The organism is Streptomyces sp. NBC_00631 (genome assembly GCF_045206895.1).
Classification (GTDB): Bacteria; Actinomycetota; Actinomycetes; order Streptomycetales; family Streptomycetaceae; genus Streptomyces.
In genome coordinates this window covers 3,538,407-3,593,910 of sequence record NZ_CP107734.1, presented here as the reverse complement: position 1 = coordinate 3,593,910, position 55,504 = coordinate 3,538,407, and the positions used below count along the sequence as shown (strand labels likewise).

The following is a 55,504-nucleotide window of genomic DNA, read 5'->3' as shown; positions in this document are numbered from 1 at the left end:
GAGCCGTTGCGGGCGGCCACGGTCAGGGCCACGGAGTCCCAGCCCGGCCGCCCGGCGAGGGCGTTCGCCGCGGCCGCGTGGTGATGCGTGTGACGGGCGTGCATGTGCCACAGCTCATGCCCCAGGATGACCAGTTGCTGTACGGCCTCGGCGCGCTCCTCGACGATCACCAGGTCGAAGTCCAGGAACTCCACCCACAGTCCGGTGACCTCGATCTCGTCGGGGAACCGTTCGAAACGCAGCTCGACGGGCCGGCCCTCGCGTCGGCGGCTCATCTCCGCGCACAGCGCCCGGCACAACTCCCGTGCGTCGGCGGGTCTGCGGGGCCTGGCGCGGACGGCGGCGGTGAGGTCGGCGGCGAGCCTGCGCATGCCCGTGTTCGGCCGGGAGCGCCGCAGTCGCCCAGTGATCCGGGCCCACCGGTGCCGCGCGCCGGCCAAGTCCATCGCTCCCCCTTCACACCGCCCCCACGGGGGTCACCGCGCTGCGTCGGCCCGTCCGAGACTACGCGTCCGGCGCCGGTAGTTCGAGCGGTGGTTCACATGACAACGACTCTCCGATACATGAAAGTCACGCCGGACCCATTGACGCGCAAGCGCTTCGATTTTACGGTCCCGTTCGAAGTTACGGGCATGAGCCGATATCTCGAACAAGGTCACGAGCGCGATCACGAGCAGGATCACGAGCACGACGGATCCCGAAGGTAAGGGCAGGCAATGGGACGACCTGGCCTCAGTCGCAGGCAGCTACTGGGCACGGCGGGCGGGCTGGCGGTGGCGGCGAGCTTCGGCTTCGCCTCCCTCGGCACCGGTGCCGACGCACTGACATCGAGCGCGCGCACCCGGGTGCGCTACTGGAACCTCTTCTCCGGCGGCGACGGCGCCAACATGCAGGCCATGGTGGACGCCTTCCACGCGGCCAACCCGGACACGGACGTCAAGGCGTCCACGCTCACCTGGGGCGACCCGTACTACACCAAGCTCGCCATGGCGGCCGCCGGCAACCGCGCCCCCGACCTGGCCGTCATGCACCAGGGCCGGGTCACCGGCTTCGCGCCGGGGCGCCTCCTCGACCCCTGGGACATCGGCAAGCTCGCCGAACACGGGGTCCACGAGGCCGACTTCAACCCCACCCTGTGGAAACGCGGCATCGTCGGCGGCCAGTTGTACGCCCTGCCCCTGGACGTCCACGTCCAGCTGAACTTCTACCGCAAGGACGTCTGCCGGAAGGCGGGCCTGCTCGACGCGGACGGCCGGCTCCCGCACGCCACCTCCGAGGACGACTGGTTCGCCATGCTCAAGGCCGCCAAGTCCAAGCTCAAGGGCGGCCTGCAGACCCTCGGCATGCACGCCAACGACCAGAACTTCTCCTGGTGGTTCTTCGTCGCCTTCTACCAGCAGCTCGGCGGCGGCTACTTCGACGCCGACCAGACCGGCGTCGTCTTCGACACCGACAAGGCCACCCGGGTCCTGGAGTTCTTCCGCAAGCACGTCACCGACGGCTACGCGATCGCGGGTTCGGACGACGCCGCGATGTTCCTGGCCGGCGCCCCCTTCGTGTGGGAGGGCGACTGGTCGGTCCCGGTCTACACCCCCGCGAAGATCGACTACGGCGCCACGCCCCTGCCGCCCGTCTTCGGCACCCCCGGCACCCACGCCGAGTCGCACTCCTTCGTCCTGCCCCACCAGGCAGGCCGCGGCGGCGCCGCGGACGAGGGCGCCTACGCACTCGCCGCCTACCTGGTGAAGAACGCGGCCACCTGGGCCCAGGGCGGCCATGTCCCCGCCTACCTGCCGACCTTCAAGGACCCGGCGTACACCAAGCTCTCGCCGCAGAGCGAGTACTCCCAGGACGCCATGCAGCACCTCGCCACCGAGCCGCACATCTGGTTCGCGGGCTCCACCGGCACCCTCTCCAAGCGGGTCGGCCCGCTCATCGCCGGCTCCAACCTCGGCTCCACCAAGCCCGACGCCACCGCCCGCGCCATGAAGAGCGCCCTGGAGGCACTCCTCGCCTCGAAGAACCCGATGGACGGCAAGACCGCCGCCCAGGAGCTGAAGGGAGCCGGCGCATGAGCTCCACCGCCTCCACCACGGCCATACCCGCCGCCCGCGCGGCGCGCACCGCCACCGGCACCGACTCCCTGCGCCTGCGCTGGGGCCGCCGCCTCCAGCACGGCGGCTGGTTCGTCACCCCGTTCTTCGTCCTGTACGGCCTGTTCGTCCTGGTCCCCATCGTCCGCGGGCTGTATCTCTCCTTCACGGACGCCAACATCTCCGGCGACCACACCGGCTTCATCGGCCTGGACAACTACCGCGAGGCCCTCCACGACGACCTGGTGTGGCAGTCCCTGTGGCACAGCGTCAAGTTCACCCTCTGGGTGGTCCCGCTGATCGTCGTCATGGCGCTCCTGATGGCGCTGATCGCCCACCACACCGTCCACTTCAAGTGGCTGTGGCGGTTCTGCTTCTTCGCCCCGTTCCTGCTCCCGTCGGCCGTCGTCGCCAACCTCTGGTGGTGGCTCTTCCAGCCGGTCAACGGCCTGGTCAACCACACCCTCGGCCTCGACACCCCCTGGCTCACCCAGAAGTCCACGGCCCTGCTGGCGAGCGTCATCGCCACCCTGTGGTGGACCGTCGGCTTCTCCTTCCTCCTCTACCTGGCCGCCCTCCAGACCATCCCCCAGCACCTCTACGAGGCGGCCGAACTGGACGGCGCCAACGCCTTCCAGCGCATGATCCACATCACGGTCCCCAACCTGCGCAACATCACGGGCCTGGTCATCGCGCTCCAGATACTGGCCTCGCTCCAGGTCTACGACCAGGTCGTCATCATGTTCCAGTTCGGCTCGGGCCCCGAGAACTCCACCCGGACCTTCGTGCAGTACATGATCGAACAGGGCTTCACCAGCTACCGCGTGGGCTACGCCTCCGCGATCTCCATGATCCTCTTCATCATCATCGCGGCCGTCGCCCTGGCCAGGATGTGGCTGCTGCGCACCCGCGAGGAGGCCACCCGATGACCAGCACCACGCCCCCCGTCGTCCGCAAGCCGCGTTCCACCTGGACCCCGGCCCAGATCGCCCTCACGATCGTCGCCGCGGCCCTCTCCCTCGTCTGGATCGCCCCGCTCTTCTGGGCCCTGTCGACCTCGCTGAAGACCTCCACCGAGTCGGTCGCCTCCCCGCACTGGATCCCGGACCACATCACCTGGGACTCCTGGAAAGGCATCTTCGACGCCGGCAACATCCCCAACTGGTTCGTCAACTCGGTCGTCGTCTCGGTCTGCGTCACCTTCATCGTGCTGCTCGTCGCGTCCCTCGCCGGATACGGCTTCGCCCGCACGGAGTTCCGCGGCAAGAGCGTCCTGCTCTCGCTCACCATGGCCGGCCTGATGTTCTCCCCGGCCATCCTCGGCGTCCCGCTCTTCACCACGGTCCAGTCGCTCGGCATGGTGGACACCTACTGGGGCATGATCCTCCCCCAGTGCGCCCCCGCCGCGATGGTCTACATCCTCTACAAGTTCTTCCAGTCCCTGCCCAAGGAGCTGGAGGAGGCCGCCTTCATCGACGGCGCCGGCCGCTGGCGCATCTTCTTCACCATCGTCCTCCCCCTCTCCAAGCCGTCCCTCTCGGCGGTCGGCATCTTCACCTTCATCGCCTCCTGGAACAACTTCCTGTGGCCGTACATGGTGACGAACAACCCCGACCTGATGACCATGCCGAACGGCATCGCGACCGTCCAGAACGCCTTCGGCATCATCTGGCCGCAGCTGATGGCCGGCGGCCTGATCGCGGGCCTCCCGCTGATCATCATGTTCGTCTTCTTCCAGAGCCAGATCGTCCGCGGCGTGGCCCACACGGGCCTGGCCGGCCAGTGAGGAGCCGAAGTTGAAACGCTTCCCCGGACTCGCCGCCCTGCTCGCGGCCGCGACGATAGCCCTCCTCCCCACCACCGCGACCGCCGACGTCGCCTACCCCGACCCCCTCCCCCTGACCGGCCAGCAGATCATCCACGACCCCACCGTCCACCGACTCGAAGACGGCCAGTACGTCGCCTACTCCACCGGCGGCATCATCGGCGCCCGCCTCTCCACGGACCTCCACGACTGGACCGACGCGGGCAACGCGTTCACCGCACCGCCGAGCTGGTGGTACGACTACAACTCCACCGCCGACCCCTGGGCCCCCGACCTCTCCTACCGCGACGGCCGCTACTGGCTCTACTACGCGGTCTCCTCCTGGGGCACCAACCACTCCGCGATCGGCGTGGCCACCTCCCCGACCGGCCTCCCCGGCACCTGGACCGACCACGGCAAGGCGTTCTCGTCGGAGACGACCGACTCCTGGAACGCCATCGACCCGGCGATCGTCCGAGCCGACGGCAGACTGTGGATGGCGTTCGGCTCGTACTGGACGGGCATCCGCATGGTGGAGCTGAACCCGCACACCGGGAAGGCAGTCCCCGGCGCCCCGGTCGCCCACCTGGCCACCCGCCCGGACGCCCCCTACGCCGTCGAAGGCGCCTCGATCCTCCACCACGGCCGCTACTACTACCTCTTCGCCTCGTACGACGCCTGTTGCGCGGGCGTGAACTCGACGTACAAGATCAGAGTGGGCCGCTCGACGACGGTGACGGGCCCGTACGTGGACAGCACAGGGACACCGATGCTGGACGGAGGCGGCGACCTGCTGCTGTCTTCCCACGGCCGCTACGTGGGCCCAGGCGGCGAGTCGACGTTCCGCACCCACGGCAAGACCTGGCTGGCCTACCACTACTACGACGCCGACGACAACGGCACGCCAAAGCTGGGGCTGAACCCCCTGAGCTGGACAAAAGACGGCTGGCCCAGCTTGCGTTAGGGGCGCGGGGCTGTGTCCATTTGCGGCTCCGCCGCGTGGGCGCGACCAGCCACAACGCACCCGCACCCGCCCACGAACACAAGGCACCCACCCCGAAAGGCGAACTTTGCGCACCGCCCGCTTCACCCTCGACCCCGCCTTCACCACCGGCGAAGTCAACCCCCGCCTCTTCGGCTCCTTCGTCGAGCACCTAGGCCGCTGCGTCTACACCGGCATCTTCGAGCCGACGCACCCCACGGCCGACGCCGCAGGCCTCCGCACGGACGTCCTCGACCTCGTCCGCGAACTCGGCGTCACCACCATCCGCTACCCCGGCGGCAACTTCGTCTCCGGCTACAAGTGGGAGGACTCGGTCGGCCCGGTCGAGGACCGCCCCCGCCGCCTCGACCTCGCCTGGCGGTCGACGGAGACCAACCGCTTCGGACTCGCCGAGTACATCGCCTTCCTGAAGAAGGTCGGCCCGCAGGCCGAGCCCATGATGGCGATCAACCTCGGCACGCGGGGCGTGGCGGAGGCCCTGGAACTCCAGGAGTACACCAACCACCCCTCCGGCACCGCCCTCTCCGACCTCCGGGCCGCGCACGGCGACAAGGACCCCTTCGGCATCAAGGTCTGGTGCCTGGGCAACGAGATGGACGGCCCCTGGCAGACCGGCCACAAGACGGCCGAGGAGTACGGCCGCATCGCCGCCGAGACCGCCCGCGCCATGCGACAGATGGACCCGTCCGTGGAGCTGGTCGCCTGCGGTTCCTCCAGCCAGTCCATGCCGACCTTCGCCGAGTGGGAGGCGACGGTCCTCGCGGAGACGTACGACCTGGTCGACTACATCTCCCTGCACGCCTACTACGAGCCCCAGGACGGCGATCTCGACTCCTTCCTGGCCTCCGCCGTCGACATGGAGTCCTTCATCGAGAACGTGGTCGCCACCTGTGACCACGTGGGCGCCAGACTGAAGTCCCAGAAGAAGATCAACCTCTCCTTCGACGAGTGGAACGTCTGGTACACGTCGAGGTGGCACGAGATCGAGAACTCCGCCGCGCGGGACTGGGCCGAGGCCCCCCGCCTCCTGGAGGACAACTACAGCGTCCTGGACGCGGTGGTCTTCGGCTCCCTCCTCATAGCCCTGCTCCGCCACGCCGACCGCGTCACGGTGGCCTGCCTGGCCCAGCTGGTCAACGTCATCGCCCCGATCATGACGGAGCCCGGCGGCCCGGCCTGGCGCCAGACGACGTTCTTCCCCTTCGCCCAGGCGTCCCGGTACGGCAGGGGCCAGGTCCTGGACGTACGGGTGGACTCACCGACGTACGACACGAAGAAGTACGGCGAGACCAGCCTGCTGCACGCGACGGCGGTCCGGGCCGAGGACGGCACGGTCACGGTCTTCGCCGTGAACCGCAGCCAGACGGAGCCGCTGCCCCTGGAAGTGGCCCTGAGCGGCCTGGACCTGACCCAGGTCACGGAGCACAGCGTCCTGTCGGACGACGACCCGGACGCCCGCAACACCCTGGAGGAACCGGAGCGGGTGACCCCTCATCCGGCCGAGGGCACATCGCTGAACGACGGCACGCTCAGTGCGGTCCTCGAACCCCTTTCCTGGAATGTGATCCGACTGACGTAGGGGTCGACGCGCCCCGTCAGGGGCGCGGGGCTGTATCGATGTGCGGCTCCGCCGCGTGGGCGCGAGCAACCACGTACAACCCGCAGTCAACGGCCGGGGGAGACCACCGAAGTCACCGGAACTCCCCCCGCCGCACTCCCCAGCAACTCAAGCCGCACAACCCCCGGCCCGACCTCGCTCGTTCCGTCCGCAAGCACAGCCAGCGCCAGCGTGTTGGAACCCCGGGTCCGCAAGATCCCGTTCGGCAGCACGAACGTATGCTGCGGCCCCACATCGTTCACGTACTGCCCCAGATTCCACCCGTTCAGAAAGATCTGCACCCGATAGGCCCGCCCCGGGTCGTCCTCCAGCACCAGCCCCACCGACGCGTCCACCCCGCCCGGCACGGACATCCGGAACCCGGTCCGGTACCAGGTGACCCCCATCCCCTTGTCGGAGCGGGGCAGCGAGACCGTCTCCCAGCCGCCGTCCGCGAACCCGGGCAGATGCCACCCCTCCCGCTCCCCGTACAGCCCCCCGTTGTTCTGCGGCCCGCGCACCGGATCCGGAGCAGCGGCCCCCTGGATCCGCCAGCTCACCTTCGGCGAGACCCCCTTGAAGGAGACGGCGGTCAGCCCGCGCGCCACCTTGTGGGTGTCCAGCGACCCGCCGTCCATGTCGTGCTGCATCCGCCGCACCAGCACGGACAGCACATGCCCCTGCTTCTTCCGCTGCTTCTTCTTCAGCCCGGCGGCGGAGAACTCGGCCGTGGCCGCCCAACTGCCCTTCCGTACCGTCTTCGCATCGGGCACCGGCATCCGGTGCGAGCCCAGCGGCACCCCGTCCAGCCAGGCCATCAGCATGCCCTGGGTACCCGTGCTGTAGGCGAGGGAGAGCGACTCCAGGTCCGACAGGTCGCCGTCCACCCGCCCCCGGTACCAGACGTCCCCGTAGTGGAAGCCGTAGTCGTCGGCGAAGAGCACCGGCTGACCCGCCGGGACGGCCGTCGTGCTGAACGACGTCTTCTTGTCGGCGACCGTCCACGCGGAGTCGTCGAAGCCGGCCGCCGCCTCGGGGTTCTCGGTCCTCCGGCGCCAGTCGGCGAGGACCGGCAGCGCCGGCCGCGGCGCCCCCGGCATGTCCGCCAGGGCGACCAGGCTCTCCGAGACGCTCACCCGCGTCTGCACCGGCCGCCCGTTCCAGGTGACCGAGGCGATTCCGCGGGGCCCCCAGACCTCCAGGCCGGTCGCGCCGACGGTGTCCCCGGTGAGCTCGACGGCCGACCCGCTGAGCTTCGCGTGGCGCAGCAGCGCCGGGCCGTAGACGAGGAGCGTGCCGGAGGGGGTGTCGTAAGGGAACAGCCGCAGGGACGTCGCGTCGTCGGCGAAGAGCAGGAGCAGCGGGGTGTCGGACTCGCCGCGCTGGACCAGGACCCGGGTCAGGCCGCCCTGCCCGAGCGGTGCGGTGACGTGCAGGACGCCCTGGTCGTAGACCCAGGCCGCCTCGGCGTCGAGACGCTGGACGAAGGGCTCGCTCGGGCAGTCAAGGACCAGGTGCGCCATCTCGCCGTAGCGGCCGGTGAACAGGGCGACGTCCTGGCGGCCGGCGGTGAGCACGAACATCGGCTGGGCGGTGCAGTAGCGCAGCTTCCGCCTGCCGAGGGAGAGGTTGGTGGTGACGAGCCGGGCGTCGTGGGCGGAGACGGTCAGCTCGACGTCGTCGCCGGCGGCCGTCCGGAGGGTGGCGGTGACCTCGTCGGCGCCGTCGTTGCGCAGGACGTAGACGTGGGCCTGGGTGTCGGGGTTGGTGAGGTGGTACGTCTCCAGCCCGGTCACGTGGACGTCGGCCGCGCGGTCCAGTTTCGCGAAGTCGGGGACGCGCTGCAGGAGATGGCCGAGCTGGTGCATCGGCGCGATCTTCGGTGTGACGTTGCGGGCCTCGTCGATGGCCGCGCCGTAGTCGTACGACGTGTAGACGACCGGCGCCGGCAGCCAGCCCCAGGTGGTGCCGCCGTAGGTCATGTAGACGTTGTGCAGGGTGAGGCCGTTGGCGAGGTTGGTGAGGTAGAAGCGGCGTTCGTAGGCCGCGTCCCGGGTGCGCCGGGACTCGGCGTACCCCTTGCCGCCGAACTCGACCCCGCCCCACGGGTCGAACCAGCCGCCCCCGAACTCCGGCACGAACCCGGGTGTGCGCGGGCTCGCGGTCGCGCCGCCCTTGAGGCCGCCGATCCCGAAGTCGCCCCAGTCCGGCGGGGTCTGGGAGGGCGAGGGGTAGCCGTCGAAGCCGTACAGCCACCTGCCTCTCTCGCCGCCGGTGTCGAAGGAGCCGGGGATCCAGTAGCCGTTGCGGCCCTTGTCGTTGTGGAACAGGGGGACGTCGATGCCGTCGGCCCGCACCTTCTTGTAGAGGTGGGACATGTAGGCGGGGCCGGTCGGGTCCGTGACGTGGCCGTCGTACTCGTTCTCGATCTGGTAGAGGAGGACGGTGCCGCCGCCGTCGGTGTGCTGGTGACGGCGGACGATGCGGTTGACGGCCGTCAGCCACTCGTCGACGTGGGAGAGGTAGGTCGGGTCGGTGGAGCGGGCGGCGCCCGCGGTGGCGGTGAGCCAGCCGGGGAAGCCGCCGGCGTCGACCTCGGCGTTGATGTAGGGGCCGGGGCGGACGATGACGTACAGGCCGGTCTCGGCGGCGGTGCGCAGGAACAGGTCCAGGTCGCGGACGCCGGTGAAGTCGTACGTGCCGGGAGCGGGGGAGTGGTAGTTCCACGCCACGTAGATGCTGACCGTGTTGTAGCCGTGCGCCCGCATCTTCTCCAGGACGTCCCGCCACAGGGACGGGCTCGGGAGGCGGAAGGGGTGCATCTCGCCGGACCAGACGACCAGCCGCCGGCCGTCGACGACGAGGGAGTGGTGGTCGTAGCCGATGGTGTGCCGCAGGCCGTCGGCGCTCGGCGCGGCCGGTGGGGGGCCGGTCGGCACACTGCGGGCCGCGAACGCCGAGGGCGCCCCGGGGCCGCCGCTGCCGCCCAGGGCGAAACCGAGCGCGGCCGAGCCGGCGAGGGCACTGAAGGTACGTCTGCTGAGCGCCAAGGGATCCTCCCGGGCGATCTTACGGGGCGCGGGTGCGGCCATTGTCCACGGGAGGACGCCCCACAATGGACGCATGAGGATCTCGGCACGAGCGGATTACGCGGTACGGGCGGTACTGGAGCTCGCCGTACGGCAGGGGGAGGGCCCTGTGAAGGCGGAGGAGATCGCCGGTGCCCAGGACATCCCGCACAAGTTCCTGGAGGGCATTCTGGGTGACCTCCGGCGCGCCGGGATCGTCGACAGCCGGCGTGGCGGGGGCGGCGGCTACCGGCTGGCGCGGGAAGCGACCGCGATCACCGTGGCGGACCTGATCCGCGCGGTGGACGGCCCGATCGTCTCGGTACGCGGCGAACGCCCCACGGGTCTTGCCTACACCGGCACCGCCCAGCCGCTGCTGCCCCTGTGGATCGCGCTGCGCGCCAACGTCCGCAAGATCCTCGAAGGCGTCACCGTGGCCGACATCGCGGCGGACGCCCTGCCGGAGCCGGTACGGGCGCTGGCGGCGGAGCCGGCAGCCTGGGAGAACCCGTAGGCGTCCGAGTCCGCGGGCATCGCGCCCACGGGCCGTCGCACCCGTAGGCCGGGGCCCACCGCCCGGCGTACTCCGTCAGGCCACTCGGTCAGGCGTTCTCCGTCAGGCTGCTCCCGCGCGGCGTTCTCCGTCAGGCCGCTCCGCGCGGCGTTCTCCGTCAGGCGTCGACGCACAGCAGCAGGCCGTTCTGGAGGCCGACGTACAGTCGGCCGTCGGTGATCGCCGGGGTGGCGAAGACCGGGCTGCCGGTGCGCGCCTGCCAGCGCACCTCCCCCGAGACCGCGTCCAGCGCCCACAGCCTGCTGTCGTTCGTGCCGATGTAGAGCGTGCCGTCCACGACCGCCGGGGCCCAGCGCACACTGACGCCGACCTTGCGCTGCCAGCGTTGCTGCCCGGTCGCGGCGTCCACCGCCCACAGCAGGCCGTCCACGGTGCTGAAGTAGACCGTGCCGTCAGCCACCGCGGGCGTGGCCTTCACCCAGGTGCCGCCGGGGATCTTCCAGCGCACCTGCCCCGAGACGGCGTCCACCGCCCACAGGTGCCGGTCGGCGCTGCCGACGTAGAGGACGCCGTCGGCCACGACCGGTGACGACCACAGCCCGCTGGCCGTCTGCAGCCGCCACCGTGTCGTGCCGGTGGCGGTGTCCAGGGCCCACAGGACGCCGTCGTTGGAGCCGACGTAGACCGAGTCGCCCGCCACGGCCGGCGCCGAGCGGACGGCACCGGTGCCGGCCTGCCACCGGGCCGCGCCCGACCCGGCGTCCACCGCGCGGAAGACGCCGTCGTTGGAGCCGAAGAGGATCATGCCGTCGGTCGGCACCGGGGTGGTGCGCACCATGCCGTCGGTGCGCACCCGCCACCGCACCTGGCCCGATCCGGCGTCCACCGCCCACAGGCTCTTGTCCCAACTGCCGATGTACACCGTGCCGTCGACGACCACCGGCGACGCGGCCACCACCCCCTCGGTGCGCAGCCGCCAGCGTTCCGTACCGGTCACGGCGTCCACCGCCCACAGGTGTCCGTCCCAACTGCCCACGTACACCGTGCCGTCGACGACCGCCGGGGACGACTCCTTCAGCGCCCCGCCGGTGCCCAGCTGCCACCGCAGCGTGCCGCGCCCGCCGTTGTCCGTCGCGCTGTCGAGCACGTACGGCTTCACCGTCACCGGGCGGTAGGCGAGCCAGCCCAGGACCTCAATGGCGTTGAAGATCCCCAAGGGTACGAGCAGCAGCACCCACCACGGACTCAACTGCCCTGCGAGAACCTCGATCAGTGCGCCGGCGCAGCCCACTCCCGAGGCGCCTGCGATGAGCAGTTCCAGGGCGTTCTTGGCGCGAAGGCCTCTGAGTAGCATGGCTCGAATGTATGGTTTCGCGATCTCCATATCACCCAAGATCGCGAAAAAACATCGGAGTTGCTCGGGCCGTGGTGCGCGGCCCCCGGTGGCGCTGTGAAAACCGGTGCTGTGAATGGCCTGAGTTCGCCCTGACCGGTTCGCACGGGGGTTCCTACGATGCGAGCGCCCCGGTCTTCACAGGAAACACACAGGTTCTTCAATGGTGAACCACAGGGTGTTCCGGACGGCCGTGGGTGTCACCCCCCACTCGATCACCGAACCGGAGAAACCATGAGACATGGACTCCTGCTCGGCGGAGCGCTCGCCGCGCTGCTCACCGCCGGGCTGCCCGCTCAGGCCCAGGCCTCGTCGTCGCCCGTCTTCGACGACCCGCCGCCGGACAAGATCGTCATCAACGTCGCCACGGTGAACGGCTCCGGGTGCCCGCAAGGGACCACCGCCGTCGCCGTGTCCGAGGACAACGAGGCCTTCACCGTCACCTACAGCGCCTACCTCGCCCAGGCGGGCGGCAACTCCGACCCGACCGTCTTCCGCCGCAACTGCCAGCTCAACCTGGTCGTCCACGTTCCGCAGGGCTTCACGTACGCCATCGCCAGCGCCGACTACCGGGGCTTCGCGTCCCTCCAGCCGGGCGCCACCGGCACCCAGCGCGCGTCGTACTACTTCCAGGGCTCGTCGAACACGGCCGCCGCGAGCCATCCCTTCAGCGGACCGTACGACGACAACTGGCAGGCCACCGACACCACCGACTGGGCCCAGCTGGTCTGGGCGCCCTGCGGAGTCCAGCGCAACTTCAACATCAACACCGAGCTGCGGGTGACCGCGGGGACCGCCAACCCGGGCAAGGTCAGCTTCATGACCATGGACTCCACCGACGGCGACATCAGCACCATCTACCACCTGGCCTGGAAGGAGTGCCCCGGCAAGTAGCCCCACCGGCCCGGCTTCAGCTCGCCCCGGTGCGACGCGTCCCGGTGACGGGACCTCGCGCCGGGGCGAGACGCCCGCTCAGGCGCTGCCCGCTCAGGCTCTGCTCGCCGCCGTGGCACGGAAGGTGTTCCGGTACGCCTGCGGGGAGACGCCGATCGCCGCGTGCAGGTGCTGTCGCAGTGAGGTGCCCGTGGCGAAGCCGACCTCGGCCGCGATGCGGTCGACCGGCAGCTCGCTGGTCTCCAGGAGGTCGCGGGCCCGCCGTACCCGCTGCTGGATCAGCCAGCGCCCCGGGCTGGTCCCGGTCTCCTCCTGGAACCGGCGGGCGAAGGTGCGCCGGCTCATCCGGGCGTGCGCCGCCAGCTCCTCAAGGGCGAGCGGACGGTCCAGGTGCTCCAGGGCCCAGGCCCGGGTGGTGGCCGTACCGGTGGCACCTTCCTCCGGTACCGGCTGCTCGATGTACTGCGCCTGGCCGCCGTCCCGCCACGGCGGTACGACGCACTGCCGGGCCACGCTGTTGGCGACCGCGCTGCCGTGGTCGGAGCGCACGATGTGCAGGCACACGTCGACACCGGAGGCCGCGCCCGCCGAGGTCAGCACGTCACCGTCGTCGATGAACAGCACGTCCGGGTCCAGGGCGACGTGCGGGAACATCCGCCGGAACCGCGGCGCCAGGGCCCAGTGCGTGGTCGCCGGCCGCCCGTCCAGCATCCCGGCCGCCGCGAGCGCGAACGCCCCCGTGCAGATGGAGACGATCCGGGTCCCGGGCCGGATCCGCGCCAGCGCGCCGGCGACCGGCTCGGGCAGCTCATCGGTGATCCGCGTCATGTCGTACGGCGGCACGACCACGGTGTCCGCACTCTCCAGCGCCTCGGGCCCGTGCCCGACGGTGACCGTGAAGTCGGCGCTGGTCGCCACCGTGCGGCTGTCGGTCGTCGCACAGGTCACCACGTCATAGGCGCCGGGCACGCAGGGGAAGACCCGGTTCGGGATGCCCAGCTCGAAGGGGTAGACCCCGTCGAGAGCGAGGACGACGACCCGGTGAGGGCGGGCGGGCAGGAAGTCGATGACGTCGGACATGGCACGATTCTATCGCTTGCCGTACATCACGCCATGTCGGCCCGGCTCGTTAGCATGCGACGCATGGCCATCAGACTTGAGAACGTCGGCATCGCCGTTCGCGACCTCGAAGCGGCGATCTCCTTCTTCACCGACCTCGGCCTCACGGTCGTCGGCCGAGACACGGTCAGCGGCGAGTGGACCGACACCGCCGTCGGCCTTGACGGCAATCACGCCAAGATCGCGATGCTCCAGACGCCGGACGGTCACGGCCGTCTTGAGCTCTTCGAGTACATCCACCCCGAGGCGATCGAGACGGAGCCCACTCGTCCCAACGAGATCGGCATGCATCGCGTCGCCTTCTCGGTCGACGACATCGACAAGGCCCTTGAGACGGCCGCGAAGCACGGATGCCGTCCGCTGCGCGGTGTGGCGACCTACGAGGACATCTACAAGCTCACGTACGTCCGCGGTCCCAGCGGCATCCTCGTGATGCTCGCCGAGGAGCTGAAGAAGAACTGACGACTGCCTTCGGGCACCCGAGGGCTTCGACCCCGCGGCGCATGACCAGGCCGTATCGGGTTGCCGGGTCCGAAGGAGTACGGCACTCCGTCTTCCGTCCTAGTCCCGCCGCCGGATGTGACCGGGTGCTTCACGTCATAGCCTCGCCGCATGGCATCAGTTGACTCTCGCCCCGGCGGGCCCCGAAGCCCGGAACAGCGCAAGCAAGAGGCCCTGGAACGGCTCGCGCGGGACAACGACGTATGGGTCGCCACCGCCGACAGCGCCGGCGAGCCGTGCCTCGTTCCGCTGGCCTTCTGGTGGGACGGCGAGAGCGTGTGGCTGTCCACCCGCGACACCAACCCGACCGGGCGCAACCTCTGTGCGTCGGGCCGGGTCCGGCTCTCCTTCGGCCCTACCCGCGACGTGGTCCTGATGCACGGCACCGCGCGCATGCTGACCCGCGAGGAGCTTCCGGAAGAGGTGGGCGACGCCTTCGCCGCCAAGGACGGCTGGGACCCTCGCGAGGACCACCCGTCGTATGTCTTCTTCCAGGTCACCCCGCAGGTGCTGCAGGCATGGGGAACCGTGCCCGAGTTGGCCGGACGGACCCTGATGCGCGACGGGAAGTGGGTGGTTTAGGGCTTGCCGAGGCGGAGCCGGGTGTCGCAGCCGATGTCCTGGTTGTACGTGGTGGAGCCCTGCCGGTACGCGTAGTGGCAGGTGGTCAGGTCACCGTGTACGGCGCCGGTCACCTTGACCCGGGCCTCGTAGTACAGGTGCGACAGGGTGTGCGCCGGGATCCGGAACGAGCTGCCCTTGTGGGCGAGGGCATGGTCGTCCGTGACGCCTACGAGTGTCACCCCCATGGGGTGAGGTCCGGTGCCGTCGCTGGCAACCCGGTAACCCGAGATCCGCAGCCCGGCCGGCACATGCGCGATCTTCCCGCTGAGGACGGTGAGCGGCTTCCCCGACGTGTTCTCCATCTGCGGCATGGTCACCCAGTACTCCTTGCCGACCTGGGTGTGCTCGTACCCGACGAGATTGCCGTGCTTCGCGTCGCCCTCCAGGGCCGTACCCCCGCCGTCGGAGCACGAGGTGAGGGCGGCGGCGCTCAGCGCCAGGAACACGGCGAAAAGGCGTCTGGACATGGCTGGATCCCCCCGGTGGGTGCGCAGTACCGGGATCCAATCACGCCGTTCCGCTATGTGGAGGTTGGGTGGGGGAGGGGTGTGGGTTCTTTGCGCCCCCTTGGCCGCTTCGCCATCCGGGCGATGTGTGAGTGAGATCGGACCGGTATGCGACGGTCGTCACCGCCCGGTGTGCGTGAGGAAACCGGCCCAGGCGGCGGGGGAGAGGGCGAGTTGGGGGCCCTGGCGGTTCTTGGAGTCGCGGATGTGGATGGCGGTGGGGCAGGTGGCGACCTCTACGCAGTCGCCGTCGCCGCTGCTGCTGTAGCTCGACTTGTGCCAGGAGAGGGCGACTTCGATGCAGTCGTCGCCGGAAGCGCTGCTGTAGCTGCTCTTGAACCAAGCCGGGTTGGTGGTGCTCATAAGTCCCCTCGCATCCGCTGCAACAGGCTCCGGGAGTCTTCCAGCGTAAGAGCCTGTGAGCGCATCCTGGCATAGCGCCGTTGGAGAATGCTGACCTCTTTTGGGTCGGGGACCAGTAGGCCGCCTCGCTGTCCCTCACAGTAGGCGAACCACTTGTTCTCGGGGGATTCCAAGAGCTGGATGGGGCCTGCGAGTCCCGCATGTGACTCCTGGACCGTCGGCATGACCTGAATTTCCACGTTGCGCAGCTCTGCGATCTCCAGCAAGTGATCGATAAGCTCGTGTGTGACGTCAACGCCCCCCGTGCGACGCCGAATCAGGTGCTCTTCCAGGATGAAGCCGAACGCCGTGTTCGGCATGTTCCGCAGCAACTCCTGACGTTCAGCTCGTGCTGCCCATCGAGCCTCGATCTGCTCGTCGTCCAGCGGCGGCAGCTGACCCGTGAACAGTGTTCGTGCGTACGCCTCCGTTTGCAGCAGGCCCGGGACCATCCTGCACTCGTAGGTATAGAGCGTGATGGCCACCTGCTCCAGTTGCGCCCACCGCCGAAACCAGGCCGCCAACCCCGGCTGCCGAGCCACATGACCCGCCGCCCGCCGTAAGGCCCCCGTGTTGCCCAGGGCTTCCTCCGCCGCCTCCACGAAGGACTCGTCCGGCATGCGGCGGCCCAGCTCCACCGACGCCACCGTGTGTTTCGAGAACCGCACCCGCTCGCCGAACTCCTCCCTGCTCAGCCCCGCGTGCTCGCGCAACGCCTGGACCACCGCGCCGAAGGTCCGCAGACTGTCCGACGACTCCGGCTCCACCCCATCGCCCACGTAGGCCACCTCCCGCCCCTCATGGTGACGGCGAGTGACCAGTATGGTCCAGTCGGTGACCGTGTACGCGGGTGCGGCGTACGCGGCTCTCACCTGGAGAACCAGCCTTTCCGGGCGGCAGATTGGGGGCATGGACGCACCCCCCACCACCGTCACCGTCAGTCGAACACTCGCCCTGCGGCTGAGTTGCACCCCGCGTGGTGCCCGGCTCGCACGGCATCTCGCCGTGGCGCAACTCCACGCGTGGGGTGGCCGGTTCGCGGCGGCGGAGGTGATCGACAAGGTTTCGGTGATCGTCGCGGAGCTGGCCGCCAACGCCGTGACGCACGGCCGGGTGCCAGGGCGGGACTTCGAGCTGAGGCTCTCGCTGGTGACGGGGAGCGTGCGGGTCGAGGTCACCGACACCCGGGCCGAACGGCGGCCGCCCGGCCCCAGGGACGTACGGCCGCCGGGGCCGCTGGACGCCGGAGGGCGCGGGCTCGTGCTCGTGGACGCGCTGGCCGATCGGTGGGAGGTGCTGGAGCGGGGCTGCGACGGCGCACCGGGCAAGACCGTACGGGCCGAGGTGGACCTGCCGCTTCGTCGCAGCCCCTGAGCGGGGCCCCGGGGTGCGTGCCCCGGGGCCCGGGGGCGTCAGGTCGAGACGCCCAGGGTGAGGGTGCCGGTGTAGCCGGCGGACGTGGAGCCGGTGACGGTCATGAGGCCCGAGGAGGCGCCTCCGTCGTCGTAGATCCCGTCCTGGGCGAGCGTGGTGCGGGTGACCGTGTTGGTCGAGTAGGGCGAGACCTTGGCGACCGCCGTGGTGATGGTCTCGTCGATGAAGAGCTGGCCCGTGTGCAGGGTGGAACCGCCGGTGAAGGAGCCGTCGGAGGTCAGGGTGACGCCCGTGTGGACCTTCACGTGGATGTGGACGCACCGGCCCCGGTACCAACCCGGATAGATCGTGGTGATGTTGGCGACGCCGCTGGAGTTGGTGAGGACACCGCCGCGCAGGAAGGTGCCGTCGTCGGACTCGTTGTGGCCGTTGTTGCCGACGTACCCGGAGTACTCGCCGAGCGCGTCGCAGTGCCAGACCTCCACCAGCGCGTTGGGGATCACCGTGCAGGCGGAGTTGACGACGGTGAGGGCGAGGTTGAGGGTGACGCCTGACTTGCCCTCGGTGATGTTGGAGCGGACCAGCGCCCCGTCGAGGTAGTAGGGGCCTTCGGTCATCTCCTCCGTGAGCGTGCAGACCGCTGCCGCGGCGGCCGGCTGGAGGTCGGGGGCGGCGGCTGCCGCAGGGGCCTCGGTCGAGATCGCTGCGCCCACGGCCAGGGCGGCGGCGGTCGTCCCGGTGGCGACGAGTACGGTACGGCGGCCGACGGAGCGGGCGCCATCTGAGGTGTCTGTCATGGACACGGCACCGTAGGGACGGCGCCTGTCGGCAAGCTGTCAGTTTCGCAAAGTGGGAACTCGTCAAGTCATGTGTTGAGCCAGGTGGGTCGCCGTGTGATGCGTGCGAGAACCGTTGACGGCAAACCGATTCGATTCTACGGTCCGTCCGAATTGACGATCGTCATTCGACATCTCGAACAACATCACAAGGAGGCCCAGCGTGCCCCGCACCCGCACCGCGCTCCTCGCCCTCCCCGCCGCGATCCTGCTCGCTCTGGTCCCGACGAGCGCGTCGGCCTACCCCAACCCGGGGACGGTCACCGGTGACGTCGTCGTCCACGACCCGACGATGATCCGCACCTCCGCCGGCCGCTACCTGCTCTACTCCACCGGCGGCGGCCTGGCCTACAAGACCTCCACCGACCGCGTCGCCTTCACGGCGGGCTCCGACGCGTTCACCACGAAGCCGGGCTGGTGGTCGGCGTACGCCACGGAGGCGTGGGCGCCGGACATCTCCTACCACGGCGGCAAGTACCTGATGTACTACGCCGTCTCCACCTTCGGCTCCAACACGTCGGCCATCGGATTGGCCAGTTCCACCACCGGCCTGCCCGGCTCCTGGACGGACTACGGCATCGTCTACACGTCGAACTCCGCCAGCGACTACAACGCCATCGACCCCAACCTCTTCGTCGACGACGACGGCACGTGGTGGCTGTCGTTCGGCAGCTGGTGGACGGGCATCAAGATGATCCGCATCGACCCGTCGACCGGGAAGCAGTACATGGGCAACACCACCCGCTACTCCCTCGCCGCGCGCCCCACCGGCAGCAAGGCGGTCGAGGCGCCGTACATCGTCGAACGCGACGGCTACTACTACCTCTTCGCCTCCTACGACCTGTGCTGCCAGGGCACCAGCTCGACGTACAAGGTCAAGGTGGGGCGGGCCACGTCGGTCACCGGGCCCTACTACGACAAGAGCGGGGTGGCGATGACGAACAACGGCGGCACGGCGGTCCTGGAGTCGCACGGGAGCGTCATCGGACCCGGCGGCGAGTCCGTCATGAACGACGTCGACGGCGACCTGATCGTCTACCACTACTACGACGGCAACGACGGCGGGACCCCGAAGCTGGGCGTCAACCTGCTGGACTGGAGCTCGGGCTGGCCGGTGGCGTACTGAGACGTCACCTGGACGTCGCCCGGACGAAGCGTCCCCGGCAGCCCGCGTTTCCCCGGGGGCACAGTCCGCGTTGATAGCGTCCCCGTACTCCGTACGCCGTCCCCCTTGCCGCCCGACCGAGAGAGACCTGATGTCCCCGACGATCCGCAGGGCCGTGATCCCCGCCGCCGGACTGGGCTCCCGCCTGCTGCCCCTGACCAAGGCCACGCCGAAGGAGATGCTCCCGGTCGGTGACAAACCGGTGATCGAGCACACGGTGCGTGAGCTGGTGGACTCCGGGATCACCGACATCACCATCGTCGTCTCGGGCGGCAAGAGCCTGATCCAGGACCACTTCCGGCCCAACCCGGCACTCGTCGAGCAACTGCGCGGCGACGGGAAGACCGCCTACGCGGACGCCGTCGAGGAGGTCGCCGAGCTGGCCCGCAAGGGGCACATCACCTACCTCGACCAGTACGGCCCGTACGGCAACGGCACGCCCGTGCTGAACGCCGCCCGCTCCTTCGGCGACGAGCCCGTCCTCGTGCTCTGGCCCGACGACGTGTTCGTCGCCGAGGTGCCGCGGGCCCAGCAGCTGATCCGCGCCTACGAGCAGACCGGCTGCCCGGTGCTGGCCCTGCTGCCCATGGACCCCGCCGACTCCCAGCGCTACGGCGTGCCCATAGTCAAGGAGGACCTCGGCGACGGCCAGCTGCGCATCACCGGCCTCGTCGAGAAGCCCGCGCCGGCCGACGCGCCGTCGCCGTACGCGGCCATCGGCGGCTACGTCGTCACCCCCGGCATCATCGACGAGCTGCGCGAGCAGACCCGCCGCTGGTACGAGCACCGGACCGGCGAGGTGTACCTGACCGACGCCATCAACGCCTACGCCACCAGCCGGGCCGTGTACGGGCAGGTCATCCAGGGCCGTTGGTACGACACCGGCAACCCGGCCGACTACCTCGTCGCCCAGATGGCCTTCGCCCTCGCCCACCCCGAGTACGGGCCGGTGCTGCGCGGCCTGGTCAGCAAGCTCGACGAGGGGTAGGGCGCCGCACGGCGTACGGTATGATCGTTACCGAGCTGGTCGCCGTGACCGACGGTGGCTGGTGCTGCGTTGGTGGTCCAAGGAAAGACGCCCCGCTTCCTGCGGGGAAATGCAGGTGCAAGGCCTGCCCGGCGCTCGATCCGGTGCCCGTTCGCGTTCGACGCGGACGGGCACCGCGCCGTTTCCCCCACTTCCCGGCAGCTTCCGTCGCCTTCGGCAACCCCTTGGCCCGGCCCTCCACCGCGGGCCTGTCGGCCCGCGGGAAGACCCCCAGCAGGAGCTCGTACGGGACCTCGTCGCCGGGGCCCAGGAAGTGACCGAGGACGCCACCAGCCACGGTGGCGTGTGACTCCGCCCGGCCTCAGCGCCGCCAAAGGGGCGCGGGGAACTGCGCGACCAGCCATGGCATGGCCGCGCCCGGCGACGCGCCGCACCGTCTACGGCGACTAGCCGGCCTGTCCCATGCCCGCCGCGTTCGGCCAGCTCTGGGCGTTCGGCCAGCCGGTGGCCGGCGCCGGAGCCAGGTCCGGGACCGGGGGTGCGGGCGCCGTCATCCCGCGTACCTGGGCGGCCGTGAGACCACCCCGCGCCGGGACCCCGGGTGGCGTGGGGCCGGCCGGGGCGGGAGCCGGTGCCGGGACGGGTGTCGGCATCTGCATGGGCATCGGCGCCGGTGCCGGCGCGGGTGCCATCTGGGCCGCTGGTGCCACCGGTGCCATCTGGGCCACCGGTGCCATCTGGGCCGCCGGTGCCATCTGGGCCGCCGGTGCCATCTGGGGCACCGGTGCCATCATCGGCTGCTGCATCTGCTGAGGCTGCGGCATCTGCATGGCTGCCGCCGGCATCGGCATCCCGACGCCGCCCTGCTGCGCGGCGACGGGGAGCGGCATGCCGACGCCGGCGGCGGGAGCGGCGGCGAGCCCCGGAACGGGTCCCGCGCCGACGGCCTGGGCGAGCTGCAGGCCCGCCCCGTTGGTCTCGCTCACCAGCCGGTCCACCGCCGCCGTACCCGAGCTGTAGCTGGTCCCGGTGCTCAGCTCGGGCACGGCGGCTCCCCTCCTGGTCCCGTAGAGCACCTGTTCCATGGCGGACACCAGGCGACGCACGTCCACTTCGGGGCGCACCACGAGACGCAGGAAGCGGCTGGAAGACCCGATCTTGTTGCCGCACTCGCGGACCAGGATCCGGTGCTCGGTGAGCATCCGGTCCCGCACCACGGTGCCCTCGGCGCCGACGGGAAGGCGCACGAAGAGGAAGTTGCCCTGCGAGGGATAGACCGTCAGACCGGGCAGGGTGGCGAGCTGGCTGGCCATCTCCAGGCGGTCCTTGCGCACCTGGCGCAGGCTCTGCGCGTACTCGGCGCCGTGCTCCTTGAGCATGAAGACGACGTACTCGGCGAACGCGTTGAGGTTCCACTTCGGGAGCATCGAGCGGACCTTGCCGGCCAGCGAGGGGTTGGCGACCATGTAGCCGAAGCGGATGCCGTGCAGGCCGAAGTTCTTGCCGAGGCTGCGCAGCACGATGACGTTCGGCCGCAGCATGGCCTCCTGGACGACGCTGGGCTCGGCCTCGGCGTCCGCGAACTCCAGGAACGACTCGTCGATGACGACCAGGTCCAGGTCGGCCATGGCGTCCATGAACTGCACCAGCGCCTGCTTGTGCAGGAAGCCGCCGTCGGGGTTGTTGGGGTTGCAGATGACGGCGACCCTGGTGCCTCGCTTGCGGATGAACTCGGCGTACTGCGAGAGGTCCAGGGCGAAGCCGTTGGACTCCTGGAGCGGGAACATGTCGACGCGCTTGCCGGTCTCCATCGGCTGGTCGGTCCAGCGGCCGAAGGTGGGGACGGGGATGGCGAGGGACTCGCGGACCAGCAGGTGGTCGATCCAGGTGATCAGCTCGGTGGACCCGTTGCCCATGGCCACGGCCTGCGGCGGGAGCTGGAGGAGCTGGCACAGCTCGGCGGTGATGGTGTCGGCGCTGCTCGGGTAGAAGGTGATGATGTCCTTCAGCCGGGCGGCCATCGTTTCCATCATGGCCGGGGTGGGGAAGTAGGGGTTGCAGGGAATGCAGAAGTCGACCGGACCGGTTCCGTCGCCACCCTCACGGGTCAGCGCCGCCATCGACGGGCTGTGAGCACCGCTGCGGAACAACGAGGTGACGCTGCCGGCCATTGAACCTCCGTATGAGGCGGGCCCGATGGGGACGTTCGGGCCCGTCGTCCTGGGCGGCTCGCGCGGGGGAGCACGGGCCGCCCTTGAGTACGGAGGGGGGTGTGGCGCTGTTCAACCGGTGTGAAAAAAGTGTGAGTTCACGTTTCTTCCCCGGCGTGGGCGCGACCAGCCCCTTACCGGCCGCGCCCACGCGCCTCAGGCGTCGAACGTGTGGACCGTCCGAGTCCTGTAGACCTGCCCCGGCCGCAGCACGGTCGACGGGAAGCCGGCGTGGTTCGGCGAGTCCGGGAAGTGCTGTGTCTCCAGGCACAGCGCGTCACCCTGCCGATAGGTCCGCCCGCCCGTCCCCGTCAGCGTCCCGTCGAGGAAGTTGCCGGAGTAGAACTGCAGACCCGGCTGATCGGTGGCGATCTTCAGGGTGCGGCCGGAGCGCGGGTCGCGCAGCATGGCGACGTGCTCGGGCTTCGCGGTGACGCCCTTGTCCAGGGCCCAGTTGTGGTCGAAGCCCTTGGCCTGCACCTGCTGGACGTGCCCGGCCCGGATGTCCCGCCCGATCGTCTTCGTCTCCCGGAAGTCGAACGGGGTGCCGTGGACGGTGGCCAGCTCACCGGTGGGGATCAGGCCGGAGTCCGTCGGCGTGTACCGGCCCGCCGCGATGGTCAGCTCGTGGTCCTCGACGGTCCCGCTGCCCTCGCCGGCGAGGTTCCAGTAGACGTGGCTGGTGAGGTTGACGACCGTGGCCTTGTCGGTCGTGGCCTGGTAGTCGATGATCCACTCGCCGCGTCGGGTGAGGGTGTACGTCACCTTCACCTTGAGCGTGCCCGGGTAGCCCATCTCGCCGTCGACGCTGGTGTAGTGCAGGACGAGACCGACGTCCGAGCCCTTCACGAACGGCTCGACGTCCCACACGTGCTTGTCGAAGCCCTGGGTGCCGCCGTGCAGGCTGTTCGCACCGTCGTTGACGGAGAGCTGGTAGCTCTTGCCGTCCAGGGTGAACTGGCCCTTGCCGATGCGGTTGCCGTAGCGGCCGATGAGGGCGCCGAAGTACGGGGTCTTGGCGACGTAGTCGTCGATGTTGTCGAAGCCCAGCGAGACGTTGGCGTAGTGGCCGCGCCGGTCCGGGATCTCCAGACTCTGGACGACACCGCCCCAGTTGAGGACCTTCAGCCGGGTGCCGCCGTTCTCCAGCGACCAGCGGTAGATCTTCGTGCCGTCGGCGAGCTTCCCGAACGACTCCTTCACCGGCTTCCTGCCTCCCGAGGCGGCCTCGGCACCCGCGGCAGCGGCTGATGTCGCTGTCGTGCCGAGGGTGGTGGCGGCGATGCCCGCCGCCGCGGCTCCTGCGATGACCGTGCGTCTGTTCAGTTCCATGTGCGGCTCCCACAAAGGTGGGGCCCCGCCTTCCGGCGGGGCCCGAGCTGACTTACGAACCGGACTTGCGCTTGTTCCACACGTCGAAGCCCACCGCCGCGAGGAGGGCGAGGCCCTTGATGACCTGTTGCCAGTCGGTGCCGACGCTGAGGAGGTTCATGCCGTTGTTCAGCACGCCGAGGACGAGACCGCCGATGATGGCACCGAGGATGGTGCCGACACCGCCGCTCATGGAGGCGCCGCCGATGAACGAGGAGGCGATCGCCTCCAGTTCGAAGCCGTCGCCCGCCTTGGGCGAGGCCGCGTTCAGCCGGGCCGCGACCACCAGACCGGCCAGGGCCGCGAGCACGCCCATGTTCAGGAAGACGTAGAAGGAGACCTTCTTGTCCTTGACGCCGGACAGCTTCGCCGCCGGCAGGTTGCCGCCGATCGCGTAGATGTGCCGGCCGAAGACCGCGTTGCGCATCACGTAGCCGTAGCCGACGACCAGCGCGCCCAGGACGATCAGGATGATCGGGGCGCCCTTGTAGCTGGCGAGCAGCATGGTCATGACGAGGATGGCGGCGACCAGCGCGGTCAGCTTCAGCAGGAACAGCCGGGTGGGCGGCACGTCCAGGGCGAACTCCTGCTGGCGGCGCCGGTCGCGGAACTCCTGCCAGACCACCGCGGCGATCAGCACGATGCCCAGCAGCAGCGTGATGTTGTGGTAGTTGGTGTTCGGGCCCACCGCGGGGAGGAAGCCGTTGCCCAGGTTCTGCAGGCCGTTGGGGAACGGGCCGATGGTCTGCCCCTGGAGCAGGATCTCGGTGAGACCGCGGAAGAGCAGCATCCCGGCGAGGGTGACGATGAACGACGGTATGCCCAGGTAGGCGATCAGGAACCCTTGCATCGAGCCGGCCACGGCGCCCATCACCAGGCACAGGATCAACGCGACCGGCCAGGGCACCCCGTGATTGACCGTCAGCACGGCCGCGAAGGCGCCCACGAACGCGGTCAGCGAGCCGACCGACAGGTCGATGTGCCCGGCGATGATCACCATCATCATGCCGATGGCGAGGATCAGGATGTAGCTGTTCTGCAGCACCAGGTTGGAGACGTTGCGCGGCAGCAGCAGATCCCCGTCGGTCCACACGGCGAACAGGGCGACGATCAGACCGAGCGCGATCAGCATGCCGTACTGGCGCATGTTGCGGCGCAGCCCGGCGAGGACCAGCTGGAGCAGGTTCCCGTCGGCGGCCGATCCGCTCTTGCCCGGCGGCGCGGGCGCCGGGCTCTTGGCGGTGACATCCGTGCTCATCGCGATACCTCTTTGTCCTTCGTCATATGGCGCATCAGCACTTCCTGCGTGGCCTCGGCGCGCGGCACCTCACCGGTCAGGCGGCCCGCGGCCATGGTGTAGATGCGGTCGCACATGCCGAGCAGTTCGGGCAGCTCGGAGGAGATGAAGACGACCGCCTTGCCCTGGGCGGCGAGCTGGTCGATGACCGTGTAGATCTCGTACTTGGCGCCCACGTCGATCCCGCGGGTCGGTTCGTCGAGAATCAGCACGTCAGGACCCGCGAAGATCCACTTGCTGAGGACGACCTTCTGCTGGTTGCCGCCCGACAGCTTGCCCACCGGCTCGAAGACCGTCGGCGCCTTGATGTTCATGGACTTGCGGTAGCCCTCGGAGACCTGCCGCTCCTCGTGCTCGTCCACGATCCCGCGCCTGGCCACCTTCTTCAGCGCGGTCAGCGAGATGTTGCGGTTGATGGTGTCGATGAGGTTGAGACCGTAGTGCTTGCGGTCCTCGGTGACGTACGCGATGCCGTGCCCGACCGCCTCGGCGACCGACTTGGTACGGATCTCCGTGCCGTCCTTGAGGACCGTGCCGCCGTCGTAACGGCCGTAGGTGCGCCCGAAGACGTTCATCGCGAGTTCGGTGCGGCCCGCGCCCATCAGGCCCGCGATACCGACGATCTCGCCGCGCCGGACGTGGATCGACACGTCGTCGACGACCTTGCGCTCGTGGTCGATCGGGTGCCGCACGGTCCAGTCGCGGATCTCCAGGGCCGGCGCCGCGTCCTCCTCGCCCTCGTACGCGGTGCGCTCGGGGAAGCGGTGGTCCAGGTCGCGGCCCACCATGCCCGAGATGATCCGCTCCTCGGTCGTCTCCTCCGACTTCACGTCGAGGGTCTCGATGGAGTGGCCGTCCCGGATGATCGTCACCGAGTCGGCGACCCGGCGGATCTCGTTGAGCTTGTGCGAGATGATGATCGAGGTGATGCCCTGGTTCTTCAACTCCAGGATCAGGTCCAGGAGTTTGCCGCTGTCCTCGTCGTTCAGGGCCGCGGTCGGCTCGTCGAGGATGAGCAGCTTCACCTTCTTCGACAGCGCCTTCGCGATCTCCACCAGCTGCTGCTTGCCCACGCCGATGTCGGTGACGCGGGTCTCCGGGTGGTCGTCGAGACCGACCCGGCGCAGCAGCTCGGTGGCGTGCCGCAGGGTCTCCCGCCAGTCGATGAACCCGCCCTTGGCGTGTTCGTTGCCGAGGAAGATGTTCTCCGCCAGCGAGAGGTACGGGGACAGCGCCAGCTCCTGGTGGATGATGACGATGCCGCGCTGCTCGCTCGCCCGGATGTCACCGAACTTGCAGAGCTCCCCCTCGAAGAGGATGTCTCCCTCGTAACTGCCGTGCGGGTGGACGCCGGAGAGGACCTTCATGAGGGTCGACTTGCCGGCGCCGTTCTCCCCGCAGATGGCGTGGACCTCGCCCTGGCGGACGGTCAGAGTGACGTCCGACAGCGCCTTGACACCGGGAAAGGTCTTGACGATCGAGCGCATTTCCAGGACGGGTCCCGCCATGGTCGTGCCTTCCAATCAGTAGGACAACTAGTGGGGGACGGGGGTCACTTGAGCTCGGCGTCGGTGTAGTAGCCGCCCTTGACCAGGACGTCCTCGTAGTTGGACTTGTCGACGCTCACCGGCTGCAGCAGGTAGGCGGGAACGACCTTGGTGCCGTTGTTGTACGTCTTGGTGTCGTTGACCTGCGGGGTCTTCTTGTTCAGGACGTCGTCGACCATGGTCGCGGCGACCTTGGCGAGCTGCCGGGTGTCCTTGTAGACGGTCTGCGTCTGCTCGCCCGCGATGATCGACTTCACCGAGGCCAGCTCGGCGTCCTGCCCGGTGATGACGGGCAGCGGCTGGCTGCTGGAGCCGTAGCCGTCCGACTTCAGCGCGGCGATGATGCCGATCGAGATGCCGTCGTACGGCGAGAGCACCGCGTCGACCTTGGCCGACTTGTAGGAGGAGGTGAGGATGTCCTCCATGCGCGACTGCGCGGTGGCGCCGTCCCAGCGGAGCGTGGTGACCTTGTTCAGCGCGGTCTGGCCGGACTTGACCACCAGCTGCTTCTTGTCGATGTACGGCTGGAGCACGCTCATCGCGCCGTTGAAGAAGTACTTGGTGTTGTTGTCGTCGTTGGAGCCGGCGAACAGCTCGATGTTGAACGGGCCCTTCTTGCCGCTGTCCAGGCCCAGCTTGTGCACGATGTACGTGCCCTGCTCGACACCGACCTTCTCGTTGTCGAAGGACGCGTAGTAGTCGACGTTCTTCGTGCCGAGGATCAGCCGGTCGTAGGCGATGACCGGGATGTTGGCGTCCGCGGCCTCCTGCAGCACGTTGTTCAGGGACTTGTTGTCGATGGCCGCGATGATCAGGCCCTTGACGCCCTGCGTGATCAGGTTCTCGATCTGGGAGACCTGGGTGTCCGGGTCGTCCTCGCCGTAGACCAGCTTGGTCTTGTAGCCCTTGGACTGGAGGTTCTTGACGACGTTGTTGCCGTCGTTGATCCAGCGCTCGGAGGACTTGGTCGGCATCGCGATGCCGATGGTGCCGCCCTTGGCGCTGCCCGTGTCCTCCTTGCTGCCGCCTTCACTGCTCTGCCCGCACGCGGACAGGGTCAGGGCGAGCGAGGCGGCCCCGGCTATGAGGGTGAGGGCGCTTCTACGAGTACGCATGTGATCGGTCCCTGTTCTTCTCGTCGTTGAGAGGTTGAAGCGCCCCGAAGGGGCGCGGGGCTGTATTGGATCTGCGGCTCCGCCGCGTGGGCGCGACCAGCCACGACGGACCCGCAGTTCCCAACGTTCGTCAGGCAGAACCCTCGGTGGGGAACCGGCGAAGAGCCCCCGGCAACCGCGACCCGAGCGGCGCCATGTCCCCGTCCGCCCCGTGCCGCGCGAGCAGGTCCAGGGCGAGCCGCCCCCTCCGCACCCGCTCCTTGGCGGTGCTGAGGGTCACGTCCCGCAGGTGGTTGCCCCACGGGTAGATGCCGGGGGCCTTGGACAGACCGAACTTCAGGTACACCGGCGCGCCGCGCCGGATCAGCTCGGCGACCTCGTACATCCGGACGTAGCCGCCGAGGTCGTCGGGGGCCTCGATGTACATGTCCATGGGGGCGCCCGACACCCGCCGGATCTCGGTGAGGTGATCGAGCGTCAGGTCGCTCGGCACGTTGACGGAGTCGGCGCCGAGGTGCTCGAAGACCGAGTACGAGGCGGGGTTGACCGGGCCGATCAGCGCGGACACCTTCAGCGTGGTGTCCGCCGGGATGATCCCGGCCTGCCGGGCCCGGTGCAGCGTCCACAGCACGCCCTCGTCGGCGACCAGCAGGCACTTGACGCCCAGCTCGGTCGCCCGGACGGCGTCCTCGACACACCCGGCGACGGCGTCGTGGCCGCGGGCGCGCAGTCCGGCCCCCCGCGAGTCGGAGCGCACCGAGCCGCCGATGTCCCAGGTGCCGCGCGGTCCGGTGAACAGGCAGAGCTCGATGTCCCGTTCGTTCGTCGCCTCGACCATCTCGGTGATCTCGGCGTCGGTGAGCATCCAGACGCCGCTGCCCTGGCTGATCCGGTGGATCGGTACGTCGAGCCGCGAGGACTCCTTGAGGACGACGGCCAGCGCCTCGGGACCCTCGCAGGAGGGGATCTCGGTGCGCCACTTGCCGCCGCCCGGGAAGCTGTGGGCGGAGGCGTCGGCGGGGTCGAGGGCGGGCGCGCCCAGACCGAGGGCGGTGAGCGCCTGCTCACCGGGTCGGCGGGCCGCCGTAACGGAAGCGTCGGTCGTCACAAGCTGTCCTTCGTGTTCGGTATTTCGGACAAGGTTCGCGGCTCGGGGCAGAGAAAAAGCTTTGGTGGTACGCCGGCCACGGCGAGGTCAGGGCACGCCGCGACCGGCGTACGACTAGGGGCGGAGCAGCACCTTGCCCACCTTCGGATCACCGGCCCCCACCAGCTCGATGGCCTGCGGGAACTCGGTCAGCGGCAGCTCGTGCGTGACCAGCGGCAACGGGTCGAGGAGACCGGCCCCGAAGACGCGGACCGTGTGCGCCCAGGCGTCCGGCGGTGCCCCGAAGACGGTGTGCACCTCCAGTTGCCGAACGACGAGTTCGGTCGGGTCCAGGCCCTCGGCGCCTGGGGCCGGGATACCGGTCAGGACCAGGCGTCCGCCGCGCCTGAGCAGGGAGGCGGCGGTGCGCGCGGCGGACGCGGACCCGGCGGTCTCGATGACGACGTCGAAGTCGTCGGGCAGTTCCTGGTTCTTCGTGCGGAAGTCGGTCGCCCCGAACTGCCGGGACATCGCCTCCCGGTCGTTCCGCGTCCCGACCACCAGCAGTGCGCTCGGCGAGATCGCGCGCAGGAACTGCACGGCGAACATGCCCAGCGTGCCGGTGCCGACCACAGCGACCCGCTCGCCCGGCTGGGCGTTGCCCTTGAGGGCGGCGGCCGCGATGCAGGCGGCGGGCTCCAGCAGGGCCGCGGCCGTGAGGTCGGCGTCGTCGGGGAGGGCGTGCAGCAGGCGGGCCGGGAGGGTGAGGGTGGCGGCCATGGCGCCCGGCTGGGTGAAGCCGGTCTCCTCGTAGCCGTCGGTGCACAGGGTGGACTCGCCGGCGTGGCAGCGGTCGCACACCTGGCAGTTCCGGAACCCCTCGCCGACGACCTTGCGGCCGACGAGCGAGACGGGCACGCCGGGGCCCACCTTCGACACGGTCCCCGACCACTCGTGGCCGGGCGTCAGCGGGTAGCGCACATACCCCTCGGGCCGGTTCCCCTGGTACACCTCCCGGTCGCTTCCGCAAATCCCGACGGCGTGCACGGAGACCAGCGCCTCGCCGGGACCGGGCTCGCGGGGCGTGTGCCCCTCGACCCGGTGGGCGCCCGGTGCCTCCACGACGACCTGTGAACTCACTTCGTGCCCTTCGGCTTGCGCTGCTCCCAGCCCTCGGCCCACAGGTCGAACCGGGCCTGCTGCTGCGGGAACTCGGCGGCCGCGTCGGCGTCGAACTCGACCCCGAGACCCGGCGCGTCGGAGAGGTGGAAGTAGCCGTCCACGACCTCCGGCGCCCCCTTGACCACCTTCTTGATCTCGGCGTCGGCGAAGTCGTTGAAGTGCTCCAGGATCTTGAAGTTCGGGGAGGTGAACCCGACCTGGAGGGAGGCGGCGGTGAGCACGGAGCCGCCGACGTTGTGCGGGGCGACCAGCACGTAGTGCGTCTCGGCGGTGGCGGCGAGCTTCCGGGTCTCCCAGATGCCACCGATGTGGCCGACGTCCGGCTGGATGATGTCGACGGCCTGGCTCTCGAAGAGCTCGCGGAACTCGATCCGGTCGTGGATGCGCTCACCGGTGGCGACCGGGATGTCGACCTTGGCGGCGACCTTCTCCAGCGCCTTCAGGTTCTCCGGCGGGCAGGGCTCCTCCAGCCAGGCGGGCTTGAAGGGCGCCAGCTCGTTGGCCAGGCGGACGGCCGTGGCGGGGGAGAAGCGGCCGTGCATCTCCAGCATCAGCTCGGCGTCCGGGCCGATCGCGTCGCGCACGGCCTCGATCAGGGAGACCGCGTACAGCGTCTGCTCGTGGTCGAGCTCGAAGTGCCCGGTGCCGAACGGGTCGATCTTCAGCGCCCGGTACCCGCGCTCCATGACCCCCTGGGCGGCCTTGTGGTAGGCCTCCGGGGTCCGCTCGGTGGTGTACCAGCCGTTGGCGTACGCCTTGACCTTGTCGGTCACCTTGCCGCCGAGCAGCTGCCACACCGGCACGCCCAGCGCCTTGCCCTTGATGTCCCAGCAGGCCATCTCGATCACGGCGATGCCGGACATCACGATCTCACCCGCACGGCCGTAGTCGCCGTACTTCATCCGGCGCACGAGGTCTTCCACTGCGAACGGGTCCGAACCGAGAATGTGGTTGGCCTCGGCCTCCCGCAGGTAGCCGATCAGCGCGTCGGTGTGACCGAGCATCCGGGTCTCGCCGACTCCGGTGATCCCTTCGTCGGTGTGCACCTGGACGTATGTCAGGTTGCGCCACGGCGTCCCGACCACGTGCGTGCTGATTCCGGTGATGCGCACGGCAGTTGCCCCTCAGCTGTTCGAGATTTCGTCACACGTTCGAAATGCTGGCGTGACAGTAAGGACGGGGTGAGGGCAGTGTCAATGGGTCGAACAGGTAACGGTTTCGGCAAGACTTTCGACAGCTTTTTCGGTCCCCCACGGAACCTTCACAGAGGTGCCTGGTTAAGTGACCCGCGGGGAACTTAGTCTTCCCGCGTCATGGACTACTGCCACCCGTGCCGACGGCACCTCAACGGCGCCCTCGCCTGCCCGGGGTGCGGCACCGCCGCCGAAACACTACGCGCGTCAGCGCGGGAGGCGGGCACCTCCGAACCGGCCGAGCCCGGTGGACCGCCGTACGCGGAGCCGGAGTCCGGCGCCGACGGGTACGGCCCGGAGGCCGACGCGGGCGCCGGAGGCGCCGAGGACGACGAACCGCCGGCGGGTGGCCGGGCCGAGCGGCGCAGGGCGGCGCGCGGCCGCGGTGGCCGGAGCCGGGGCCGGGCCGCCGAGAACGCCGCCGAGGAGGACCTCGACGAGCCGTCCGGCCCCGACGGGAGCCGTCGCGACCGCAAGGCCGCGGCCCATCGCCGCCGGCGCCGCAGAGTCCTGCTGGTGACCGCGGCGTGCGTACTGGCTGCCGGCGGCCTGAGCCTCGCCGAACTCGGCACGGACGCCATACCCTTCACCAGCCCCGGCCCGGCCTCGGCGGGCGGCGACACGACCGACGGCGGTACCTCGACGTCGTCCCCGGGTGCGACGGCCCAGCCCCTGGACAGCACGTCCGGCGTGACAGGCGCGACCGGCTCCGCCTCGGCCGACCCCTCCGCGTCCCCGTCCCCGTCCTCCTCGAAGGACAAGGCGTCCGACTCCCCGTCGGCGTCCCCGAAGGACCCAAACGCGCAGTCGGCGACGACGGGCGCGGGCACGGGGACGGCCCCGGCGGCCACCCCGACGCCCACGGGAGCATCGACCCCGACCGCAGACCCCACGACGTCGGCCCCGGCCCCGTCACCGAGCCAGACGTGCAGCCGGTTCCTGTGGTGGTGTACGTAGCGGGCACTTCTCGAACGCGCTCCGTGATTCGCGCCCCGCAGGGGCGCGGGACCGTACCGATCTGCGGCTCCGCCGCGTGGGCGCGACCAGCCCCCACCGGCCTGCGCGCAAAAAGTCCACCAAAGCAAATCCAGCAAACGTGTCACATTCGGCGAACCCGCTCCGTCGTAGGTGTGCAACCCGCTGAGCCACATCCCAGGGAGCACACCATGGAAGCCCGTCTGAACCTCTTCGCCAGCCCCACCGCCAACAAGCTGATCAAGCACTTCGTCGGCGCAGGCAAGGTCGCCCACGAGACGTCGATCCCGGACTCCACCCTGGAACTCGTGAAGATCCGCGCCAGCCAGATCAACGGCTGCGGCTACTGCCTCGACATGCACACGAAGGACGCGGCCGCCGCCGGCGAGACCCAGCAGCGCCTCCACATGGTCGGCGCCTGGCGCGAGGCCACCGTGTTCACCGAGGCCGAGCGCGCGGCCCTGGAACTCGCCGAGCAGGGCACCCGCATCGCCGACGCGGCCGGCGGCGTACCGGACGAGGTCTGGGCGAACGCCGCCAAGCACTACGACTCGGAGGAACTCGTCGCCCTGGTGGCGACGATCGCCGCGATCAACGCCTTCAACCGGCTGAACGTCATCTTCCAGCAGCCGGCCGGCGACTACCGGCCCGGCCAGTTCGCGTAACCCGCCCCGAAGAGGCCGGCGCCCTGGGGTGCCGGCCCCTTCGGCCTGTCGCCCTAGGCGTCCAGCATCCTGCGCAGCAGATCCCGCAGGGACAGCCGCTCCTCGTCCGACAGCCCCGCCAGCGGCTCGCGTGCGAAGCGCAGGCCCTCGCGCAGGTCGCGGGCGACCCGGCGGCCCTCGTCCGTCGCCGCGGCCAGCTTCACCCGGCGGTCGGCCGGGTCCGGCCGCCGCTCCACGAGCCCGCGTGCCTCCAGCCGGTCCACGATCCCCGTCACGTTGGACGGCTCGCACTTCAGCTTCTGCGCCAGCTTCCGCATCGGCAGCGGCTCCAGCGACAGCAGACTGAGCAGCCGTGCCTGCGCCCCGGTGAGGGTGTGCTCGCCCGCGGCCTCCTCGTAGTCGGCGTAGAAACGAGAGACGACGTCCCCGATGAGCTCGACGACCTCCAGGGTCAGGGCGTCGGGTCTGCGGGTCTGCGCCGGGGTGGGCTGTGGGGTGGACATGAACTCCAGGGTACCCGGTTACTTGACATCCTGAAATATTCAGGAGCATGGTTGTTTCAGGTACTGAAGTATTTTCGGAAAGGCGCATGTCATGATCAACCGCGAGTGGCACCTGCTCAGCCGTCCCGTCGGCTGGCCGAAGCCCGAGGACTTCGCCCTGGTCGAGGCGGAGGTCCCCACGCCGGGTGAGGGACAGGTGCTGGTACGGAACAGGTACCTCTCCGTCGACCCGTACATGCGCGGCCGGATGAGTGCCGCGAAGTCGTACGTCGCCCCCTTCGAGCTGGGCAAGGTCATGCAGGGCGGCGCGGTCGGCGAGGTCGTCGAGTCGAACGCCGAGGGCATCGCGGCCGGCGACCACGTCCTGCACTTCTTCGGCTGGCGCGAGTACGCGGTCGTGGACGCGAAGAACGCCGTCAAGGTCGACGCGGCGGCCGCGCCCCTGTCGACGTACCTCGGCGTCCTCGGCATGACCGGCCTCACCGCCTACGCCGGCCTGCTGCGCACCGCCTCCTTCAAGGAGGGCGACTCGGTCTTCGTCTCCGGCGCGGCCGGCGCGGTCGGCAGCCAGGTCGGCCAGATCGCCAAGCTCAAGGGCGCCTCCCGCGTGATCGGCTCGGCCGGCTCCGACGAGAAGGTCAAGCTGCTGGTCGAGGAGTACGGCTTCGACGCGGCCTTCAACTACAAGAACGGCCCGGTGAGCGAGCAGCTCCGCGCGGCCGCCCCCGACGGCGTCGACGTCTACTTCGACAACGTCGGCGGCGACCACCTGGAGGCGGCCATCGGCCTGCTGAACCGGGACGGCCGGATCGCGGTCTGCGGCATGATCTCCGTCTACAACAGCACCGAGCCCGTCCCCGGCCCGAAGAACCTCGCCCGGCTCATCCAGACCCGCGGCCGGATCGAGGGCTTCCTGGTCAGCGACCACTACGACCTGCAGCCGCAGTTCGTCGCCGAGGTCGGCCCGTGGGTGGCCTCCGGGCAGCTGAAGTACCGCGAGACGGTCGTCGAGGGCATCGAGAACAACCTGGAGGCGTTCCTCGGGGTCCTGCGCGGCGACAACACCGGCAAGATGATCGTCAAGCTGTAAGCGGGCCGCGGACGCCCGTCCGGCTCCGGCGATGGGCCGGGAGTATCCCGGAGCGGGCGTCGAAGGCGAGGAGTGCGGCGCGCCGGAGGCACCCTCCGGCGCGCCGCGCCGGGCGCCGGGGGTGCCCCGGCGCGAGGGAGCCGCCGACCGGTTTCCATGTTGGATCCTGTCCGAAGTCTTCCCGGGAGCTGTGCGTTCCTGTAGCCATGTGCGCGGAGGTGTTCGCCTCCGCTGGGTCTCAGGTCGGGAGAGCCGCATGCTCCAGTCCGTCCGGTACCGCGCGCTGTCATGGCTCGCGGTCATCAGTTGCCTCGCGCTCGTGCTCGGCGCTCTGACATCGTTGTCGGCGCGAGCCGCCACCACGACGGCCACGCCGCCGCCCACCACGATCACCGTGGACGGTGCCGGCACCGGCCGCACCTTCGACGGCATCGGCGCCATCAGCGGCGGCGGAGGCAACTCCCGGCTGCTCATCGACTACCCCGAGCCGCAGCGCAGCCGCATACTCGACTACCTCTTCAAGCCCGGCTACGGGGCTGCCCTGCAACTCCTCAAGGTGGAGATCGGCGGCGACACCAACTCCACCGACGGCTCCGAACCCAGCATCGAGCACACCCGCGGCACCGTGCACTGCGACAGCGGCTACGAGTGGTGGCTGATGGAGCAGGCCAAGAAGCGCAACCCGGACATCGAGCTGTACGGCCTGGCGTGGGGCGCCCCCGGCTGGATCGGCAACACCGGCAACACCCCGGGCGGCGGCGACTTCTGGTCCCAGGACATGATCGACTACCTGGTCGACTGGCTGGGCTGCGCCCGGCAGCACGGCCTGGACATCGACTACCTGGGCGGCTGGAACGAACGCGGCTACGACACCGGCTGGTACGAGAAGCTGCACACCGCGCTCGCCGCCCGGCACCTCCCGGTTCGGATCGTCGCCGCCGACTCGGGCCTGGACGTCGCCGACTCCATCGCCGCCGACCCGCGGTTCGCCGACTCCGTCGACGCCGTCGGCGTCCACTACCCCTGCGAGGGCGGCGACGGCGGCAGCGCCGACACCTGCTACAGCTCCGACACCGCCCAGGCCACCGGCAAACCGCTGTGGGCCAGCGAGAACGGCTCCCTCGACGAGAACGCCGGCGCCGGCGCGCTGATCCGCTCCATCACCCGCGGCTACCTCGACGGCCGGTACACCGCCTACCTCAACTGGCCCCTGCTGGCCGCGATCTACCCCAACCTGCCGTACGACACGGTCGGCCTGGCGACCGCGAACCAGCCGTGGTCCGGGGCGTACGGACTCGGCACCAGCCTGTGGACCACCGCCCAGGTCACCCAGGTCACCCGCCCCGGCTGGAAGTTCGACGACCAGGCGAGCGGCTATCTCGGCGGCGACCGGACCGACGGCAGCTACGTCACTCTCAAGCCCGCCGACAACTCGGCCTACAGCACCATCGTCGAGACCTCCACCGCGAGCACCGCGCAGACCGCCGACTTCAGTGTCGGCGGCGGGCTGCCGACCGGCACCGTGCACATCTGGGCCACCGACCTCGCCGCCGGCGGCCGGGGCTTCGTCCACACCGCGGACGTGACCCCCCGGGCGGGGCACTTCTCGGTGACCCTCCAGCCCGGCCACGTCTACTCCCTGACCACCACCACCGGCCAGGGCCACGGCACCGCCGTCAGCCCGCCGCAGGGCCGTCTCGCCCTGCCCTACCGGGACTCCTTCGAGCGGCCCGCCCCCGGCCGGGAGGCCAAGTACCTCTCCGACATGCAGGGTTCCTTCGAGACCGCGGCATGCGGCGGCGGCCGGCCGGGGCGGTGCGTACGGCAGATGGCGGCGCAGCAGCCCATCGAGTGGCAGGACGACAGCGACGCGTTCGCCCTGCTCGGAGACACGAACTGGCGGGACTACACGGTCAGTTCGGACGTCTACCTGGAGCAGCCCGGCACCGTCGAACTCATCGGCAGGGCCGGCGAGCAGCAGCGCCCCCAGTCCCACCAGGCGGGCTACTTCCTGCGGACCGCCGACACGGGTGCCTGGTCCGTCGTCAGGAGCGACACCGGCGGCCGGCTGACCACCCTCGCGTCCGGCACCACCCGGGCGCTGGGCACCCGCCACTGGCACACCCTCGCCCTGAGCTTCAGCGGCACCACCATCACCGCGAGCGTCGACGGCCGCCGGGTCGGGGCGGTGGACGACTCCGCCTACCCGGCAGGACAGGTCGGCCTCGGTGTCGTCGGCTACCAGACCGACGAGTTCGACAACCTGGCCATCACCCCCGTACGGCACGCCGCCGCACCCCCGGCCGCCCTCACCGCCGGCCTGCCCGCCACCATCCAGCGGGGCGCGTCGGCAACCCTCACCACCACCTTCACCCTTCCGGCGACCGGCGGCGCGGCCACCGGCCTCACCCTGACCCCGGGCACCCCGGCGAACTGGCAGGCCACCCCCACCACGCCGGTCACCTTCGCGAAGGTCGCCCCCGGCCGGTCGGTCACGGCGAGCTGGACCGTCACCGCGCCCACGGCCACGGACACCCCGGTGACCAACACGTTCGCGCCGCTGGCGACCTACGACCGCGGCGGGGTACGGCACTGGACGTACGGCGGCGCGAGCACGCGGGTGCCGATTCCGGCGCCGACCGGGAACCCGTACCTGAGCGACCTGTCCTTCGTCTCCGCCGACAACGGGTGGGGGCCGGTGGAACGCGACTCGTCCAACGGGGAGCAGGCGGCGGGGGACGGGCGGCCGATCAGCGTCCGGGGCGCCGCGTTCGACAAGGGGCTCGGCGTGCACGCGGCCAGTGACGTGGCCTTCTATCTCGGGGGCGACTGCGGCCGGTTCTCCGCCACGGTCGGCGTCGACGACGAGGTCGCGCCGTACGGTTCGGTCGTCTTCTCCCTGGTCGGGGACGGGCGCACGCTGGCGACGACGCCGGTGCTGACCGGGGATTCCGCGGGGGTGGCGCTGGACGTCGACGTGACCGGCGTCCAGGAGCTGCATCTCGTGGTCGGGGACGGCGGGGACGGGAACGCGCATGATCACGCGGACTGGGGTGGGGCGAGGCTCGCGTGTGGTGAGTAGGCCGCGCCTTTGAGGGGGCGGGGGCGGCCTACTCGTCTGCGGGGTGCGGTTCAGCGGCGGGTGCGGGTGGCCGGTGGTTGTTCGCGCCCACGCCGCGGCAGCCGCATATCGGTACCGCCCCGCGCCCCTGGGCGGGTTGCGCTCAGCGCGCTTCGAGCGCAGCCCTGTGTACGGCCGACGCCAACCGGTCGTTCTCCGGGGCCGCGCCGCCCGGGAACGCGAACCTCCTCCTCGTGTAGCCGTAGGCGACCCCGCTCCTCGGGTCCGCGAACGCCTGCGATCCCGCCGCCCCGCTGTGGCCGATCGTGCCCGCGCCGAGGAACGGGTGCCAGGTGTCGGCCGTCGCCTGGAAGCCCAGGCCGTACGACTTGTGGGCGCGGGCCACCAGGTCGTACCCCACCGAGTGGAACTGGCCGAACTCCGCCACCGTGTCCTCCTTCAGCAGCGGGGCCTCGCCGTCGGTCTCGCTGAGCAGGGCCGCGTACATGCCGGCCAGGCCGCGCGCCGACGCCACCCCGCCGAAGGACGCCGGGCCCTTGGCGCGGACCTGCCGGTCGTTCGGGAGGGCCGTCAGGTCCGTGGGGTCGGCCGTGTGCTCGTTGAAGGCGATCCCCGCGAGGGTGTGCGGGCCGGACGGGAGGGAGTCGAGCAGGGCCTGCTGCTTGGGTGTCGGCCGCATCGGCAGGGTGGTGCGGAACCGCGGCTCGTGCACGGCCGGCAGGCCCAGGAAGAAGTCGAGGCCGTACGGCGCCCGGACCCGCTCCTCGTACACGTCCTGGAGGGTACGGCCGGTCGCGCGCCGTACCACCTCGCCGGTGAGCGCCCCGATCACCAGGGCGTGGTAGCCGAAGGCCGTGCCCGGCCGCCAGAACGGCCGCTGGTCGGCGAGGCGTTCGGCCATCGCCCGGTCGTCGGTCAGCTCCTTCGGACTGAACCCGGTGTCGGTGCCGACCAGGCCCGCCCGGTGCGCGAGCAGGTCCCGCAGGGTCAGCGTGCCCTTGCCCTCCGCGCCGAACTCCGGCCAGTAGTAGGTGACCTTACGGTCCAGCTCCAGCGTGCCGTCCTGCACCAGCATCGCCACGACCAGGTGCGCCGCCCCCTTGGTGGACGAGAACACGCCGTACAGGGAGTCCCCGTCGGCCCCCTCGCCCGCCCACAGGTCGACGACCCGCCGGCCATGGACGTACGCACACAACTGTCCCTCGTAGTCGGCCGGTTCGCCGGCGACGAAGGCGGCGAACTCCTCGCGCACCGTCTCGAAGCCCTCCGCGACCGTGCCCTGGACGGTGATCTCCTGCGTCATCCGTTCTCCTCAACCGAGCCGCCGGGGCAGCTCCCACTGTGAACAACGCCCTACCCACCCGGGCGACCTGCCCCTCGGACAATCCCGCAGCAGGGGCCGGTGCAGGGTGCACGCCTACCTCCTCTGCCGGTTCCTGAGATCGGTACGGCGAGATGTGCCTGTTCGACTCAACCGGGGCATGCGGTGACGCCTGCGCGACCCCGCGGTGCCCTGCCGAGCCCCGGTAAAGTTTTCGCCATGCGTGATCTCGGGGCGGGTTTCGGTTATCTCCTCAAGGGCCAGCGGTGGGTCGGCCGGCACGGCAGGCAGTTCGGGTTCGGTCTGCTGCCCGGCCTGATCGCCCTGGTCCTCTACACGGCGGCCCTGGTCGCCCTCGCGATATGGGGGGAGGACTTCGTCGCCTGGGCCACCCCGTTCGCCGACGACTGGTCCAGCCCCTGGCTCGGCCTGTTCCGCGGGTTCCTCACCGCCGTCCTGTTCGCCCTCGGCCTGCTGTTCGCCGTCCTCACCTTCACCGCGGTGACACTGCTGATAGGCCAGCCGTTCTACGAGAACCTCTCCGAGAAGGTCGACGCGGACGTCTCGCCCGACGGCACCGCGCCCGAGTCCGGGCTGCCGTTCTGGCGCGAGCTGTGGATCTCGGCCCGGGACAGCCTGCGTATCCTGGTCCGCGCCTGCCTCTGGGGCGTGCTCCTCTTCGCCCTCGGCTTCCTGCCCTTCGTCGGGCAGACCGTCGTCCCCGTCGTCGGCTTCTTCGTGACCGGCTTCTTCCTCACCGAGGAACTCACCGCCGTCGCCCTCCAGCGCCGGGGCGTCGACCTGCGCGCCCGGCTCACCCTGCTGCGCTCCCGCAAGACCCTGGTGTGGGGCTTCGGAACCCCGCTGGGCCTGGCCTTCCTGGTCCCGTTCGTCGCGGTGTTCCTGATGCCGGGCGCGGTCGCGGGCGCCACCCTCCTCGCCCGCGACCTGCTGGGCGAGGAGACGGCGGAGGAGGACGAGCGGGCGGACGAACCCGTCAGTTCCTGAAGGACGCGTCCGCCGCCACGATCGCCGCGTACGGGAGCGTGGTGGTGGTTCCACTGCGGCTGCGAGGCCGGCCCGGCGACCGGGACGGTCCCGGCCCGGCCGTGCGGGGCGGAGAGACGGCCCGAGGGCGTTTGTGAAGGGTTCGTACGAGATCGCGACGCGACGCCGGATCACCGGCCGTAGGCTCACAGTCACGGCTAAGGTCGGAGCCGGGACACGTCCCCCTTGAGCAGCCCCGGTCCGGGACCTGACCCCTGGACCGGGGCTTGTGTGCCGTCGGCTGCGTCAGCCCCGCACACCGAAGCCGTACACCGTCTCCGAGCGGTACACCGACCCCGGTTCCAGGCGCGTGCTGGGGAACTCCGGCCGGTTGGGGGAGTCCGGGAAGTGCTGGGTCTCCAGGGCGACACCGTCGCCGGGGGCGAAGGGGCCGCTCAAATGCTCGGCGGTGTAGAGCTGGATGCCGGGTTCGGTGGTGGCCACGGTCAGGGTGCGGCCGGACCCCGGGTCGTGCAGCTCGGCGATCTCCACCGGGCCCTCGGTCACGCCCTTGTCGAGGACGAGGTTGTGGTCGTATCCGGAGCCGACCTTGCGGGCCGTACGGAAGTCGAAACGAGAGCCCGAGACGTCCTCCAGCGCCCCCGTCGGGATCAGGTCCGCGTCCACGGGGGTGTAGCGCGAGGCCGCGATCCGCAGCTCGTGGCCGCCCGCGTTCCCGGAGCCCGCCAGGTTGAAGTAGCTGTGGTTGGTGAGGTTCACGACGGTGGGCGCGTCGGTGACCGCCTCGTAGGAGATACGCAGCGCGCCGGCGGCGTCCAGCGTGTACGTCACGGCGACCTCCAGCCGCCCCGGGAACCCCTCCTCCCCGTGCGGGCTCACCCGCGACAGCCGCACCCCGTGGTCGACGGCCGCGACCTCCCACACCCGCTTGTCGAAACCGCGGGCGCCGCCGTGCAGGGAGTTGGGCGCGTTGTTCGGCTCCAGGGCACAGGTCACGCCGTCCAGCGGGAAGCGGGCCTGCGCGATCCGGTTCGCGTACCGGCCGACCAGGGCGCCGAAGTAGGGCCCGGGGTTCGCCAGATAGCCCTCCAGGCCGGCGAACCCCAGCACCACGTCCGCCGTCCGCCCGTCCCGGTCCGGGACCTCGACCGACTGCACGATCCCGCCGTACGACAGCACCCCTACCCGGGTCCCCGCGCGCTCCAGCGTCCAGCGGTGCACCTCGGTGCCGTCGGAAAGTGTGCCGAAAAGTTCGCTCATGTGGAAAACCCTAAGGCAAGGTCTAGGCCACCGGCTCCTTCGCGGTGATGGCGCGGTAGGCGATCGCCGCGAGCTTCGACTGGCCGTCGGTGCTCGGATGGAACCAGTCCCAGTGACTCAGCTGATCGGTCCCGAACCGGTACGCGTACACCGCCCCGCCGTCGAACCGGCACCGCCGGTCCTTGGCACAGACCTCCTCCAGCACCTTGTTGTACGCCTCGACCCGCTGCTGCACCTTGTCCCGGCGCACGGTCGCCGCGCTGGTCAGGTTGTCGGCGTCGCCGAGCATCGAGGGGCAGATGCCCAGCTTCCACACCTGCTTGCCCAGCGGATTGGTCCGCCCCTCGGACCACAGCCGCTTCAGATTCGGCACGCTCGCCACGTACACCTGCGTCTTCGGCAGTGCCTTGCGCAGGGTGCCCAGCGCGTCCTCGAACCCGGCGCGGAAGTCGGCCACCGAGGTCATCGCCCGCACCGAGGTACGGCAGGCGTCGTTGGCGCCCACCATCACCGTCACCAACTGCGGTCTGCGCACCACCGCGTCGGCCATCTGACCCGGCAGGTCGGCCATCCGGGCGCCGGTCTGCGCGTAGTTCCAGCTGTGGTCGGCCGCCCCGGCCCGCCCCAGCAGCCGTACCGCCAGGCTGTCCACCTGGTCGCTGGTGCCGGTCGCCCAGGACACCTCCGGGCAGTCCGAGAGCACCGTGCAGGCGTCGAAACCGCGGGTGATGGAGTCACCGACTGCCGCGATCGAGGCCGGGCTGCGGTCCCACACCTGCACGGTCCGCGAGGCCCGCGTCTGCTTGCTCTTCGTCGCGGTGGAGGAACCGCCCAGGACGTCGCACCCGGCCACCCCCAGCGCGGCGGTGACGGCGACGGCGCCTGCCAGGGCACGCCAACGCCGGCGTCGCTGCTTGCGCATACCCCGTAGGTCCTCTCCGTCGGTCAGTTCGTCCCCCTTCATAACAACGCACGGGAGTTCCCGCCCCCGCCCTGCAACGGACCACCCCCGTACAAGCGTCCCCCTGGGTGAATGGCGGAGGTTTCCTGGCTCTGGGACCGACGGTACGTCACACTCCTTGCGCCGCCGCACGGTAGCCTCGCCATCAACGCGGCCGTCGTGCCACTGCCGCCAGCCAGCCAGCAAGATGTCCCGCTCTGCCCGGAGGTTCCGGTGACGACACGTGGAGTTCTGTACGTGCACTCCGCGCCGCGCGCGCTGTGCCCGCACGTCGAGTGGGCCGTCGCCGGGGTGCTCGGCACGCGCGTCAACCTCGACTGGATCCGCCAGCCGGCCGCCCCCGGCACCTGGCGCTCCGAGTTCTCCTGGCAGGGCGAGGTCGGCACGGCCTCCAAACTGGCGTCCGCGCTGCGCGGCTGGCACCTGCTCCGCTTCGAGGTCACGGCCGAACCCTGCGCGAAGGCCGAGGGTGAGCGCTACAGCTGCACCCCCGACCTCGGTATCTTCCACGCGGTCACCGGAATCCACGGCGACATCCTCATCCCGGAGGACCGCCTCAGGGCCGCCCTGACCCGCTCCCAGCGCGGCGAGACGGCCCTGGAGGCCGAGATCGCCAAGCTGCTCGGCAAGCCCTGGGACGACGAACTGGAGCCCTTCCGCTACGCGGGAGAGGGCGCCCCGGTGAGGTGGCTCCACCAGGTGGTCTGACGCCGGTCGCCGTCTGCGGCGCCGTCGTGTCTTCTCGCGCGGTTCCCCGCGCCCCTTCAGGGGCGCGGGGAACCGCGCGACAAGCCCCCACCGGCCCGCAGCCGGCAACGAAACGCACTGTGGCCCGAACTCCATCCAACGGAGTCCGGGCCACAAGCAGTTCTGAAACGTCCCTCACACGGTCCTGAACGCAAGGACCACGTTGTGGCCCCCGAACCCGAACGAGTCGTTCAGCGCGGCGATCCTGCCCTCGGGCAGCTGCCGTGCCTCACCCCGCACCACATCCGCGTTGACCTCGGGGTCGAGGTCGTCGAGGTTGATGGTCGGCGGAGCCGTCCGGTTCACCAGCGCCAGGATCGACGCGACGGTCTCGATACCGCCGGCACCACCCAGCAGGTGACCGGTCATCGACTTGGTCGCGGAGATGGCCATGTGGTCGACGTCGTCGCCGAACACCTTCCGCAGCGCCTTGATCTCGGCCACGTCACCCTGCGGCGTCGACGTCGCGTGAGCATTCACGTGCACGATCTCGGCCGGCTTCAGATCCGTGTTGTCGAGCAGGTTCTGCAGCGCGTGCGCGATCCCGTTGCCCGAGGGCTCCGGCTGCGTGATGTGGTGCGCGTCGGCCGAGATGCCCTGGCCGACCGCCTCGGCGTAGATGCGCGCCCCGCGCGCCTTCGCGTGCTCCTCGGACTCCAGGACGATCACGCCCGCGCCCTCACCGAGGACGAAGCCGTCACGGCCGGAGTCGTAGGGACGCGACGCACCCTCGGGGTCGTCGTTGTTCTTGGACATCGCCATCATGTTGCCGAACGCGGCGATCGGCAGCGGGTGCACCGCGGCCTCCGTCCCGCCGGCCACGACGACGTCCGCACGGCCGGTGCGGATCATCTCGATGGCGTACCCGATGGCCTCGGCGCCGGAGGCGCAGGCCGACACGGGCGTGTGCACACCGGCTCGCGCACCCAGCTCGATACCGACGTTGGCGGCCGGCGAGTTGGGCATCAGCATCGGGACGGTGTGCGGGGAGACACGGCGTACGCCCTTCTCCTTGAGCACGTCGTACTGGTCCAGCAGGGTCGTCACACCGCCGATGCCGGAGGCGATGACGGCGCCGACCCGGTCGGGGTTGGCGGCCACGTCCTCACCGGCCTTGGCGGTGAAACCGGCGTCCTGCCAGGCCTCCTTGGCCGCGATCAGCGCGAACTGCGCGGACCGGTCCAGCTTGCGGGCCTGCGGGCGCGGGATGATCTCACCCGGTTCGACGGCGATCTGTGCCGCGATACGGACGGGCAGGTCGGCCGCCCAGTCCTGCTCCAGGAGGCGGACGCCGGACTTGCCGGCGATCAGGGCCTCCCAGAACGAAGCTGCGTCGCCACCCAGCGGTGTGGTTGCGCCGATACCGGTGACGACCACGGTGCGATTGGTCGGGCTCACGGGAATTCTTTCTCCAACGGATACGGGATTCGACGGCGCCACCGCCGGGTGGCGGGGCATTGCAGCCGGAGGCTGGCTAACTGCCTCAGGCCTGGTGCTTGAGGATGTAGTCGGTCGCGTCGCCGACGGTCTTGAGGTTCTTGACGTCCTCGTCCGGGATCTTGACGTCGAAGCGCTCTTCAGCGGCGACGACGACCTCGACCATGGACAGCGAGTCGACGTCCAGGTCGTCGGTGAAGGACTTGTCCAGCTGGACGTCCTCAACCGGGATGCCGGCGATCTCGTTCACGATCTCGGCGAGACCTTCGACGATCTCTTCCTGAGTGGCGGCCATGTCAGGCGCTCCTTCTTAGATGTTCCAGACGGTTGCTGCGGTGTTGAGCAGTCGGCGGACCGCACCGGATGCATGATCCGGCACGGAGTGCCTAGGGGAGGGTAACGACAGTGGCGGCGTAGACGAGACCCGCCCCGAACCCGATGACGAGCGCGGTGTCGCCGCTCTTCGCCTCACCGGTCGCCAGGAGCCGCTCCATCGCGAGCGGGATCGAGGCGGCCGAGGTGTTGCCGGTGGTGCGGATGTCACGGGCGACCGTGACGTGCTCCGGCAGTTTGAGAGTCTTCACCATCGAGTCGATGATCCGCACATTGGCCTGGTGCGGGATGAAGACGTCCAGGTCGTCCGAGCTGATCCCGGCCGCGTCCAGCGCCTGCTGAGCGACCTTCGCCATCTCGAACACGGCCCAGCGGAACACCGCCTGGCCTTCCTGCGTGATCGCCGGGAACTTGACGTTGCCCTGGCTGTCGACGGGCAGCCCGGACCGGTCACCGAAGTGGAGCTGGTCCCACGGGACGGTCTGCTTGATGGTCTCGGACTTGTCGCCCTCCGACCCCCACACGGTCGGGCCGATCGCCGGCTCCTTCGAGGGGCCGACCACGACCGCGCCGGCGCCGTCGCCGAACAGGAAGGCCGTGGCCCGGTCCTCCAGGTCGGTGAGGTCGCTGAGCCGCTCCACGCCGATGACGAGCACGTACTCGGCGGAACCCTCCACCACCATGCCCTTGGCGAGCGTGAGGCCGTAGCCGAAGCCCGCGCAGCCGGCGGAGATGTCGAAGGCGGCCGCCTTGTTCGTGCCCAGCTTGTCGGCGATCTCGGTGGCGACGGCCGGCGTCTGGCTGAAGTGCGAGACGGTCGAGACGACCACGGCGCCGATCTGCTCGGCGGAGATGCCCGCGTCGGCGATCGCCTTGCCGGAGGCCTCGATGGACATCGCGGCGACGGTCTCGTCCGGGCCCGCCCAGTGCCGGGTCTCGATGCCGGAGCGCGACCGGATCCACTCGTCGGACGAGTCGATCGTCTCCAGGATCACCTCGTTGGGCACCACGCGGGTCGGGCGGTAGCCGCCGACACCGAGGATGCGCGCGTACGGAGCACCCTTGCTGGGATTGATCTTCGACATCGCAGTGGGCTCCTAATTCAGCTGTGCTCGGCGATGAGCTCGCGGGCCGCGTCGAGGTCGTCGGGGGTCTTCAGGGCCAGCGTCCTGACGCCGGGCAGTGCGCGCTTGGCCAGTCCGGTCAGGGTGCCGCCGGGGCACACCTCCAGGAGGGCGGTGACGCCGAGTTCCTTGAACGTCTCCATGCACAGGTCCCAGCGGACCGGGTTGGCGACCTGTCCGACCAGCCGCTCCACGATCTCCTCGCCGGACGCGACGGCCTGTCCGTCCCGGTTGGAGACGTAGGTGAACTTCGGGTCGAGGGGCGCGAGTTCCTTGGCGGCCTCGGCCAGCTTGTCGACCGCGGGACCCATGTGGTGCGTGTGGAAGGCACCGGCGACCTTGAGGGCGACGACCTTGCGGACGCCCTCGGGCTTGTCCTCGTCCAGCGCGGCGAGCTGCTCCAGGGTGCCGGCGGCGACGATCTGCCCCGCGCCGTTGATGTTCGCCGGGGTCAGACCGAGCTTCTCCAGATGCGCGACGGAGACCTCCGGGTCGCCGCCGAGCAGCGCCGACATACCGGTCCGGGTGATCGCGGCTGCCTCGGCCATCGCCAGCCCACGCCTGCGTACGAGGGTCAGCGCGGCGGTGTCGTCCAGGACGCCCGCGAAGGCGGCGGCGGTGATCTCACCGACGCTGTGCCCGGCGACCGCGCCCGGGGCGACATCCGTGATGGCACCGAGTGCCGCACCGGAGACGAGTCCCGCGGCGACGAGCAGCGGCTGGGCGATCGCGGTGTCCCGGATCTCGTCCGCGTCGGCGTCCGTGCCGTAGTGCACCAGATCGAGACCGATGGCGTCCGACCAGGCACGCAGACGGTCCTCGACACCGGGAAGGTCGAGCCAGGGAGTCAGGAAGCCAGGCGTCTGGGCGCCCTGGCCGGGAGCGACGAGTACGAGCACTCTCACACTCTCTCTTGGGGACGGCCACGGCCGCCCGTGGGGACAGGGACGAAGAACACGAGGGGGTTTTGTGGACCCCCGACAAAATCCTATGGCTGGAGATCTCCATCGACCAGACGCCCCAGGATCAGCGCGATCCGCAGTGTGAAGGCGGATCGTACATCGGACGGCGACCATCCGGTGACGTCAGTCACACGTCGAAGCCGGTAGCGCACGGTGTTCGGGTGAACGAAGAGCATGCGTGCGGCGCCCTCCAGGCTGCTCGCCTGTTCCAGATAGACGCTCAGCGTTTCCAGCAGCGCCGAACCGGCTTCTTCCAGTGGTCTGTAGATCTCCTCCACCAACTGCTCGCGCGCGCTCGGATCACCCGCGATGGCCCGCTCCGGAAGGAGATCGTCCGCCAGTACCGGCCGCGGCGCGTCCTGCCAGGCGGAACAGGCCTTGAGCCCCGCGGCGGCGGCCTGCGCGGACCGCGTGGCCGCCAGCAGGTCCGGCACCACCGGCCCCGCGACGACCGGCCCGGCGGCGTAGGGGCCGATCAGCGACTTGGCCACGGCGAGCGGATTGTCGTTGCCGCCCGCGATGACGACGAGCCGGTCTCCGAGCACCCCGGTCAGCACCTGCAGCTTGGCGTGCCGCGAGGCTCGCCGGATCGCCTCGACGGTCAGCTCGCTGTCCCCGTCGGGCGCGGTCCCGAGCACGACGCACACGTGATCGGGCGAGTTCCACCCGAGCGCCGCGGCCCTGCTGACGGCCCCCTCGTCGGCCTCCCCGCTCAGCACCGCGTTCACGACCAGCGACTCCAGCCGCGCGTCCCAGGCACCGCGTGCCTCGGCGGCCTGGGCGTACACCTGGGCGGTGGCGAAGGCGATCTCACGGGCGTACACCAGCAGCGCCTCGCGCAGCACGTTCTCGTCGCCCGGAGCCGCGACCTCGTCGATCGCGCTCTCCATGACCTCGATGGTGGTCCGCACCATCTCCACGGTCTGCCGCAGCGTGATCGCCCGGGTCAGCTCCCGCGGCGCGGTCCCGAACACGTCCGTCGAGATCGCCTGCGGGGCGTCGGGGTGCCGGAACCACTCGGTGAACGCCGCGATACCCGCCTGGGCGACGAGCCCGATCCAGGAACGGTTCTCCGGGGGCATGGCCCGGTACCACGGCAGGGTCTCGTCCATGCGTGCGATGGCCTGGGCGGCGAGGCTGCCGGACGACTTCTCCAGCCGCTTCAGGGTCGCGGAGTGCGGGTGGACCTGATGAGCCGAGGGATCGGACTTGCGCGTTACGGGTTCGGGCACGGGACAAGACTGCCTTATCCGGACGGGAGCCTGCGCCGCCGGGTGCCGACTGCGGTCTACGGTGGTCCCGTGATGGACGTCAGGCGCGCCGCGCAGCGCTACCCGGGAGGCGACCCGGCGACCGGCATCGAATCCCGGCACGCCTTCTCCTTCGGCCCGCACTACGATCCCGGCAACCTGCGCTTCGGGGCGGTCATCGCCTGCAACGAGGAGCGGCTGGCACCGGGCGCCGGTTTCGACGAGCATCCGCACAGCCACACCGAGATCGTGACGTGGGTGGTCGAGGGCGAACTCACGCACCGGGACTCCGCGGGCAACGAGACGGTGGTCCGCCACGGGGACGTCCAGCGCCTCAGCGCGGCGGGCGGCGTCCGTCACGTGGAACGCAACGACGGGCCGGGCCCGCTGACCTTCGTCCAGATGTGGCTGGCCCCGGTACAACCCGGCGGCGAACCGTCGTACGACATCGTCCGCGGCATCGCCGACTCGACCCCGTACGCCGTCCCGGAGTCCGGCGCGATGCTCCACGTCCGCCGCCTGGGAGCGGGGGAGCGGACGGCGGTGCCGGACGGGGCGTATGTGTACGTGCACGTGGTGCGGGGGGATGTGCGGCTGGGGGGCGAGGAGCTGGGGCCGGGGGACTCCGTACGGATCACCGGCGCGAAGGACCTGGAGGCGTCGGGGATCACGGACGTGGAGTTGCTGCTGTGGGAGATGACGGCGGGGTGAGCGGAGCGGCCGCGGACACGGGCCGGGCTCTCCTCGGAAGAGCTGTCGGCATGTCGCTGGTGGCGGCTTCCGAAGGTGCCGAATCTGCATGGAGGCTTGCGTGGGAGGGATCAGGGGATTTCGTCTGACAGACCCGCCCTCGGTGGTCACCACCCAGCCCGTAGGGGCGTCCGCAGGAGCCGAGTCAGCTGATTGTTTCTACGTGGTCAACCAGATCACTGGGCGCTCGGGCCGAGATCACGTCCGTCCAGAACCTCAATGTCGGTGATAGTGGTCCGGGAGCGATCCAAGCTCAGCCAGATGATGTCCACGCCATCGCGTTCGAGTTGGATCACCGAGGAACCCGACGAACCGGGAAGCGCGGTCAGCAGGTTGTTGCAAGAAGCGGTACAGGTGCACGGCCCGTAGTAGGGCAGGCCGGCGATCACCTCGGCCAGCGGATTGCCCTCAGCGCGCAGCAGTTCAACGATTTCGGTAGCAGGGTCGAGGGTCTGGATGTTGGCCACGGTGGCGCCTCCGGCCTGCAACGCCTGGCGGTGTTGGTTTCGTTGCGTAGTCGAGCGTATGCGAGGAGTCGCATTGTGGTGATGTGAATCATGCAACTGGTCCGCAGTCGACGCAGTCCGACGGACGTTCAGCCGTACTGCGGCGCCGAGTTCGCCTTGGGTGAGCACTCGGCCCGGCATCTGCGCCGCGTGCTGCGCCTGTACCTCGCGGGCTCGGGCCTGCCCAAACTGTGCGCACTTCGGCGGCGGGACTTCTTGTGACAGTTGATCATCTGCCTGTGACAGAGCCATCAAGAAGTCTCCCCATAATGATGATCACATCGATCGATCAACGGGGGACAAGGAGACACACCATGCGTTTACGGCACCTCACCGCCGCCCTCACCGCCACCGTCGCTCTCGGCCTCGGGACGGCCGCGTTCAGTGGCACGGCCAGCGCCGGCACGGGCGGCGACCCGGCGGGCTCGACGGCATCGCCCGCGGCGGCGTGCGACACGTCGGCTCTGCACATCGCGTTCGACGGCAAGGCCGCCTACAGCGCCCCGGGGGAGCAGATCCCCGTGACCGTCCTGATGACGAACACCAGCGACGCGACCTGCAGCCTCCAGGGCTTCCCCAGCGTGGACCTGAAGGCCGGCAGCGACACCTGGCCCCTGCTGCACAGCAGTGGCGCCGCGAACCTGGTCAGCCTGGCACCGGGCACGAGCGCACGATTCGTCATCACCTACATCTCGTGGGAGCAGGGCAGCGGTGCGGAGTTCCAGGCGACCTCCGCCGTGATCACCCCGCCCGGCGCGACCACCTCCGTCACGCTCCCCTGGCCCGGCAGCAGCATCCTCCGCCAGGACAGCGCCACACACCCCGGGACGTACGTGGGCCCCGTCACCGCGTAACCATCTGCCGAAAGCGGCACGGCCACGCCTCCGCCCCCGTGAGGCACGGCCGCGCCGCCTCGTGGGTCTGGGGGCGGCAGGTGCTCACCGCCGTCGACCGCCCTGCCGGCAACCCGCGCCCCGACGGCGCCCTCAGCCGCGCAACTCCGTCAGCACCGCGTCCGTGAACACCGGCCACACCTCGATCGCCCAGGGCCCGAACGCCCTGTCCGCCAGCGCGACACACGCCGACCCCGCCTCGGGATCCACCCACAGGAACGTGCCGGCCTGCCCGAAATGCCCGAACGTCCGCGGCGAGGACGAAGAGCCTGTCCAGTGCGGTGACTTGGAGTCGCGGATCTCGAACCCCAGCCCCCAGTCGTTCGGGCTCTGGTGCCCGTACCCCGGCAGCACCCCCTTCGTTCCCGGGTACTGCACGGTCAGCGTCGCCTCCGCCACCGTCCGCGGATCCAGCAGCCTCGGTGCCTGCACCTCCGCCGCGAAGCGGAGCAGGTCCGACACGGACGACACGCCGTCCTTGGCCGGTGAGCCCTCCAGCGACGTCGACGTCATGCCCAGCGGCTCCAGCACCGCCTGCCGGGCGTACTCGGCGAACGGCATCTCCGTCGCCTTGGCGACATGGTCCCCGAGCACCTCGAACCCGGCGTTGGAGTACAGCCGCCGCTCCCCGGGCGGCGCCGTGACCCGGTGCTCGTCGAAGGCCAGCCCCGAGGTGTGCGCGAGCAGATGCCGTACCGTCGCCCCCTCGGGCCCCGCCGGCTCGTCGAGCTCGACCGCCCCCTCCTCGTACGCGACGAGCACCGCGTACGCGGCGAGCGGCTTGGTGACGGAGGCCAGCGGGAAGCGGTGTCCGACCGGCCCGTGGGTCCCGAGGACCGTCCCGTCGGTGCGTACGACACCCGCCGCGGCGGTGGGGACGGGCCAGTTCTCGATCGACGCGAGGCTGTTCAGCGACATGCCGTCGAGCCTAGGCGGCTCAGAGCGTCAGCATCATCGTGGGGTCCGGCTTGTGGACGAAGCCGAGCGCGGCGTAGAGCGGCTCCGCCTCGGCGGACGCGGTCAGCATGACCTGCCCCGCGCCCCGCTCACGGAACCAGGCCAGCAGCTCCTCCATGCACGCGCGCGCGTACCCGCGCCGGCGGGCGTCCGGGTCGGTGGCCACGCTGAAGACGTACCCGGAGCGGCCGTGCGGGCTGCCCGCCTTGCCGATCCGGTAGTCGACGGTCCCGGCGACCAGTGCCGCCAGCGCCCCCGGCCGCTGCGGATGGTCGACGACGAACGCGGCGAAGTCCCCGTCCGGCTCGCCCAGCTTCTCCTCCAGCGCCGGCCGCGCCTGGGCGTGCCATCCTGTGGAGCTGTCCCCACCGGGCAGCGCGTCGATCATCACCTGGCGCAGACGCAGCACTTCCACCACGTCCTCGGCCGTGGCACGGCGTACGAGACTCATGCCCCGCACGCTAGCCACCGCCCCCGGCGCTCGTCGCGCGTATTTCTTACCGGGTTCCGCTTGCTTCGAGTGCACTCCAAGGCCATAGCGTGGTCGCATGACGGTGATGCAGACCACGACCGCGGCCCCCACCGAGCAGCCCGACATCGCGCCCGCCGACATCTGTTCCGCCCCACCCCGGCGGCACCCGCGTCCCGAGGGCCAGGACCACTACACGATCAGCGAGGTCGTCGCCTTCACCGGCCTGACCGCCCACACCCTGCGCTGGTACGAGCGGATCGGCCTGATGTCCCACATCGACCGCTCCCACACCGGCCAGCGCCGTTACAGCAACCGCGACCTCGACTGGCTGGACTTCGTCACCAAGCTCCGCCTGACCGGCATGCCGGTGGCCGACATGGTGCGCTACGCGGAACTGGTACGGGAGGGCGAGACGACCTACCCCGAGCGCCGCGAGCTGCTGGAGCAGACGAGGAGGGACGTCCTGTCGCGAATCGCCGAACTCCACGACACCCTCTCGGTTCTGGACCGAAAGATCAGTTTCTACGAGACAGGCGGTAACTAGAGCGCCCCGGCAGGGGCGCGGGGCTGCATTTGATGTGCGGCTGCCGCCGCGTGGGCGCGACCAGCCCCCACCGGCCAGCAGGCAAACAACTGCCGCTCAAAGCTCCGCCAGCAACTCCGCCTTCTTCGCGGAGAACTCCTCATCGGTCACCAGCCCCGCCTGATGCAGCTCCCCCAGATGGCGGATCCGCTCGGCGATGTCCGCGGGGTCCCGGCGCCCCGCCGGCGCCGGCACCGCGGCGGCCCCCCTGGCCCGCAGGGCCTCCAGCACCGCCGCCGCGAACGGCAGCGACTCGTGCACAGGGCCGTACCCCAGCCCGAACACCACGGTCGCCGGATCCTGGTCGGCCGGGACCGTGGGCGTCGCCCCCGCGAGGTCCCGCCGCAGCAGTCGTAGATGCCCCTCGAAGACCTCCGGCGACCGCCACTCCACCCCCGCCAGGTCGGCGACGGCGAAGCTCTGGTCGCCGGCCTTCCACTTCGCCGTGGACGCGCCGGTCCACGACCACCGGAAGTGCACGGCCCTGCCGTCGAAGCTAGCCTTCCCGTCGTACGCCTTGAACTGCCGGGGCCCCTCGGGCGCGGCCACCAGGAACCTCTCCGCCGGTCCGGACCCGGTGAGCAGCGGTCGCAGTTCGTCGGCGTAGTACTCCGCGAGGGTCGCCCGTTCGGCCGGTACCACCAGGCGGTACGGGTCGCTGCCGTCCTTCAGCTGTCCGGCCGCCGCCTCCAGCAGGGGATCCGCGCCGGGGCGCGGCTGGGCCGTCAGGACGACCGTGCCGCGTTTGCCGGGCGTGAGCGTCACGCCCTCCAGTGCGGCCAGCGGTACCCGGCGTTCACCCAGACTCTGGAACAGCTTGGGTGTTCGAATCCCCCGTTCGTAGCGGATGAGCACGGAGTCGGACTCGAACTCCCAGGCGGCATGAAATCCGGCCAGTACGTCACCCATGCGGCTCATCGTATGCGGCACGTGCTTCCCCGTCCCATCCCCGCGCATACCGCACTTCCTGCTGTCTCTACGCGCGTCCGGCCATCAACGTGCCGGACAAACCCGCCCGGCACCCGTCATCGTCGTGGGCGCAGGTCACCGCGCCGTATGCGCCGATCCCGATGTCGGCGAGGTTGCGCAGGCTGTCCGTGCCCGGCTCGAAGTAACCGGCGTGGCCCTTGGCGTCGTGCGCCGACAGCACCCGGGCGCCGAAGGCGGAGGAGACGGGGTCGGCGCCGTGGCCGAGTCCGCCGAGCTCCAGATAGGGGACGTCCTGGATCCAGTCGGTGGCGTCCCGCATCGCCCACACCCGGGCCGAGGTGCCGAGGTGGGAGGCGCTCTCGACCCGCATCCCCGGGCTCGCGGCCACCGCTATGTCGGCCACCTGGCCCGGCATGGCGTGCGCGGCCACCCCGCAGACCACCGAGCCGTAGCTGTGGCAGAACATCGACACCGGCGTCTTGCCGGGCAGCGCGCGCAGCAGCGCGTTGAGGCGCACGGCACCCTGCTCGGCGGCCATCCCGGTCGCCGCGCCCACGCCGAGGCCGTCGGGAGCGGTGTAGTCGGCCCAGGCGATCACCGCCGTCCGGGTCGTGGGGCTCGCCGTGCGCTCCGCCTTGTACAGTGCCTTGGCCATGCCGACCGGCGCGGTGTACTGACGGTACGTCCGCTGGAAGGTGAGCAGGTCGGTGTCGACACCGGGGACGACGACGGAGATCCGCTCGGCCCTGGTGAGGTCGCCGAACACCTCGGCGACCCGGCCGCTGCCGTCCGGGTCGAAGGCGAGGATCTGCCGCCCCTTCGCCATCAGCGCCTCGTAGCGGTGCATACGACGGCCGGCGTCCTGTTGCCCGGCCGCGCTGAGCCGGGGGTCGTGCATGCGTTTCTTCTCGACGGCGCGCTGCTGGTCGAGGGCGATGTCGTTGGCGCGGTAGCGCAGTTGGACCGGGGCGCCGTTCATGTTGCCCACGGCGAGCGGGTAACGGTGCACGAGCCGGTCGCGCTCCTGCGCGGTGAGCGACGCGAAGAACCGGGTGAGAAGCGCGGGGGACGCCTCCGGGTCCGGCAGGTGCAGGCCGTGGACGCTGCCGTGCTCCCACCTGGCGAGGGAGGTCTGCAGGGCGGTGGTCTCGCGGTGCGTGCGCAGCGCGGTCCAACCGGTGGTCGCGAGCATCACGAACACGACGGCCAGGGCCAGCAGGGCGCGCCAGACGTTGAGGGGCGGGGAGGTGTCGAAGGAAGTCACTGGGAGGACACACTAGGAGAACGAAGGGGTCTCGCGGTAACTGAGTGACAGGTATCACGTTTCGGCAAAGGTGAGGCCTATCTCAGGCCCCCTGTGAAGGGGTTCAGCCCTCGCGCCAGTTCCCGGTGAGCGCCGGTCCCACCTGATCGAGGTACGACGCGGTGAGTTGGCGGATCGCCGTGACGCTGAAGTCTTCGCCGACCGACCATTGCCGCTCGGTGATCCGGATGACCGCGCCGAACACCGCGACCACGAGCCGCGGCCGGGGATCCGTCTCCGGGTCGACGCCCTCCCGCTCGGCGACGATCCGCGCGATCTCCTCCTCCGTCTCCGACTGGCGCCGCAGACGCGCGGCGAACAGGGCCGGGGTCGCCTCGATCATCTTGTACGTGCGCAGGAACAGTTCGACCGGCACGTACCGCTCGATGGCCTGCTCGATGGTGTCCCAGCTGTCCATGACCGACCGGCGCAGCGCCTCCAGCGGGGGCTCCTCGGGCGGGCGGCGGCGCACCGCCTCGACGTAGTGCTCCTCGGTGAGCCGCGGCACGAAGAAGGCCACGTCCTCCTTGCTGGCGAAGTACCGGAAGAAGGTGCGCTGCGAGACGTCGACGGACGCGGCGATCTCGTCGACGGTGGTGTGCTCGTAGCCCTGGGTCACGAACAGTTCGAGCGCGGCGCGCAGCAGTGCGTCCCGGGTGTGCTGTTTCTTGCGTTCGCGCAGCGTTTCCATGCCTGACAGTTACTGACTAGTGAATTTGTTTGTCAACTGTCAGCGGCTGACACTAACCTCGCGCGCATGACTAGTCAGACCACGATCGACACGGCGGGGTCGGGGGACAAGGCACCATCCGCCCCGTCGGAACGGCCGCCGGCCTCCGGCCTGCGCGGCCACCCCTGGTTCACCCTGATAACCGTCGCCGTCGGGGTCATGATGGTGGCTCTCGACGGCACCATCGTGGCCATCGCCAACCCGGCGATCCAGAAGGACCTCGGTGCCACCTTCGCGCAGGTCCAGTGGATCACCAACGGCTACTTCCTGGCCCTCGCGGTCTCCCTGATCACCGCGGGCAAGCTCGGCGACCGCTTCGGCCACCGGCAGACGTTCCTGATCGGCGTCGTCGGCTTCGCCACCGCCTCGGGCGCCATCGGCCTCTCCGACAGCATCGGCCTGGTCGTCACCTTCCGGGTCTTCCAGGGTCTGTTCGGCGCGCTGCTGATGCCGGCCGCGCTGGGCCTGCTGCGGGCCACCTTCCCGGCCGAGAAGCTCAACATGGCGATCGGCATCTGGGGCATGGTCATCGGGGCCTCCACCGCGGGCGGCCCGATCCTCGGCGGTGTGCTGGTCCAGCACGTCAGCTGGCAGTCGGTGTTCTTCATCAACGTGCCGGTCGGCGCGATCGCCCTGGTCCTCGGCCTGGTGATGCTGCTCGACCACCGCGCCGGGAACGCGCCGCGCTCCTTCGACCTGCTTGGCATCGCCCTGCTCTCCGGCGCCATGTTCTGCCTGGTCTGGGCCCTCATCAAGGCGCCGAGCTGGGGCTGGGGCGA

The 55,504-nt window shown here is 70.2% G+C and carries 53 protein-coding genes (2 of these 53 only partly in view); 22 read left to right on the top strand and 31 right to left on the bottom strand.

The genetic code is table 11. From position 1 onward, the window contains the following. Positions 1-446 carry the 5' portion of a toxin-antitoxin system, toxin component family protein gene (locus OHB00_RS16560; protein ID WP_406435639.1) on the bottom strand. It extends 151 nt beyond the left edge of the window, so 446 of the gene's 597 nt are visible here — the first part of the coding sequence; its start codon is at positions 444-446; its stop codon lies beyond the left edge, outside the window. Between the two features lie 270 nt (positions 447-716). On the opposite strand from OHB00_RS16560, the gene OHB00_RS16555 reads away from it, so the two are divergent. From OHB00_RS16555 to OHB00_RS16535, 5 genes are all read left to right on the top strand, one after another. Next, positions 717-2,075 carry an extracellular solute-binding protein gene (locus OHB00_RS16555; RefSeq protein ID WP_406435637.1) on the top strand — a complete coding sequence of 453 codons (1,359 nt, stop codon included), beginning with the start codon at positions 717-719 and terminating at the stop codon, positions 2,073-2,075. Beyond that, a complete protein-coding gene (locus OHB00_RS16550; protein ID WP_406435635.1) occupies positions 2,072-3,022 on the top strand; it encodes a carbohydrate ABC transporter permease in 951 nt (316 codons plus the stop codon). Before OHB00_RS16555 ends, OHB00_RS16550 begins: the two co-directional genes overlap by 4 nt. Further along, positions 3,019-3,879: a carbohydrate ABC transporter permease gene (locus tag OHB00_RS16545; protein ID WP_406435633.1), complete on the top strand. Its 861-nt coding sequence runs from the start codon at positions 3,019-3,021 to the stop codon at positions 3,877-3,879. The genes OHB00_RS16550 and OHB00_RS16545 overlap by 4 nt, the downstream gene beginning before the upstream one ends. A 10-nt stretch (positions 3,880-3,889) precedes the next feature. Beyond that, positions 3,890-4,861 carry an arabinan endo-1,5-alpha-L-arabinosidase gene (locus OHB00_RS16540; RefSeq protein WP_406435631.1) on the top strand — a complete coding sequence of 324 codons (972 nt, stop codon included), beginning with the start codon at positions 3,890-3,892 and terminating at the stop codon, positions 4,859-4,861. 106 nt (positions 4,862-4,967) lie between these two features. After that, complete coding sequence (locus tag OHB00_RS16535) at positions 4,968-6,479, top strand: alpha-N-arabinofuranosidase (RefSeq protein ID WP_406435629.1); 1,512 nt, start codon at positions 4,968-4,970, stop codon at positions 6,477-6,479. 86 nt (positions 6,480-6,565) lie between these two features. Here OHB00_RS16535 and OHB00_RS16530 read toward each other — a convergent pair whose 3' ends face one another. Further along, positions 6,566-9,547, bottom strand: a complete 2,982-nt coding sequence (locus OHB00_RS16530) for a beta-galactosidase (protein ID WP_406435627.1) — start codon at positions 9,545-9,547, stop codon at positions 6,566-6,568. A gap of 73 nt (positions 9,548-9,620) precedes the next feature. Between OHB00_RS16530 and OHB00_RS16525 the strand changes: the two genes are divergently transcribed. Next, positions 9,621-10,079: an RrF2 family transcriptional regulator gene (locus tag OHB00_RS16525; protein ID WP_406435625.1), complete on the top strand. Its 459-nt coding sequence runs from the start codon at positions 9,621-9,623 to the stop codon at positions 10,077-10,079. A 157-nt stretch (positions 10,080-10,236) separates the two neighbouring features. Here OHB00_RS16525 and OHB00_RS16520 read toward each other — a convergent pair whose 3' ends face one another. After that, positions 10,237-11,433 carry a PQQ-binding-like beta-propeller repeat protein gene (locus OHB00_RS16520; protein ID WP_406435623.1) on the bottom strand — a complete coding sequence of 399 codons (1,197 nt, stop codon included), beginning with the start codon at positions 11,431-11,433 and terminating at the stop codon, positions 10,237-10,239. A gap of 273 nt (positions 11,434-11,706) precedes the next feature. Here OHB00_RS16520 and OHB00_RS16515 point away from each other — a divergent pair, with 273 nt between their 5' ends. Then, positions 11,707-12,366: a DUF4360 domain-containing protein gene (locus tag OHB00_RS16515; RefSeq protein WP_406435621.1), complete on the top strand. Its 660-nt coding sequence runs from the start codon at positions 11,707-11,709 to the stop codon at positions 12,364-12,366. 93 nt (positions 12,367-12,459) lie between these two features. Here OHB00_RS16515 and OHB00_RS16510 read toward each other — a convergent pair whose 3' ends face one another. Then, a complete protein-coding gene (locus OHB00_RS16510) occupies positions 12,460-13,446 on the bottom strand; it encodes a GlxA family transcriptional regulator (protein ID WP_406435619.1) in 987 nt (328 codons plus the stop codon). 63 nt (positions 13,447-13,509) lie between these two features. Here OHB00_RS16510 and OHB00_RS16505 point away from each other — a divergent pair, with 63 nt between their 5' ends. Then, positions 13,510-13,947, top strand: a complete 438-nt coding sequence (locus tag OHB00_RS16505; RefSeq protein ID WP_406435617.1) for a VOC family protein — start codon at positions 13,510-13,512, stop codon at positions 13,945-13,947. 150 nt (positions 13,948-14,097) lie between these two features. Further along, on the top strand, positions 14,098-14,568 hold the full coding sequence (locus OHB00_RS16500) for a pyridoxamine 5'-phosphate oxidase family protein (protein WP_406435615.1): 471 nt from the start codon (positions 14,098-14,100) through the stop codon (positions 14,566-14,568). On the opposite strand, the gene OHB00_RS16495 is transcribed toward OHB00_RS16500, so the two are convergent. The 3 genes from OHB00_RS16495 to OHB00_RS16485 form a co-directional block, all read right to left on the bottom strand. Next, positions 14,565-15,077, bottom strand: a complete 513-nt coding sequence (locus OHB00_RS16495; protein WP_406435614.1) for a hypothetical protein — start codon at positions 15,075-15,077, stop codon at positions 14,565-14,567. The genes OHB00_RS16500 and OHB00_RS16495 overlap by 4 nt on opposite strands. A gap of 159 nt (positions 15,078-15,236) precedes the next feature. Next, positions 15,237-15,479, bottom strand: coding sequence for a DUF397 domain-containing protein (locus OHB00_RS16490; protein ID WP_406435612.1), 243 nt, complete (start codon positions 15,477-15,479; stop codon positions 15,237-15,239). Beyond that, positions 15,476-16,306 carry a Scr1 family TA system antitoxin-like transcriptional regulator gene (locus tag OHB00_RS16485; RefSeq protein ID WP_406435610.1) on the bottom strand — a complete coding sequence of 277 codons (831 nt, stop codon included), beginning with the start codon at positions 16,304-16,306 and terminating at the stop codon, positions 15,476-15,478. The genes OHB00_RS16490 and OHB00_RS16485 overlap by 4 nt, the downstream gene beginning before the upstream one ends. Positions 16,307-16,427: 121 nt before the next feature. Between OHB00_RS16485 and OHB00_RS16480 the strand changes: the two genes are divergently transcribed. Beyond that, entirely contained in the window at positions 16,428-16,892 is a 465-nt protein-coding gene (locus OHB00_RS16480; protein ID WP_406435608.1) for an ATP-binding protein, read from the top strand. 38 nt (positions 16,893-16,930) lie between these two features. On the opposite strand, the gene OHB00_RS16475 is transcribed toward OHB00_RS16480, so the two are convergent. After that, positions 16,931-17,689: an intradiol ring-cleavage dioxygenase gene (locus tag OHB00_RS16475; RefSeq protein ID WP_406435606.1), complete on the bottom strand. Its 759-nt coding sequence runs from the start codon at positions 17,687-17,689 to the stop codon at positions 16,931-16,933. A 202-nt stretch (positions 17,690-17,891) separates the two neighbouring features. On the opposite strand from OHB00_RS16475, the gene OHB00_RS16470 reads away from it, so the two are divergent. Together OHB00_RS16470 and OHB00_RS16465 are read left to right on the top strand one after the other, a co-directional pair. Beyond that, complete coding sequence (locus tag OHB00_RS16470) at positions 17,892-18,854, top strand: arabinan endo-1,5-alpha-L-arabinosidase (RefSeq protein WP_406435604.1); 963 nt, start codon at positions 17,892-17,894, stop codon at positions 18,852-18,854. Between the two features lie 130 nt (positions 18,855-18,984). Beyond that, entirely contained in the window at positions 18,985-19,881 is an 897-nt protein-coding gene (locus tag OHB00_RS16465) for a UTP--glucose-1-phosphate uridylyltransferase (protein WP_406435602.1), read from the top strand. 446 nt (positions 19,882-20,327) lie between these two features. On the opposite strand, the gene OHB00_RS16460 is transcribed toward OHB00_RS16465, so the two are convergent. From OHB00_RS16460 to OHB00_RS16425, 8 genes are all read right to left on the bottom strand, one after another. After that, positions 20,328-22,052 (bottom strand): pyridoxal phosphate-dependent aminotransferase, encoded by a 1,725-nt coding sequence (locus OHB00_RS16460; protein WP_406435600.1) that lies wholly within the window; start codon positions 22,050-22,052, stop codon positions 20,328-20,330. A 195-nt stretch (positions 22,053-22,247) separates the two neighbouring features. Next, a complete protein-coding gene (locus OHB00_RS16455) occupies positions 22,248-23,423 on the bottom strand; it encodes an aldose epimerase family protein (RefSeq protein WP_406435598.1) in 1,176 nt (391 codons plus the stop codon). 52 nt (positions 23,424-23,475) lie between these two features. Then, the gene (gene mmsB / locus OHB00_RS16450) at positions 23,476-24,720 is read right to left on the bottom strand and encodes a multiple monosaccharide ABC transporter permease (protein ID WP_406435596.1); all 1,245 of its coding nucleotides are present in this window, start codon (positions 24,718-24,720) and stop codon (positions 23,476-23,478) included. Then, entirely contained in the window at positions 24,717-26,267 is a 1,551-nt protein-coding gene (gene mmsA, locus OHB00_RS16445; protein ID WP_406435594.1) for a multiple monosaccharide ABC transporter ATP-binding protein, read from the bottom strand. The genes mmsB and mmsA overlap by 4 nt, the downstream gene beginning before the upstream one ends. A 44-nt stretch (positions 26,268-26,311) precedes the next feature. Continuing rightward, positions 26,312-27,421, bottom strand: a complete 1,110-nt coding sequence (gene chvE, locus OHB00_RS16440) for a multiple monosaccharide ABC transporter substrate-binding protein (protein ID WP_406435592.1) — start codon at positions 27,419-27,421, stop codon at positions 26,312-26,314. Between the two features lie 130 nt (positions 27,422-27,551). Continuing rightward, positions 27,552-28,529 (bottom strand): hypothetical protein, encoded by a 978-nt coding sequence (locus tag OHB00_RS16435; RefSeq protein WP_406435590.1) that lies wholly within the window; start codon positions 28,527-28,529, stop codon positions 27,552-27,554. 114 nt (positions 28,530-28,643) lie between these two features. Then, a complete protein-coding gene (locus tag OHB00_RS16430; RefSeq protein ID WP_406435588.1) occupies positions 28,644-29,648 on the bottom strand; it encodes a zinc-binding dehydrogenase in 1,005 nt (334 codons plus the stop codon). After that, positions 29,645-30,802: a mandelate racemase/muconate lactonizing enzyme family protein gene (locus tag OHB00_RS16425; RefSeq protein ID WP_406435586.1), complete on the bottom strand. Its 1,158-nt coding sequence runs from the start codon at positions 30,800-30,802 to the stop codon at positions 29,645-29,647. Before OHB00_RS16425 ends, OHB00_RS16430 begins: the two co-directional genes overlap by 4 nt. Before the next feature lie 201 nt (positions 30,803-31,003). Here OHB00_RS16425 and OHB00_RS16420 point away from each other — a divergent pair, with 201 nt between their 5' ends. Continuing rightward, a complete protein-coding gene (locus OHB00_RS16420; RefSeq protein ID WP_406435584.1) occupies positions 31,004-31,840 on the top strand; it encodes a hypothetical protein in 837 nt (278 codons plus the stop codon). Between the two features lie 209 nt (positions 31,841-32,049). Then, positions 32,050-32,523: a carboxymuconolactone decarboxylase family protein gene (locus OHB00_RS16415; protein WP_406435582.1), complete on the top strand. Its 474-nt coding sequence runs from the start codon at positions 32,050-32,052 to the stop codon at positions 32,521-32,523. 53 nt (positions 32,524-32,576) lie between these two features. Here OHB00_RS16415 and OHB00_RS16410 read toward each other — a convergent pair whose 3' ends face one another. Further along, the gene (locus tag OHB00_RS16410) at positions 32,577-33,026 is read right to left on the bottom strand and encodes a MarR family winged helix-turn-helix transcriptional regulator (RefSeq protein WP_406435580.1); all 450 of its coding nucleotides are present in this window, start codon (positions 33,024-33,026) and stop codon (positions 32,577-32,579) included. A 91-nt stretch (positions 33,027-33,117) separates the two neighbouring features. On the opposite strand from OHB00_RS16410, the gene OHB00_RS16405 reads away from it, so the two are divergent. Together OHB00_RS16405 and OHB00_RS16400 are read left to right on the top strand one after the other, a co-directional pair. Beyond that, positions 33,118-34,116, top strand: a complete 999-nt coding sequence (locus OHB00_RS16405) for an NADP-dependent oxidoreductase (protein WP_406435578.1) — start codon at positions 33,118-33,120, stop codon at positions 34,114-34,116. 256 nt (positions 34,117-34,372) lie between these two features. Beyond that, positions 34,373-37,198, top strand: a complete 2,826-nt coding sequence (locus OHB00_RS16400; RefSeq protein ID WP_406435576.1) for an NPCBM/NEW2 domain-containing protein — start codon at positions 34,373-34,375, stop codon at positions 37,196-37,198. A 142-nt stretch (positions 37,199-37,340) separates the two neighbouring features. Here OHB00_RS16400 and OHB00_RS16395 read toward each other — a convergent pair whose 3' ends face one another. After that, a complete protein-coding gene (locus OHB00_RS16395) occupies positions 37,341-38,501 on the bottom strand; it encodes a serine hydrolase domain-containing protein (protein WP_406435574.1) in 1,161 nt (386 codons plus the stop codon). 237 nt (positions 38,502-38,738) lie between these two features. Between OHB00_RS16395 and OHB00_RS16390 the strand changes: the two genes are divergently transcribed. After that, entirely contained in the window at positions 38,739-39,527 is a 789-nt protein-coding gene (locus OHB00_RS16390; RefSeq protein WP_406435572.1) for an EI24 domain-containing protein, read from the top strand. Between the two features lie 285 nt (positions 39,528-39,812). Here OHB00_RS16390 and OHB00_RS16385 read toward each other — a convergent pair whose 3' ends face one another. Both OHB00_RS16385 and OHB00_RS16380 read right to left on the bottom strand, forming a co-directional pair. Further along, positions 39,813-40,787: an aldose epimerase family protein gene (locus tag OHB00_RS16385; RefSeq protein ID WP_406435570.1), complete on the bottom strand. Its 975-nt coding sequence runs from the start codon at positions 40,785-40,787 to the stop codon at positions 39,813-39,815. Between the two features lie 22 nt (positions 40,788-40,809). Further along, positions 40,810-41,709 (bottom strand): SGNH/GDSL hydrolase family protein, encoded by a 900-nt coding sequence (locus tag OHB00_RS16380; protein WP_406435568.1) that lies wholly within the window; start codon positions 41,707-41,709, stop codon positions 40,810-40,812. Positions 41,710-41,961: 252 nt separating this feature from the next. Between OHB00_RS16380 and OHB00_RS16375 the strand changes: the two genes are divergently transcribed. Beyond that, positions 41,962-42,456 (top strand): DUF3145 domain-containing protein, encoded by a 495-nt coding sequence (locus OHB00_RS16375; protein ID WP_093503479.1) that lies wholly within the window; start codon positions 41,962-41,964, stop codon positions 42,454-42,456. A 174-nt stretch (positions 42,457-42,630) separates the two neighbouring features. Here OHB00_RS16375 and fabF read toward each other — a convergent pair whose 3' ends face one another. The 5 genes from fabF to fasR all read right to left on the bottom strand — a co-directional run bounded on the left by fabF (position 42,631) and on the right by fasR (position 47,583). Then, complete coding sequence (gene fabF, locus OHB00_RS16370; protein WP_406435566.1) at positions 42,631-43,893, bottom strand: beta-ketoacyl-ACP synthase II; 1,263 nt, start codon at positions 43,891-43,893, stop codon at positions 42,631-42,633. Between the two features lie 85 nt (positions 43,894-43,978). Next, positions 43,979-44,227 carry an acyl carrier protein gene (locus OHB00_RS16365; RefSeq protein WP_046425089.1) on the bottom strand — a complete coding sequence of 83 codons (249 nt, stop codon included), beginning with the start codon at positions 44,225-44,227 and terminating at the stop codon, positions 43,979-43,981. Positions 44,228-44,318: 91 nt separating this feature from the next. Then, entirely contained in the window at positions 44,319-45,350 is a 1,032-nt protein-coding gene (locus OHB00_RS16360) for a ketoacyl-ACP synthase III (RefSeq protein WP_406435563.1), read from the bottom strand. A gap of 17 nt (positions 45,351-45,367) precedes the next feature. Beyond that, positions 45,368-46,288: an ACP S-malonyltransferase gene (locus OHB00_RS16355; protein ID WP_406435562.1), complete on the bottom strand. Its 921-nt coding sequence runs from the start codon at positions 46,286-46,288 to the stop codon at positions 45,368-45,370. A gap of 89 nt (positions 46,289-46,377) precedes the next feature. Next, a complete protein-coding gene (gene fasR, locus OHB00_RS16350) occupies positions 46,378-47,583 on the bottom strand; it encodes a fatty acid biosynthesis transcriptional regulator FasR (protein WP_406435560.1) in 1,206 nt (401 codons plus the stop codon). 72 nt (positions 47,584-47,655) lie between these two features. On the opposite strand from fasR, the gene OHB00_RS16345 reads away from it, so the two are divergent. Continuing rightward, positions 47,656-48,312, top strand: a complete 657-nt coding sequence (locus OHB00_RS16345) for a pirin family protein (RefSeq protein WP_406445814.1) — start codon at positions 47,656-47,658, stop codon at positions 48,310-48,312. A 215-nt stretch (positions 48,313-48,527) separates the two neighbouring features. On the opposite strand, the gene OHB00_RS16340 is transcribed toward OHB00_RS16345, so the two are convergent. Beyond that, a complete protein-coding gene (locus tag OHB00_RS16340; RefSeq protein ID WP_406435558.1) occupies positions 48,528-48,818 on the bottom strand; it encodes a hypothetical protein in 291 nt (96 codons plus the stop codon). A gap of 353 nt (positions 48,819-49,171) precedes the next feature. On the opposite strand from OHB00_RS16340, the gene OHB00_RS16335 reads away from it, so the two are divergent. Next, complete coding sequence (locus OHB00_RS16335) at positions 49,172-49,711, top strand: DUF4232 domain-containing protein (RefSeq protein WP_406435556.1); 540 nt, start codon at positions 49,172-49,174, stop codon at positions 49,709-49,711. Positions 49,712-49,843: 132 nt separating this feature from the next. Here the strand turns inward: OHB00_RS16335 and OHB00_RS16330 are convergent, their stop codons facing one another. Together OHB00_RS16330 and OHB00_RS16325 are read right to left on the bottom strand one after the other, a co-directional pair. Then, entirely contained in the window at positions 49,844-50,668 is an 825-nt protein-coding gene (locus OHB00_RS16330) for a serine hydrolase domain-containing protein (RefSeq protein WP_406435554.1), read from the bottom strand. Between the two features lie 19 nt (positions 50,669-50,687). Continuing rightward, positions 50,688-51,158, bottom strand: coding sequence for a GNAT family N-acetyltransferase (locus OHB00_RS16325; RefSeq protein WP_406435552.1), 471 nt, complete (start codon positions 51,156-51,158; stop codon positions 50,688-50,690). A gap of 97 nt (positions 51,159-51,255) precedes the next feature. On the opposite strand from OHB00_RS16325, the gene OHB00_RS16320 reads away from it, so the two are divergent. Next, positions 51,256-51,723 carry a MerR family transcriptional regulator gene (locus OHB00_RS16320; RefSeq protein ID WP_406435550.1) on the top strand — a complete coding sequence of 156 codons (468 nt, stop codon included), beginning with the start codon at positions 51,256-51,258 and terminating at the stop codon, positions 51,721-51,723. Between the two features lie 96 nt (positions 51,724-51,819). Here OHB00_RS16320 and OHB00_RS16315 read toward each other — a convergent pair whose 3' ends face one another. The 3 genes from OHB00_RS16315 to OHB00_RS16305 all read right to left on the bottom strand — a co-directional run bounded on the left by OHB00_RS16315 (position 51,820) and on the right by OHB00_RS16305 (position 54,686). Then, positions 51,820-52,671: a DUF4429 domain-containing protein gene (locus OHB00_RS16315; RefSeq protein WP_406435548.1), complete on the bottom strand. Its 852-nt coding sequence runs from the start codon at positions 52,669-52,671 to the stop codon at positions 51,820-51,822. A gap of 67 nt (positions 52,672-52,738) precedes the next feature. Next, positions 52,739-53,956, bottom strand: a complete 1,218-nt coding sequence (locus tag OHB00_RS16310) for an alpha/beta hydrolase (RefSeq protein WP_406435546.1) — start codon at positions 53,954-53,956, stop codon at positions 52,739-52,741. A gap of 103 nt (positions 53,957-54,059) precedes the next feature. Beyond that, positions 54,060-54,686 carry a TetR family transcriptional regulator gene (locus tag OHB00_RS16305; protein WP_406435544.1) on the bottom strand — a complete coding sequence of 209 codons (627 nt, stop codon included), beginning with the start codon at positions 54,684-54,686 and terminating at the stop codon, positions 54,060-54,062. Between the two features lie 66 nt (positions 54,687-54,752). Between OHB00_RS16305 and OHB00_RS16300 the strand changes: the two genes are divergently transcribed. Further along, positions 54,753-55,504, top strand: the start of a protein-coding gene (locus tag OHB00_RS16300; RefSeq protein WP_406435542.1) for an MFS transporter. It continues 868 nt past the right edge of the window; 752 of the gene's 1,620 nt are visible here — the first part of the coding sequence; its start codon is at positions 54,753-54,755; the stop codon falls past the right edge of the window.

What these genes read in the sequence shown, in the direction of transcription:
- OHB00_RS16460 (WP_406435600.1), bottom strand. Translation starts at nt 22,052, where the DNA reads ATGGCCGGCAGCGTCACCTCGTTGTTCCGCAGCGGTGCTCACAGCCCG.
- OHB00_RS16555 (WP_406435637.1), top strand. Translation starts at nt 717, where the DNA reads ATGGGACGACCTGGCCTCAGTCGCAGGCAGCTACTGGGCACGGCGGGC.
- OHB00_RS16335 (WP_406435556.1), top strand. Translation starts at nt 49,172, where the DNA reads ATGCGTTTACGGCACCTCACCGCCGCCCTCACCGCCACCGTCGCTCTC.
- OHB00_RS16325 (WP_406435552.1), bottom strand. Translation starts at nt 51,158, where the DNA reads ATGAGTCTCGTACGCCGTGCCACGGCCGAGGACGTGGTGGAAGTGCTG.
- OHB00_RS16380 (WP_406435568.1), bottom strand. Translation starts at nt 41,709, where the DNA reads ATGCGCAAGCAGCGACGCCGGCGTTGGCGTGCCCTGGCAGGCGCCGTC.
- OHB00_RS16500 (WP_406435615.1), top strand. Translation starts at nt 14,098, where the DNA reads ATGGCATCAGTTGACTCTCGCCCCGGCGGGCCCCGAAGCCCGGAACAG.
- OHB00_RS16360 (WP_406435563.1), bottom strand. Translation starts at nt 45,350, where the DNA reads ATGTCGAAGATCAATCCCAGCAAGGGTGCTCCGTACGCGCGCATCCTC.
- OHB00_RS16420 (WP_406435584.1), top strand. Translation starts at nt 31,004, where the DNA reads ATGGACTACTGCCACCCGTGCCGACGGCACCTCAACGGCGCCCTCGCC.
- OHB00_RS16390 (WP_406435572.1), top strand. Translation starts at nt 38,739, where the DNA reads ATGCGTGATCTCGGGGCGGGTTTCGGTTATCTCCTCAAGGGCCAGCGG.
- OHB00_RS16400 (WP_406435576.1), top strand. Translation starts at nt 34,373, where the DNA reads ATGCTCCAGTCCGTCCGGTACCGCGCGCTGTCATGGCTCGCGGTCATC.
- mmsA (WP_406435594.1), bottom strand. Translation starts at nt 26,267, where the DNA reads ATGGCGGGACCCGTCCTGGAAATGCGCTCGATCGTCAAGACCTTTCCC.
- OHB00_RS16545 (WP_406435633.1), top strand. Translation starts at nt 3,019, where the DNA reads ATGACCAGCACCACGCCCCCCGTCGTCCGCAAGCCGCGTTCCACCTGG.
- OHB00_RS16345 (WP_406445814.1), top strand. Translation starts at nt 47,656, where the DNA reads ATGGACGTCAGGCGCGCCGCGCAGCGCTACCCGGGAGGCGACCCGGCG.
- OHB00_RS16365 (WP_046425089.1), bottom strand. Translation starts at nt 44,227, where the DNA reads ATGGCCGCCACTCAGGAAGAGATCGTCGAAGGTCTCGCCGAGATCGTG.
- chvE (WP_406435592.1), bottom strand. Translation starts at nt 27,421, where the DNA reads ATGCGTACTCGTAGAAGCGCCCTCACCCTCATAGCCGGGGCCGCCTCG.
- OHB00_RS16480 (WP_406435608.1), top strand. Translation starts at nt 16,428, where the DNA reads ATGGACGCACCCCCCACCACCGTCACCGTCAGTCGAACACTCGCCCTG.
- OHB00_RS16550 (WP_406435635.1), top strand. Translation starts at nt 2,072, where the DNA reads ATGAGCTCCACCGCCTCCACCACGGCCATACCCGCCGCCCGCGCGGCG.
- OHB00_RS16475 (WP_406435606.1), bottom strand. Translation starts at nt 17,689, where the DNA reads ATGACAGACACCTCAGATGGCGCCCGCTCCGTCGGCCGCCGTACCGTA.
- OHB00_RS16315 (WP_406435548.1), bottom strand. Translation starts at nt 52,671, where the DNA reads ATGGGTGACGTACTGGCCGGATTTCATGCCGCCTGGGAGTTCGAGTCC.
- OHB00_RS16415 (WP_406435582.1), top strand. Translation starts at nt 32,050, where the DNA reads ATGGAAGCCCGTCTGAACCTCTTCGCCAGCCCCACCGCCAACAAGCTG.
- OHB00_RS16320 (WP_406435550.1), top strand. Translation starts at nt 51,256, where the DNA reads ATGACGGTGATGCAGACCACGACCGCGGCCCCCACCGAGCAGCCCGAC.
- OHB00_RS16395 (WP_406435574.1), bottom strand. Translation starts at nt 38,501, where the DNA reads ATGACGCAGGAGATCACCGTCCAGGGCACGGTCGCGGAGGGCTTCGAG.
- mmsB (WP_406435596.1), bottom strand. Translation starts at nt 24,720, where the DNA reads ATGAGCACGGATGTCACCGCCAAGAGCCCGGCGCCCGCGCCGCCGGGC.
- OHB00_RS16520 (WP_406435623.1), bottom strand. Translation starts at nt 11,433, where the DNA reads ATGCTACTCAGAGGCCTTCGCGCCAAGAACGCCCTGGAACTGCTCATC.
- OHB00_RS16385 (WP_406435570.1), bottom strand. Translation starts at nt 40,787, where the DNA reads ATGAGCGAACTTTTCGGCACACTTTCCGACGGCACCGAGGTGCACCGC.
- OHB00_RS16410 (WP_406435580.1), bottom strand. Translation starts at nt 33,026, where the DNA reads ATGTCCACCCCACAGCCCACCCCGGCGCAGACCCGCAGACCCGACGCC.
- OHB00_RS16495 (WP_406435614.1), bottom strand. Translation starts at nt 15,077, where the DNA reads ATGTCCAGACGCCTTTTCGCCGTGTTCCTGGCGCTGAGCGCCGCCGCC.
- OHB00_RS16405 (WP_406435578.1), top strand. Translation starts at nt 33,118, where the DNA reads ATGATCAACCGCGAGTGGCACCTGCTCAGCCGTCCCGTCGGCTGGCCG.
- OHB00_RS16465 (WP_406435602.1), top strand. Translation starts at nt 18,985, where the DNA reads ATGTCCCCGACGATCCGCAGGGCCGTGATCCCCGCCGCCGGACTGGGC.
- OHB00_RS16505 (WP_406435617.1), top strand. Translation starts at nt 13,510, where the DNA reads ATGGCCATCAGACTTGAGAACGTCGGCATCGCCGTTCGCGACCTCGAA.
- OHB00_RS16455 (WP_406435598.1), bottom strand. Translation starts at nt 23,423, where the DNA reads ATGGAACTGAACAGACGCACGGTCATCGCAGGAGCCGCGGCGGCGGGC.
- OHB00_RS16490 (WP_406435612.1), bottom strand. Translation starts at nt 15,479, where the DNA reads ATGAGCACCACCAACCCGGCTTGGTTCAAGAGCAGCTACAGCAGCGCT.
- OHB00_RS16515 (WP_406435621.1), top strand. Translation starts at nt 11,707, where the DNA reads ATGAGACATGGACTCCTGCTCGGCGGAGCGCTCGCCGCGCTGCTCACC.
- OHB00_RS16510 (WP_406435619.1), bottom strand. Translation starts at nt 13,446, where the DNA reads ATGTCCGACGTCATCGACTTCCTGCCCGCCCGCCCTCACCGGGTCGTC.
- OHB00_RS16305 (WP_406435544.1), bottom strand. Translation starts at nt 54,686, where the DNA reads ATGGAAACGCTGCGCGAACGCAAGAAACAGCACACCCGGGACGCACTG.
- OHB00_RS16330 (WP_406435554.1), bottom strand. Translation starts at nt 50,668, where the DNA reads ATGTCGCTGAACAGCCTCGCGTCGATCGAGAACTGGCCCGTCCCCACC.
- OHB00_RS16525 (WP_406435625.1), top strand. Translation starts at nt 9,621, where the DNA reads ATGAGGATCTCGGCACGAGCGGATTACGCGGTACGGGCGGTACTGGAG.